General features: G+C 65.5%; 47 protein-coding genes (2 of these 47 only partly in view). 30 read left to right on the forward strand and 17 right to left on the reverse strand.

From position 1 onward, the window contains the following. The 5 genes from LV28_RS32790 to LV28_RS32810 form a co-directional block, all read right to left on the reverse strand. A protein-coding gene (locus tag LV28_RS32790; RefSeq protein ID WP_038621252.1) for an alpha/beta fold hydrolase crosses the window boundary here: on the reverse strand, nt 1-187 show its 5' end (the start). Its footprint begins 677 nt before the window's first position; the window shows 187 of its 864 coding nt (coding positions 1-187); its start codon is at nt 185-187; its stop codon lies beyond the left edge, outside the window. Nucleotides 188-205: 18 nt separating this feature from the next. Beyond that, nucleotides 206-1,342, reverse strand: coding sequence for an LLM class flavin-dependent oxidoreductase (locus LV28_RS32795; RefSeq protein ID WP_023595295.1), 1,137 nt, complete (start codon nt 1,340-1,342; stop codon nt 206-208). Between the two features lie 42 nt (nt 1,343-1,384). Beyond that, on the reverse strand, nt 1,385-2,896 hold the full coding sequence (locus LV28_RS32800; protein ID WP_038618032.1) for an aldehyde dehydrogenase: 1,512 nt from the start codon (nt 2,894-2,896) through the stop codon (nt 1,385-1,387). Nucleotides 2,897-2,911: 15 nt separating this feature from the next. After that, nucleotides 2,912-3,928 (reverse strand): flavin reductase, encoded by a 1,017-nt coding sequence (locus LV28_RS32805; protein WP_023595297.1) that lies wholly within the window; start codon nt 3,926-3,928, stop codon nt 2,912-2,914. Nucleotides 3,929-4,021: 93 nt separating this feature from the next. Next, entirely contained in the window at nt 4,022-5,962 is a 1,941-nt protein-coding gene (locus tag LV28_RS32810) for a helix-turn-helix domain-containing protein (protein ID WP_023871731.1), read from the reverse strand. Nucleotides 5,963-6,206: 244 nt separating this feature from the next. On the opposite strand from LV28_RS32810, the gene LV28_RS32815 reads away from it, so the two are divergent. The 8 genes from LV28_RS32815 (at nt 6,207) to LV28_RS32850 (ending at nt 15,480) form a co-directional block, all read left to right on the forward strand. After that, entirely contained in the window at nt 6,207-6,809 is a 603-nt protein-coding gene (locus LV28_RS32815; protein ID WP_038618028.1) for an amino acid synthesis family protein, read from the forward strand. Between the two features lie 12 nt (nt 6,810-6,821). Continuing rightward, nucleotides 6,822-7,766 carry a 2-hydroxyacid dehydrogenase gene (locus LV28_RS32820; RefSeq protein ID WP_023871730.1) on the forward strand — a complete coding sequence of 315 codons (945 nt, stop codon included), beginning with the start codon at nt 6,822-6,824 and terminating at the stop codon, nt 7,764-7,766. 2 nt (nt 7,767-7,768) lie between these two features. After that, nucleotides 7,769-8,818 carry a N(2)-acetyl-L-2,4-diaminobutanoate deacetylase DoeB gene (gene doeB / locus LV28_RS32825; RefSeq protein ID WP_029753833.1) on the forward strand — a complete coding sequence of 350 codons (1,050 nt, stop codon included), beginning with the start codon at nt 7,769-7,771 and terminating at the stop codon, nt 8,816-8,818. 52 nt (nt 8,819-8,870) lie between these two features. Further along, entirely contained in the window at nt 8,871-9,350 is a 480-nt protein-coding gene (locus LV28_RS32830; protein WP_023595302.1) for an Lrp/AsnC family transcriptional regulator, read from the forward strand. Between the two features lie 143 nt (nt 9,351-9,493). Next, nucleotides 9,494-10,969: an NAD-dependent succinate-semialdehyde dehydrogenase gene (locus LV28_RS32835; RefSeq protein WP_038618025.1), complete on the forward strand. Its 1,476-nt coding sequence runs from the start codon at nt 9,494-9,496 to the stop codon at nt 10,967-10,969. A 50-nt stretch (nt 10,970-11,019) separates the two neighbouring features. After that, on the forward strand, nt 11,020-12,405 hold the full coding sequence (locus LV28_RS32840) for an aspartate aminotransferase family protein (RefSeq protein WP_038618022.1): 1,386 nt from the start codon (nt 11,020-11,022) through the stop codon (nt 12,403-12,405). A gap of 164 nt (nt 12,406-12,569) precedes the next feature. Continuing rightward, nucleotides 12,570-13,949, forward strand: a complete 1,380-nt coding sequence (locus tag LV28_RS32845) for an aminotransferase class III-fold pyridoxal phosphate-dependent enzyme (protein WP_038618019.1) — start codon at nt 12,570-12,572, stop codon at nt 13,947-13,949. 58 nt (nt 13,950-14,007) lie between these two features. Further along, nucleotides 14,008-15,480, forward strand: coding sequence for an NAD-dependent succinate-semialdehyde dehydrogenase (locus LV28_RS32850; protein WP_038618016.1), 1,473 nt, complete (start codon nt 14,008-14,010; stop codon nt 15,478-15,480). 85 nt (nt 15,481-15,565) lie between these two features. Here LV28_RS32850 and LV28_RS32855 read toward each other — a convergent pair whose 3' ends face one another. Beyond that, on the reverse strand, nt 15,566-18,112 hold the full coding sequence (locus LV28_RS32855) for a YbcC family protein (RefSeq protein WP_038618013.1): 2,547 nt from the start codon (nt 18,110-18,112) through the stop codon (nt 15,566-15,568). A gap of 24 nt (nt 18,113-18,136) precedes the next feature. Beyond that, nucleotides 18,137-19,702 (reverse strand): NADH-quinone oxidoreductase subunit L, encoded by a 1,566-nt coding sequence (locus LV28_RS32860; protein ID WP_038618010.1) that lies wholly within the window; start codon nt 19,700-19,702, stop codon nt 18,137-18,139. A gap of 98 nt (nt 19,703-19,800) precedes the next feature. Between LV28_RS32860 and LV28_RS32865 the strand changes: the two genes are divergently transcribed. From LV28_RS32865 to LV28_RS32890, 6 genes are all read left to right on the forward strand, one after another. Further along, nucleotides 19,801-20,724: a LysR family transcriptional regulator gene (locus tag LV28_RS32865; protein WP_023595309.1), complete on the forward strand. Its 924-nt coding sequence runs from the start codon at nt 19,801-19,803 to the stop codon at nt 20,722-20,724. Nucleotides 20,725-21,035: 311 nt separating this feature from the next. Then, nucleotides 21,036-22,016, forward strand: a complete 981-nt coding sequence (locus tag LV28_RS32870) for a MerR family transcriptional regulator (protein ID WP_255315169.1) — start codon at nt 21,036-21,038, stop codon at nt 22,014-22,016. 42 nt (nt 22,017-22,058) lie between these two features. Continuing rightward, complete coding sequence (folE, locus tag LV28_RS32875) at nt 22,059-22,796, forward strand: GTP cyclohydrolase I (protein WP_023871723.1); 738 nt, start codon at nt 22,059-22,061, stop codon at nt 22,794-22,796. Between the two features lie 42 nt (nt 22,797-22,838). Continuing rightward, nucleotides 22,839-23,519: an RNA polymerase sigma factor gene (locus tag LV28_RS32880; protein ID WP_048806387.1), complete on the forward strand. Its 681-nt coding sequence runs from the start codon at nt 22,839-22,841 to the stop codon at nt 23,517-23,519. A gap of 35 nt (nt 23,520-23,554) precedes the next feature. Next, on the forward strand, nt 23,555-25,108 hold the full coding sequence (locus LV28_RS32885; RefSeq protein WP_038618004.1) for a cryptochrome/photolyase family protein: 1,554 nt from the start codon (nt 23,555-23,557) through the stop codon (nt 25,106-25,108). Nucleotides 25,109-25,132: 24 nt separating this feature from the next. Beyond that, nucleotides 25,133-25,831: an SDR family NAD(P)-dependent oxidoreductase gene (locus tag LV28_RS32890; RefSeq protein ID WP_038618001.1), complete on the forward strand. Its 699-nt coding sequence runs from the start codon at nt 25,133-25,135 to the stop codon at nt 25,829-25,831. Between the two features lie 312 nt (nt 25,832-26,143). On the opposite strand, the gene LV28_RS32895 is transcribed toward LV28_RS32890, so the two are convergent. Further along, nucleotides 26,144-27,499 (reverse strand): MFS transporter, encoded by a 1,356-nt coding sequence (locus LV28_RS32895; protein ID WP_023595316.1) that lies wholly within the window; start codon nt 27,497-27,499, stop codon nt 26,144-26,146. Between the two features lie 141 nt (nt 27,500-27,640). On the opposite strand from LV28_RS32895, the gene LV28_RS32900 reads away from it, so the two are divergent. From LV28_RS32900 to LV28_RS32915, 4 genes are all read left to right on the forward strand, one after another. Then, complete coding sequence (locus LV28_RS32900; protein ID WP_025248938.1) at nt 27,641-28,651, forward strand: asparaginase; 1,011 nt, start codon at nt 27,641-27,643, stop codon at nt 28,649-28,651. An 18-nt stretch (nt 28,652-28,669) separates the two neighbouring features. Continuing rightward, nucleotides 28,670-29,392, forward strand: a complete 723-nt coding sequence (locus LV28_RS32905; RefSeq protein ID WP_023595318.1) for a GntR family transcriptional regulator — start codon at nt 28,670-28,672, stop codon at nt 29,390-29,392. A 197-nt stretch (nt 29,393-29,589) separates the two neighbouring features. Then, nucleotides 29,590-29,946 (forward strand): GFA family protein, encoded by a 357-nt coding sequence (locus LV28_RS32910; RefSeq protein WP_038617998.1) that lies wholly within the window; start codon nt 29,590-29,592, stop codon nt 29,944-29,946. A 262-nt stretch (nt 29,947-30,208) separates the two neighbouring features. Further along, nucleotides 30,209-31,873 (forward strand): methyl-accepting chemotaxis protein, encoded by a 1,665-nt coding sequence (locus tag LV28_RS32915; protein ID WP_038617995.1) that lies wholly within the window; start codon nt 30,209-30,211, stop codon nt 31,871-31,873. A gap of 209 nt (nt 31,874-32,082) precedes the next feature. On the opposite strand, the gene scpC is transcribed toward LV28_RS32915, so the two are convergent. Next, nucleotides 32,083-33,579 carry a succinyl-CoA:acetate CoA-transferase ScpC gene (gene scpC / locus LV28_RS32920; protein ID WP_038617992.1) on the reverse strand — a complete coding sequence of 499 codons (1,497 nt, stop codon included), beginning with the start codon at nt 33,577-33,579 and terminating at the stop codon, nt 32,083-32,085. Nucleotides 33,580-33,777: 198 nt separating this feature from the next. Here scpC and LV28_RS32925 point away from each other — a divergent pair, with 198 nt between their 5' ends. Then, nucleotides 33,778-34,695 (forward strand): LysR family transcriptional regulator, encoded by a 918-nt coding sequence (locus LV28_RS32925; protein ID WP_038617988.1) that lies wholly within the window; start codon nt 33,778-33,780, stop codon nt 34,693-34,695. Here LV28_RS32925 and LV28_RS32930 read toward each other — a convergent pair. Further along, nucleotides 34,634-35,155, reverse strand: a complete 522-nt coding sequence (locus LV28_RS32930) for a hypothetical protein (RefSeq protein ID WP_023595323.1) — start codon at nt 35,153-35,155, stop codon at nt 34,634-34,636. The genes LV28_RS32925 and LV28_RS32930 overlap by 62 nt on opposite strands. 250 nt (nt 35,156-35,405) lie before the next feature. Here LV28_RS32930 and LV28_RS32935 point away from each other — a divergent pair, with 250 nt between their 5' ends. From LV28_RS32935 to LV28_RS32955, 5 genes are all read left to right on the forward strand, one after another. Next, nucleotides 35,406-35,789 carry a CSS-motif domain-containing protein gene (locus LV28_RS32935; RefSeq protein WP_058371633.1) on the forward strand — a complete coding sequence of 128 codons (384 nt, stop codon included), beginning with the start codon at nt 35,406-35,408 and terminating at the stop codon, nt 35,787-35,789. Between the two features lie 68 nt (nt 35,790-35,857). Next, complete coding sequence (locus LV28_RS32940) at nt 35,858-36,997, forward strand: EAL domain-containing protein (RefSeq protein WP_058371634.1); 1,140 nt, start codon at nt 35,858-35,860, stop codon at nt 36,995-36,997. 319 nt (nt 36,998-37,316) lie between these two features. Beyond that, complete coding sequence (locus tag LV28_RS32945; RefSeq protein ID WP_023595325.1) at nt 37,317-37,601, forward strand: hypothetical protein; 285 nt, start codon at nt 37,317-37,319, stop codon at nt 37,599-37,601. A 753-nt stretch (nt 37,602-38,354) separates the two neighbouring features. Further along, nucleotides 38,355-39,710, forward strand: a complete 1,356-nt coding sequence (locus LV28_RS32950; protein WP_038617981.1) for an MFS transporter — start codon at nt 38,355-38,357, stop codon at nt 39,708-39,710. A 187-nt stretch (nt 39,711-39,897) separates the two neighbouring features. After that, nucleotides 39,898-41,118, forward strand: a complete 1,221-nt coding sequence (locus LV28_RS32955; protein ID WP_025248942.1) for a multidrug effflux MFS transporter — start codon at nt 39,898-39,900, stop codon at nt 41,116-41,118. An 89-nt stretch (nt 41,119-41,207) separates the two neighbouring features. Here LV28_RS32955 and LV28_RS32960 read toward each other — a convergent pair whose 3' ends face one another. Then, nucleotides 41,208-43,553, reverse strand: coding sequence for a cytochrome P450/oxidoreductase (locus LV28_RS32960; protein WP_025248943.1), 2,346 nt, complete (start codon nt 43,551-43,553; stop codon nt 41,208-41,210). Between the two features lie 321 nt (nt 43,554-43,874). Between LV28_RS32960 and LV28_RS32965 the strand changes: the two genes are divergently transcribed. From LV28_RS32965 to LV28_RS32975, 3 genes are all read left to right on the forward strand, one after another. After that, nucleotides 43,875-44,780, forward strand: a complete 906-nt coding sequence (locus LV28_RS32965) for an IclR family transcriptional regulator (RefSeq protein WP_081326848.1) — start codon at nt 43,875-43,877, stop codon at nt 44,778-44,780. Between the two features lie 294 nt (nt 44,781-45,074). Continuing rightward, on the forward strand, nt 45,075-45,989 hold the full coding sequence (locus LV28_RS32970; RefSeq protein ID WP_029753838.1) for a 4'-phosphopantetheinyl transferase family protein: 915 nt from the start codon (nt 45,075-45,077) through the stop codon (nt 45,987-45,989). Between the two features lie 129 nt (nt 45,990-46,118). After that, entirely contained in the window at nt 46,119-47,723 is a 1,605-nt protein-coding gene (locus LV28_RS32975; RefSeq protein WP_028731098.1) for an ABC transporter substrate-binding protein, read from the forward strand. A 99-nt stretch (nt 47,724-47,822) separates the two neighbouring features. Here LV28_RS32975 and LV28_RS32980 read toward each other — a convergent pair whose 3' ends face one another. Genes LV28_RS32980 through LV28_RS32995 form a run of 4 tightly spaced genes read right to left on the reverse strand, consistent with a single transcriptional unit; the run spans nt 47,823 to nt 52,585 of the window. Next, the gene (locus LV28_RS32980; protein ID WP_038617977.1) at nt 47,823-48,713 is read right to left on the reverse strand and encodes an NAD(P)-dependent oxidoreductase; all 891 of its coding nucleotides are present in this window, start codon (nt 48,711-48,713) and stop codon (nt 47,823-47,825) included. Beyond that, nucleotides 48,710-50,455 (reverse strand): dihydroxy-acid dehydratase, encoded by a 1,746-nt coding sequence (gene ilvD / locus LV28_RS32985; RefSeq protein ID WP_023595333.1) that lies wholly within the window; start codon nt 50,453-50,455, stop codon nt 48,710-48,712. The genes LV28_RS32980 and ilvD overlap by 4 nt, the downstream gene beginning before the upstream one ends. A gap of 25 nt (nt 50,456-50,480) precedes the next feature. Next, nucleotides 50,481-51,260 (reverse strand): SDR family NAD(P)-dependent oxidoreductase, encoded by a 780-nt coding sequence (locus LV28_RS32990; protein ID WP_023595334.1) that lies wholly within the window; start codon nt 51,258-51,260, stop codon nt 50,481-50,483. After that, nucleotides 51,257-52,585 (reverse strand): MFS transporter, encoded by a 1,329-nt coding sequence (locus tag LV28_RS32995; RefSeq protein WP_025248946.1) that lies wholly within the window; start codon nt 52,583-52,585, stop codon nt 51,257-51,259. Before LV28_RS32995 ends, LV28_RS32990 begins: the two co-directional genes overlap by 4 nt. Before the next feature lie 260 nt (nt 52,586-52,845). Between LV28_RS32995 and LV28_RS33000 the strand changes: the two genes are divergently transcribed. Next, a complete protein-coding gene (locus tag LV28_RS33000) occupies nt 52,846-53,820 on the forward strand; it encodes a LysR family transcriptional regulator (protein ID WP_029753839.1) in 975 nt (324 codons plus the stop codon). A 491-nt stretch (nt 53,821-54,311) separates the two neighbouring features. On the opposite strand, the gene LV28_RS49075 is transcribed toward LV28_RS33000, so the two are convergent. Beyond that, a complete protein-coding gene (locus LV28_RS49075) occupies nt 54,312-55,163 on the reverse strand; it encodes a hypothetical protein (RefSeq protein WP_179948698.1) in 852 nt (283 codons plus the stop codon). 74 nt (nt 55,164-55,237) lie between these two features. On the opposite strand from LV28_RS49075, the gene LV28_RS33010 reads away from it, so the two are divergent. Together LV28_RS33010 and LV28_RS48715 are read left to right on the forward strand one after the other, a co-directional pair. Further along, entirely contained in the window at nt 55,238-56,047 is an 810-nt protein-coding gene (locus tag LV28_RS33010) for a MetQ/NlpA family ABC transporter substrate-binding protein (protein WP_038617971.1), read from the forward strand. A 172-nt stretch (nt 56,048-56,219) separates the two neighbouring features. After that, the gene (locus LV28_RS48715; protein WP_023595339.1) at nt 56,220-56,381 is read left to right on the forward strand and encodes a hypothetical protein; all 162 of its coding nucleotides are present in this window, start codon (nt 56,220-56,222) and stop codon (nt 56,379-56,381) included. A gap of 17 nt (nt 56,382-56,398) precedes the next feature. Here LV28_RS48715 and prpR read toward each other — a convergent pair whose 3' ends face one another. Continuing rightward, nucleotides 56,399-57,671, reverse strand: the 3' portion of a protein-coding gene (gene prpR / locus LV28_RS33015) for a propionate catabolism operon regulatory protein PrpR (protein WP_235195521.1). The gene runs 857 nt beyond the window's last position; only the last 1,273 of its 2,130 coding nucleotides appear in the window; its start codon lies off the right edge, out of view — the gene reads right to left on this strand; the stop codon is at nt 56,399-56,401.

The raw sequence follows: 57,671 nt of genomic DNA on the forward strand, positions 1-57,671 counted from the left end.
CGTCGGCCAGCAGGGTAGCCACGTCGTCCCAAGCTTCCTGGTACGATCCCACGCCGTGAATGCACACGAGCGGGCGGGTGCCTCGGCCGAGCAGGCGATAGGCCAGCGTGACATTGCCGACTTGCAGCGTCTGTGCGGGCGAATCGGTGGACGAATCGGTGGGCGAATCGGTGGGCGGTTCGGTCATGGCGCGCGCACTCATGCGTCAGCGGCCCGCCGATGCCAGCGCGGCCGGACGCCCAGACGTCTCGGCCAACTGTGCCGCCGCAGCCGCATTGGCCTCCCTGGCGCGACCTGCTTCACGCGCGGCGAAATGGGGCATCACTTCGTCGATGAACAGACGCAGCGTCTTTACCTGCAACTCGAACGGCAGATTGAACGACAGGCCGAGGCAGAACTGGTCGACGCCTTGCGCCTCGTACACTTCGAGCTTGCGCACGATCTCGTCCGGCGTGCCAAACATCAGGTTTTCTCGGATTGCCGCCGGATCGTAGTTGGCGCGCCCGACAACCGACTCGTACGGCACGGCTTCCGGGAAGCCGTTCCTGACGGTGCCGATGTTCTGCATCAGGTTCTCGAACGTGCGGCCGAAATCCACGCTGTGACGCACGGCGATTTCCCAGTCCTGCGGACGGTCGTACACGCAGGTGCGGCGCAGCATCATGAAGCGCGGCCGCGGGCGTTCCGGATGATCGGCCACTGCCTTGCGGAATTTATCGCCCAGCACGGCGACTTCGGAGACAGGGGCGGCGAGCGGCGTCGACAGGATGTTCGCGCCAACACCGACGGCCCAGTCGAAACTGCCCGGATCACGTGTTGCCACCCAGATCGGCGGATGCGGCTGTTGCAGCGGCTTGGGCACCGACGTGGCGAGCGGGAATTGCCAGTAATGCCCGTCATGCGCGTAATCGCCTTCCCACAACTTCTTCACCGCCGGCACCAGTTCCTTCATGTACGCCACGCCTTCCTGCTGCGGAATACCGCCCGCCATGCGGTCGAACTCATACTGATACGCGCCGCGCGCGATACCGAATTCGAGGCGTCCGCCCGTCAGGTGGTCGCACATCGCGGCCTCGCCTGCCAGACGAATCGGCGACCAGTACGGTGCGACGATGGTGGCCGTGCCCAGACGGATCTGCTCGGTGTGCTGCGAGAGCCACGTAAGCGTGATGAACGGGTTCGGCGAGATGGTGCATTCGATGGTGTGGTGCTCGGCGGTCCACAGCGTCTCGAAGCCGCCTTCGTCGGCGATGCGCGCGAGGTGCAGCATGTTGCGCACGGCGTCGTTCATCGTGTCCTGCGGCGAGAAGCGCTCCATGCTGAGCGATACGGAGAATTTCATGGGTAGATCTCCAGGGGGTTTTCGTTTGTGCATTGCGGGCGATCAGCGCAGACGGATCACGAACGGATCCTGCATCGCCCCCGAGTAATCGATCACGACGTTCTTCAGACGGGAGAACTCGCGCATCACTTCGAAGCCGCCGCGACGGCCGTAGCCGCTGTGCTTGGTGCCGCCGTTGGCTGACATGTAAGCCGCCGAGCGATAGGTATTGATCCAGACCGTGCCCGCCTCCACGTCGCGCGCGAAGCGCATGGCGCGGTCGATGTCGCGCGTCCAGATGCCGGCGGCCAGGCCATACTCCGTGGCATTTGCCAGCCGGATGAGTTCGGCTTCGTCCGAGAACGGCACGACACCGACGACCGGACCGAAGATCTCCTCCTGCATGAAGCGCATTTCGTTGCGCGCATGCGTCATGACGGTCGGCTCGTAGTACCAGCCACCGGTGAGATCGTCGCGCGCCGGGCGCTGACCGCCGGCGGCCACGCGCGCCCCTTCCTGAATGCCCGAAGCCACGTAGCCCTCGACCTTGTCCAATTGCGCGGCCAGCGCCAGCGGTCCGATGTCGGTGTCTTCGTGCGTCGGATGCCCCACACGCACCCGACGCGTGCGCTCAACCAGCGCCTCGACGAAACGGTCGTGCACGGACGCCTCGACGAAGCAGCGTGACCCGGCCACGCATGTCTGACCGGCGGCGGCGAACACGCCCGAGACGACGCCGTTCACGGCGCGCTCGATGTCGACGTCGCCAAACACCACGTGCGGCGACTTACCTCCGAGTTCCATCTGACAAGGCACCAGATTTTGCGCAGCGTTGCCGGCAATCTTGCGCCCGGTCACGGTGCTGCCCGTGAAAACGTATTTGGCGATGCCGGGATGACGCGTCAGCGCGTCGCCGGTGGTCATGCCGTCGCCCGTCACCACGTTCACGACGCCCGGCGGAATACCGGCTTCGATCGCCAGTTCGGCGAGCGCGAGCGTGGACGCCGTCGCGTGCTCCGATGGCTTCACCACGATGGTGTTGCCAATCGCAAGACAGGGTGCGAGCGTGCCGGTGAGCATCATCAGGGGCGAGTTCCACGGAATGATCATGCCGACCACGCCAATGGGCTCGCGCGTGTTGAAGTTCAGCGTGTCGAGCTTGTTGACGGGAATGGTGTCGCCTTGCAGCTTGTCTGCCATGCCCGCGAAATACGAATACGAATCGGGAATCGCCCGCATCTGCGCACGCATTTCCTTGAGCAGCTTGCCGTTGTCGCGGCACTCGATGGCGGCGAGCGCTTCGGCGTTGGCGAGCACCAGTTCGCCGAGCTTGCGCACGAGCTTGCCACGCTCGGTTTGCGTCATGCGCCGCCAGGCCGGGTTGACGAGCGCCGCTTGTGCGCAGCGTACGGCGCGGTCGACGTCCACCGCATCGGCCTGCGCGAACTCGTACCAGGGGCGGCCGGTCGTCGGGTCGTAGCTCGGAACGTACACGTTGCTATGCGGCGCGGTGAACTGCCCGTCGATAAACAGTTGCTGGCGAGAGCCTTCCAGCGTTTGTACCGTCGTATGCATCAGTTGACTCCAGCGTCAGGCTTGGAAAGGTTGGGTCCACGGCTGTGCATCGCTGACCATTGCGATGCGCCCACCATCGTGAGAATCCATGTAAATGCCGAAGTGTCCTCCGGCGGTTTCGCGAACGTAGCGACGCACCATCGATCGAATTTCGCGGGACGCGATGTCGTCGTAGGGCAACTGGTCGAACGGGAAGAAGCGGAAGTTCGGCGGCAGCTCGTCGTGCGAGAGCGGTTGCGCGAGTCGCGCCCGGTACATCAGATAGCCGGGATCGTTCTCGGCGGTGTCGAACACCGAGTAGAGAAAGGTGTCGTGCGGCACCAGCTCGAGTTCACCGCCACCGGCGAGCGGCAGGCGTCCGCTCGCAAGACGGCGCGGCGCGCTGGGCAGTACCCATCCGCCCTTGCCGTCCTGCGCGAGCAGCAGGCTTCCGTTCGCGTCGATCAGATAACCGACAATCATGTCGTGCGACGACAGCCAGCCCGGCGGCAACGGATCTTTCACATGGGCGTAGCGACCACGGCAGAAGCCGAGCGGCGCGGCCGGGCTGGTACCGAAGGCCTGAATCTGGCCGATCAGGATGGCGTGGTCGCCGGCGTCGACGCGGTTGTGCACAATGCAGTCGAACCACGTCAGGCAGTCGGTCAGGACCGGCGCGCCCGTGTGGACGACGTCATGCCCCACCGTCGTGAACTTCTCCGCGGACTTCGATGCGAACAGGTTCGACACTTCGGTCTGGCCGTCATGCAGCAGATTGACGGCGAAGTGTTCCGTGCGCTGGAACACCGGGTAGCTCGCCGCACGCTTGCCGATGCATACGAGCAACAGCGGCGGGTCGAGCGAGACGGACGTGAAGGAGTTGGCGGTCATGCCGCGCGGGCGGCCTTCTTCGTCACGCGTCGTGACGACGGTCACACCGGTCACGAATGTTCCGAGCGCGCGGCGTAGCGCCACCGGGTCGATGGCCGAAATCGCGGGGGCGGTGCCAGCGCCGGCCGCGGGCGTCTGGCGCTGTTGGGTGACAGCTTGCATGTCGTTGACCTCGAAACGTCATTACGTTGAGGTCAACGATATGCGAGGACTTTTTTGTCGGCTTCCGTCGAATCGCAGGAGACGCGAAGTGGTTTACTCTCGATTGCGCGGCAGGGTTTTCATGGATGCGCTCGCCACACGCCCGCCGGCATGCACGCTCGACGCGGCCTGCATGGCTTTTGACTTCGCCCCTTCGGTGGATGGCGCCGCCCCAGGTGTGACGGGAGCCGCGCGCTTCGTGAGCGCGTGCAGATGAATGGCAAGCTCCACCGCGAAGCGGCGCTCCGGTGTCTCCACGTCGATGCCGAACAACTCCTGAATGCGGGCGAGGCGGTACCGCAGCGTGGTGACGTGCAGTCCCATCGCGTCGGCGCACGGCTGACTGCGGCAGCCGGAGCGTACGTATTCCGTCAGCGTGTCGAGGTACGGCGATCCCGACTGTCGGTCGTGTTCGACGAGCTTGCCGATGGTGCCTTCCACAAAACCGTGGACGTCGGACGAATCGGCCGCTCCCATGAGCATCGGCAGGGGGCCCAGGCCCGGCATGTCCAGCGGGCCGCTGCGACCAAACTTGCGCGCCACGCGAATCATGCGCCAGCAACGCTCCCATTCGCGCGCGAGCGGCTCCAGCCCTTCGCAGAGATCGCTCATCACGATGATAGGCTCGCGTCCCAGGGACCGTGCCAGCGCCTCGCTCATGCGCCTGGCGAGGCGGGCGAGTGCGGTGGCGTCTGCCGAACCGTCCTGCGGCGCCAGACACACCAGACCGCCTCCGATCGTCACGATGTGCATCGGCACATTCAACTGACGGGCAAGCAATTCGACCGTGCTATGGCTCTCCAGCGACAGATGCCCGGCGGCACGGCCCGAGGCCACACTGGTTCGCTGGTCCGGATAATCGACGACCATCATGCGCAGCGGCGCATCGAGGGCGACGCCGAGATGGCGGGCGCGGCTAATCAAATCGCCTTCATCTCGCCAGCGGCGCTCCACAATCTCGAAGAACAACTCGGTGAGCGTGCGTGTCTCGAACCGGAACCGCACCACGCTGCGCATCAGTTGAACGCTCAGCGCAAAGCGGGCGCTCTCCAACAGTAACTGCTGGAGGTCGCTCAGCGCATCGTCGCCGAACGTGAGCAGCGCGCCGACGAGGTCGTCGTCGACCGTCAACGGTTCAATGCCCGCGCCGACGGTGGCCTGACCGGGGGGACGTCCCAGCGGCACGTCGAGGCGGGTCTGACGGTAGCGTTGCAGGGCGTCGCGCACGTTAGCGCTGAGCTCTCGCCCCTGTGCGCCGGACAGCCAGCGTGTCCACGCCGCATCGTCCATCAGCGAGGGAACGGGCGACGCCGACGCGTGCCATTGATTGGCGAGGAAGTCGATGACGAGCACCGGACGTCCGATCAGATCGCTCAGCGACGACGTCAACTGATCGAACGAGCCGCCGGCGAGCACATCGCCCAGCAACGTGCGTTGCGCTTCGAGCGTGCGTTGCAGACGCTCATGCGCCATCACCTGCGCGCGCTGCCGGTGAGCCCGCTCCACCGCAATCGCGCCGAGATGCACGACCGTCGCCATGAAGGTGAGGTCGTCCTCGCCGACGTCGCGCACCTTGCGCGATGCGACCGTCAGCACCATCGGCCGGCCTTCCGTATCGCGCGAGGCCATCGGCAGTACCAGCACCGTCCGGTAGCCGCGCTCGCGCGCTTCGCGCCGGTAGCCGGGGAATTGCGGGTTCTCCAGCGCATCGCGGATATAGACGGGTTCATTCGTCTGCAAGGCGATGAGCGACGGACTGGTCGCCAACTCCCAGCGGTCTTCGACATGCTGCGGCAGCATGCTTGTCTCGAAGCGCGTGATCACCAGCCCGTAGCCATGGGCGAGATCGATGCTCATGACGGAGCCGAGATCCCACCCACCTTGCTGCACCGCACCACGCACGAGATCGCGAAACAGTGCGTCGATGTCTTCGTCATTGCTGATCTGACTGGCGACATGGCGCAATGCCATGAGCCGTTGGTGATGTTCCGGCATTGCGTGCCTCCTTTCTCGCCCAAAAAATCTACACCAAAGCGTCGGAAGAAAAAAAACATCTTCCGACGTTCCGGCGGAAGACCGGCCGCTTCGGGCGCAATAGCATGAGTCTCATCGGCAAGCCACGGATGTTTGCCACGTTTTCCCCAGGCGCCCGGATCGCCGCGGCGCACGTCCTTCGAGCCGCTTCGCCGCACGAGCGGCAGGTGACGGCATCTGTACTGCAGCGCAACAGGAGACACCCGTGAAACAAGAGCTTCGCAAGATCGCAACGTACGTCGAGACCACCTACCGTGAGGGCGGCAAGGCCGCCGAGACGCCGGTCACGACGGTCGTCGTCGCCGCTGTCATTCGCAATCCATGGGCCGGTCAGGGATTCGTCGAGAATCTGCGTCCGGAAATCGTGCGTCTCGCCCCGGAGCTTGGTGCGCTAATGACGCAACGTCTGGTCGATGTCATCCCAGGGGAGCGCGTGGAGGCATACGGCAAGGCGGCTGTCGTCGGCACGAACGGCGAAATCGAACATGCCTCGGCCATGATTCACACGCTGCGCTTCGGCAATCTGTTCCGCACCGCCGTGAACGGCACGGCCTTCCTGCCGTTCACCAACACGCGCGTCGGCCCGGGCACGCTGGTGTCGGTGCCGATGATTCACAAATCGGAAACGGGCAAGCGTTCCCACTTCATCACGGCGACGTTCCAGATGACGGATGCCCCTGGCCCAGACGAAATTCTGCTGGCGATTGGCGCGTCCGACGGCGGCCGCGTGCATCCGCGCATCGCCGACCGCTTTAAGGACATGGAAGAGATGGCGAACGACGCCGCCACCGCGGCCACCACAGCCTGAACGAGCGCCACGATGCCGCCCGTCATTGCCTTCCTTAGCCGGATGTCCGCGGACTATCAACGTCCGTACCTCGACGCCCTGCGCGCCGCGCTGCCCGGCGAGATCGTCGCGCCGCTGGCCGAACTGTCGGCGTCGCAGCGCGAGCAGGTGTCCGTTGCCATCGTCGCGAATCCGGATCCCGCGGACTTGACCGCCCTGACGGGCTTGCGATGGATTCAGAGCCTTTGGGCCGGCGTGGAATCGCTCATCGCGGCGCTCCCGTCGGACAGTCCGCCGATCACGCGACTGATCGATCCCGAGATGTCGCGCACGATGGCCGAGGCCGTGCTGGCGTGGACCTACTACCTGCAACGCGACATGCCCCGCTACGCGCGTCAGCAAACGCAGCGCGTTTGGTTGCAGCACGCCTATCGCAAGCCGTCGCAGACGACGGTGGGATTGCTCGGACTCGGTGAACTCGGGCAGGCGGCCGCGGTGCGATTGCGCGACGCCGGGTTCGTCGTGCACGGATGGAGTCGTTCGCCGAAGACGCTGGACGGCGTCGAAACGTACGCTCGCGACGACGGCCTGTGCGCGATGCTCTCCGCAAGCGACATCGTCGTCAGCCTGATTCCGTTGACGGCGCAAACCCGAGGTATGCTGGACGCGGAGCGCCTCGGTCGCATCAAACCGGGTGCCTCGCTCATCAATTTCTCGCGTGGTCCTGTGATCGTGGCGTCCGACTTGCTCGACGCCCTCGACCGGGGCCACCTCACGCATGCCGTGCTCGACGTGTTCGACGTCGAACCGCTGCCGCTCGATTCGTCGTTCTGGGACCATCCGCGCGTGACCGTGCTGCCGCACATTTCGGCACCCACGGATCATGAGACGGCAGCGCGAGTGATCGCCGACAACATCCGCGATTTTCGCGAAACGGGACGAGTTCCCTGCAACGTCGACCTGACGCGAGGTTATTGAGCATGCATCGCGATCAAGAGGTTCTCGCACTTCCGCCGCGTGTGTATCCGACGGTCGATCTTCGTCAGGACGGCGTCCAGCACGGCTTTCTGAAAGTCCCGCACTCCAACGATACGAGTGCGTGGGGCGCCGTGATGGTGCCGATCACCGTCATCCGGCGTGACGACGGCCCCGTCGCGCTACTCACCGGCGGCAATCATGGCGACGAGTACGAAGGGCCTATCGTGCTATCGCGACTGGCGAATGCCCTCAAGACACGCGACGTCACCGGCACCGTCATCATCGTGCCGTTCATGAACACGCCTGCCGTGCATGCGGGAAAACGCACGTCGCCGCTGGACGGTGGCAACCTGAACCGCGCTTTCCCGGGACGCGCCGACGGCTCGGTCACCGAGCGCGTGGCCGACTATTTCTCACGTTGCCTGCTGCCCATGGCGGACGTCGTGCTCGACATCCATTCCGGAGGTCGTACGTTGGATTTCCTGCCGTTCGCCGCCATCCACGAACTGAACGACACCGAGCAACAAGCCCGTTGCGACGCCGCGATGCAGGCCTTCGGCGCACCCTATTCGCTGCGCATGCGAGATCCCGATGCTCACGGACTTTACGACAATGCGGCGGAATCGCAGGGCAAGGTGTTCGTTACGACGGAGCTCGGCGGCGGTGGAACGGCAAGTGCGCGCAACGTCGCAATCGCGCATCGCGGCGTGTACGGCGTGCTCGTGCACGCAGGCATCGTGCCGGCCGACGTGGCATGGCGCGACGGCGCTGACGCCGCGAGCGAGGCAACGTCGGTACAACTCGCCATGCCTGACGACGACTGCCACCTCACCAGCGAGCACGACGGGCTGCTTGAAATGCGCCATGACCTCGGCACGATGGTGAAGCGTTGCGACGTCATTGCGCGCGTTCACGACGTGACACGGACGGGCGTCGCACCAGTGGAGTACCGGGCAAGACGCGATGGCATGCTCATCGGCCGACATTTTCCGGGCCGCGTCGGCATCGGTGACACGCTCTGCGTTCTGGCCGACGTGCTGCCGAGCGCATAGCGTCAGCGACTCGCGTACGCCTCAGCCCTCTCTTTAAAAAGCGTTCCCTCCCATGGTGAAACTCGACCGTTTCGACATCGCCATCCTCAGTGTGCTGGCCCGTGAAGGCCGCATCACCAAATCGCGTCTGGCCGAGCGGATCCACCTGTCCGTTTCGCCCACGTGGGAGCGCGTGCAGCGACTCGAAGCGGCGGGGGTGATTCGTGGCTATCGCGCCGACGTCGACTGGAGCGGCGTGATGCACGTCAGCCGTATCATCGTCGAGATCACGCTCGCGCGGCACACCGCGCATGACATGAACCGCTTCGAGGCGCGCCTGTGCGACGCCCCCGAGGTCGTGCAATGCCACGCCACAGGTGGCGGTGTCGATTACATCGTTCACGTACTCGCGCGCGACATCGATCATTACCAGCGTTTCATCGACGGCCTGCTGATGGCGGACTTGGGCATCGAGCGCTACTTCACCTACGTCGTTACCAAAGTCGTCAAAGTCCAGGCGCACGCAGTTCCGGGCTGGGTCGACGCCGACTGATCGCGGTCCGCGAAATCTTTCTCGCCAGGCACGGCTAAATCAGAAGAAAACCGACGTCCGCACGATCGGAACAGAAAAAACAGCGGGCCGTCGCCACCGACAATCGCTTCATGACGAACGAACGCCATGTCAGGAGTTTGCCGATGTTGCTCGACCACCCGGTGCTGTTCAAATCGCTGTGTTACATCGACGGACGCTGGACGCATAGCGACGACGCCGCGTCCATTGCCGTCGTCGATCCGGCCGATCAATCGACGCTCGGCCATGTGCCGATGCTCACGCGTGAGCAAATCGGCGTCGCGGTCGATGCCGCCGAGCGCGCCTTCTCGACGTGGCGCTGGACACCCGCTGCCGAGCGCTGCGCCGCGCTGCAGCGCTGGCACGCGTTGATCCGGCAGCACGCCGAAGACCTTGCGGTGCTGCTCGCCCACGAGCAGGGCAAGCCGCTCCATGAAGCGCGCGGCGAGATTGGCTATGGCGCATCGTTCATCGAGTGGTACGGTCACGAGGCCCGCCGTCTCGATGGTCGAACCATTACGTCGCACATCGAAGGTGCGCAATTGGGCACCGTGCGCGAGCCGGTCGGCGTTGCGGCGCTCATCACGCCCTGGAACTTTCCTTTCGCGATGATCACGCGCAAGGCCGCCGCCGCGCTGGCGGCCGGTTGCACTGTCGTCGTGAAGCCCGCACACGAGACGCCGTTCAGCGCGCTTGCACTCGCGCAGTTGGCCGACGAAGCGGGGCTGCCGCCGGGGCTTTTCAATGTGGTGCTGGGTGAGCCGGACATGGCGATGCGCGCGCTCGTCGGCGACGCTCGCGTGCGGGCCGTCAGCTTTACGGGCTCGACACGCGTCGGCCAACGGGGGGCGCAGGCCGCAGCGGCGAGCGGCGTCAAGAAGCTCGCCCTCGAACTCGGCGGAAACGCGCCGTTCATCGTGCTGGACGATGTGGATATCGATGAGGCGGTACGCATCGCCGTTGCCGCCAAGTTCCAGACGTCCGGACAGGACTGCTGCGCCGCGAACCGGATTTTTGTCGCGCGCACGCGCTATGGGGCGTTTGTAGATCGGTATACGCAAGCGGTCGCGCGGTTACGCGTCGGTCCGGCGTTTTCCGCGAACGTCGATGTCGGGCCACTCATGCATCAGGCGGCGTTCGAGGCGACTGCGGCCCGCGTGGAAGACGCCCGCCGGAAGGGCGCCCAGATCACCGTCGGCGGCGAGCCGCATCCGCTCGGCGGCTGGTTCTACCGCCCGACCGTCGTCGCCGACGCCGCTCCCGGCATGCGCATCTACGACGAAGAAAACTTCGGCCCGATTTCCGCCTTGTGCGCGTTCGACTCGCTCGACGAGGTCGTCACCCGGGCCAACGACACCGAGTACGGCCTTGCCGCATACGTCTGCGGACGACGCGTGGACGAGATTTTTACGCTGATCCGCCGCCTCGATTTCGCGATGGTAAGCGTCAACGGCGTGAAGTTCACCGGCGCCCCGGTGGCGTTCGGCGGCATGAAGGCGTCTGGCCTCGGCCGCGAAGGCGGCGTGGACGGGTTCGAGCCGTTCACCGAAACCAAGTACTTCTGCCTCGGCAATCTCGGCATCCCGATGCATCGCACCTGATTCGCTCGTCCGCATTCTTTTTTGCTTCATTGATATCAAGGAGACGTCCCATGCCCCCCTCGACCGAACAATTGCTCGCACAGGACCGCGCACACTTCATGCACCCGTCCACGCACGCCGCCGATCATGCCAGCGGCACACTGCCGGGCAAGATCATCCGCACGGCGCAGGGCATGCGCATCGAGGACCATGAGGGCCGCCGCTATCTCGACGCCTTCGCCGGCCTCTATTGCGTGAACATCGGCTACGGCCGCATGGAAGTGGCCGACGCCATCCACAAGCAGGCGTTGTCGCTTGCCTACTACCACACGTATGTGGGCCACTCGACCGACGCCATCATCGAGTTGTCGAAGCGCATCATCGACTGGTCGCCCGACGGCATGAAGAAGGTCTATTACGGTTTGTCCGGCTCGGATGCGAACGAGACGCAGATCAAGATCGTCTGGTACTACAACAACGTGCTCGGACGTCCGCGGAAGAAGAAAATCATTTCGCGCGAGCGCGGCTATCACGGCTCAGGCATCGTCACGGGCAGCCTGACCGGGCTGCCGAGCTTCCACCAGCACTTCGACCTGCCGGTCGAGCGGGTGCATCACACGATTTGCCCGCACTGGTACCGCAAGGCACCGGCCGGCATGAGCGAGCAGGCGTTCGTGGCGCATTGCGTCGAGGCGCTCGAGACGCTGATCGCCCGCGAAGGTGCCGACACCATTGCGGCCTTCATCGGTGAGCCGGTGATGGGCACCGGCGGCATCATCGCACCGCCTGCCGGCTATTGGGAAGCGATTCAGGCCGTGCTGCGCCGTCACGACATTCTGCTCATCGCAGACGAGGTCGTGTGTGGCTTCGGCCGTCTCGGGTCGTCAATGGGCTCCCAACACTACGGCATGACGCCGGATCTGATCACCATCGCCAAGGGGCTGACGAGCGCATATGCGCCGCTCTCCGGCGTGATCGTGGGCGAGCGCGTTTGGGATGTGATCGAACGCGGTTCGCGCGAGAACGGCCCGATGGGCCACGGCTGGACGTACTCCGGACACCCGATCTGTGCCGCGGCGGCGCTCGCCAACCTCGACATTCTGGAGCGCGAGAATCTGACGCAGAACGCGGCCGACGTCGGCAAGTACTTCGGCGAGAGGTTGCGCGCGGCGTTCGACAGGCATCCGCTCGTGGGGGAGGTGCGTGGCGTCGGCTTGCTGGCGGCGATCGAGTTCATGGCGGATGGTGCGGCGCGTCAGCCTTTCGACGCCGCGATGAAGATCGGCCCGCGCGTGTCCGCCGCCGCACTGGCCCGCGGCATGATCGCGCGCGCCATGCCACACGGCGACATTCTCGGCTTCGCCCCGCCGCTGATCGCCACGCGGGCGGACGTCGACGAGATGGTCAGCATTGCTCGCGCAGCGGTGGACGACGTTGCCGAGCAGGTGCTGCGGTAACGCATGCCTCTCCACGAGAAGCAGCACGTCGCCCACGTTGTCTCCATCGGTTCGTAGGATGACCTCGATTTTCGGCGAGTCTCTAATGGGATGACACGGTGGCCCGCGCACACCACGCCGCGGGTCGCGACTCCGTTCCCCAACATTCCGATGAGGTGCCGCGTATGTCCAACGAATCGCTGATCGATGCCGATCGCCAGTTTCTGATTCACCCGGTTGCCGACTACCGCGCGCATGAGGCGCAGGGCGCGACGTTGCTTACCAGCGGCAACGGCGCCTGGCTGCACGACGCGGACGGTAACGCCTTGCTCGACGGATTTGCCGGTCTGTGGTGCGTCAATACCGGTTACGGACAGCCGTCCATCGTCAAGGCGGCGACGGAGCAATTGAACCGGCTGCCCTACGCGACAGGCTATTTCGGCTTTGCCTGCGCACCGGCCATCACGCTTGCGCAGAAACTCGTGGAACTGACGCCGCCGTCATTGCAACACGTCTACTTCACGCTCGGCGGTTCGGATGCCGTCGACGCCGCCGTGCGCTTCATCACGCATTACTACAACGCTATCGGCAAGCCGGCCAAGAAGCACTTCATCGCGCTTGAGCGCGGGTATCACGGGTCGTCGTCCACCGGTGCCGGACTGACTGCACTGGCTGCCTTCCATCGCAACTTCGATTTGCCGCTCGCGACGCAACATCACATCCCGTCGCCCTATCCGTACCGAAGCGCCACACCCGACGACCCGCAGGCGATCATTGCCGCCTCGGTCGCCGCACTTGAAGCAAAGGTCGGTGAACTCGGCGCGGAGCACGTCGCGGCGTTCTTCTGTGAACCCGTGCAGGGCTCCGGCGGCGTGATCGTGCCGCCCAGAGGTTGGCTGCGCGCCATGCGCGATGCGTGCCGGCGCCTCGACATCCTGTTCGTCGCCGACGAGGTCATCACCGGTTTCGGGCGTACCGGGCCGATGTTCGCCTGCGAGGCGGAAGAGGTCTCCCCCGATCTGATGACGCTCGCCAAGGGACTGACCGCCGGTTATGCGCCGATGGGCGCGGTGCTGATGTCCGACGGCATTTATCAGGCCATTGCCGACGCGGCGAAAGGCGCTCCCGTAGGGCATGGTCAGACGTACTCTGCGCATCCGGTGAGCGCGGCCATCGGTCTCGCATGTCTGAAGCTCTATGTCGAAGACGGCCTGCTGGCAAACGGTCAGGCACACGCCAGGACGTTTGCCGACGGGCTCGACGCACTCCTCGATCATCCCCTGGTCGGTGACTCGCGTCATCGCGGTTTGCTCGGCGCGCTCGAACTCGTCGCCGACAAGACGACGCGCCGACGCTTCGATCCGTCACTCAAACTCCATGAGCGCATCGGCGCGGCGGCGTATCGCAACGGTGTGATTTTCCGCGCCTTCGGCGACAACATCCTCGGCTTCGCGCCTGCCTTGTGTTACACAGCGGACGACTTCGCCGAACTGTTCTCCCGCGTTCGCGCCACGCTCGACGACGTACTCGAGGCGGCCGACGTGCGCGCCGCGCTTCATGGCTGAACCGCACAGCCGCGCTTGAACCCGCATCCAGTTCGCCCCATTCCGGAGACTCGCCCGTATGTCGCTTTCCCTGTCACGCCCCGATTTGATGCGCCGCCAGAACCTGATCAACGGCGAATGGGCCGATGCCCGCGATGCTCGTCGCTACCCCGTACAGAACCCGGCCAGCGACGCGTTGCTGGCGGAGGTGCCCGACAGCACGGCTATCGATGCTCGCGCCGCGACCGACGCCGCCTACCGTGCGCTTCCCGGCTGGCGTCACAAGCTGCCGCGCGAACGCGCCGAGGTACTCAGGCGCTGGCATGCGCTGATTCTCGCGAACGGGGACGATCTCGCCACGCTGATCTCGCTCGAGCAAGGCAAGCCGCTTTCCGAGGCTCGCGGCGAAGTGGCATACGGCGCCTCGTATGTCGACTGGTTCGCGGGCGAGGCGACACGCGTCTACGGCGACATCATTCCGCAACAGCAACCCGGCAAGCGCATGACGGCGGAGAAGGAGCCTGTCGGCGTCGTCGCTGCCATCACGCCCTGGAATTTCCCCCTCGCGATGATCGCGCGCAAGATTGCGCCGGCGCTGGCCGTAGGTTGCACGGTGGTCGCCAAACCCGCCGAGGACACGCCGCTCACCGCCCTTGCGCTGGCGGCACTCGCCGTCGAGGCCGGTGTGACGCCGGGGGTACTCAACGTCATTACGGCGTCGCGCACGCGCGGCATCGATGCCGTCGCGGACTGGCTGGCCGACGATCGCGTGCGCAAAATGACTTTCACCGGCTCGACGGCCGTGGGCATTCACCTCGCGCGCGAATCGGCCGGCACGCTCAAGAAGCTCTCGCTGGAACTCGGCGGCAACGCCCCGTTCGTCGTATTCGACGATGCCGATCTCGAGTCGGCGGTCGCGGGTTTGATGGCGTCAAAGTTCCGGAATGGCGGACAGACGTGCGTCTGTCCGAATCGCGTGTATGTGCAGGCGGGCGTCTACGAACGGTTCGCTTCAATGCTGGCCAAGCGGGTGGAGGCGTTGCACGTCGCGCCCGCGAGCGATGCCAATGCGCAGATCGGACCGATGATCAATCCTCGGGCAGTCGAGAAGATCGGTCGTCATGTCGAAGATGCGCTCTCACACGGCGCACGCGCGCTGACCGGTGGCGCGACGCTGCCTCTGCTCGGGTCCAACTACTTCGCACCGACCGTGCTGGTCGACGTGAACGACAGTATGCTCGTCAGTCAGGAGGAAACGTTCGGGCCCGTGGTGCCGCTGTTCCGATTCGAGACCGAGGATGAAGCGATCCACCGAGCCAACGACACGCCTTTCGGGCTGGCGGCATACTTCTACACACAGGACATGCGTCGCGCCCAGCGGGTCGCGCGACGTCTCGAGGCCGGCGTTATCGGCATGAACGAAGGCGCCGTGTCGAGCGAAGCCGCGCCGTTCGGCGGGGTAAAAGCGTCCGGCTACGGACGCGAGGGATCGAAATACGGGCTCGACGATTATGTGTCGATCAAGTACGTCTGTCAGGGCGGGCTGGACTGATCCGCGGCCCGCGGATCGCCTCTTTTTGTCTTGCAACCGGCGATTCGGATGGGGCAGGGCAGGGAGCACTGAATCGCGGTCAGTGTCATCTCCCCGCCAGATCCACCGGTGACCAGCGCCCTTGGACATAACGCTCAAAGCCTGCCTGTTCGAAGCGCCAGAGGTGGAGCCAGCCATTGTCCAGCAGGTGGCGCACGACTTCGTGCTTGCCGATCACCGTGTCGATCGCCGCCCGCGGCGCGTCGACGACCACGGTCAGCCGCACGGGTTCATGTATCCATCGCTCGCCGTCGTGCAGCGACTGCTGCGACAGGCCGATGCGCAGATCGCCGCCGTTGCCCTCGAAGACGCCGAGGCTGCCCCCCACGACGTTATGCAGCAGCTTGTTGCCGCTGCCCAGCCGAAGCGGATCACAGGTCGATGCGTGGTATTGCCAGTTGATCCAGTGCGTCACCAGCATGGGCGCCGTCATCAACAGTTCGAGCACGCTGCCGTCGGCGTCCCGACTGGCGTCGTAATCGTGCAGGAAGCTACGTCCGTCGAGCATCACGCCGCGGCTTCTGTCCCGGGGCGCGATCAGAAACGCCGCGTTGCGGGCAAGTCCCCATTCGGGCCGCGTTTGCGCGCCGTCGTTGGCGCGACGCTGCAACCGCGCCAGCAGCGCATGATGCGGCGCGCGGGGATCGAGCGTCAGGCTCGCGGCGCGTTCGCGGCGTACCTGATCGCAAGCCTGGGCAAAGATGGGCTGCAAACGCGCCCAGCGATCCCGTGCGGCTTGCGGCAGCAGATCCAGATCGAAGCCCTCGAGTTCATCCGTGGTGGTGTTGTGCAGCACCGCCACGAAGCGAGTTGCCTCAGGTATCGCGAGTTGCTGCGCGCGCAGGCCGTCGCGCACCGCCGGGTCATTGAGCAGTTGCGCCAGGCTGCGCGCGTTCACTTCACCGGTCTGGCCGCAGCAGGCGCCGCAATCCAGGGCCGCCGCATGAGCATTGTTGGCGGACTGACTGCCGTGCCCGACGAGAAGTACCAGCGGCGCCAGGTATCGGTCCAGGCCCATCGCGTGAAGCACCCGTGTGGCCAGGGCCACCTTGGACGCCAGGTCCATCCCCTGGAGTTGCGGGCGGCAGATGGGGCGATAACGGGCGGGTATGCCGGCCAGGTCGTCTCTGGGGCGCGCTTGCCGGCCCGGTTGCAGCCAATTGCCGAGTTTGCCGAGATAGCCCAGTCCGGCGGCCTCCACGAAGGAAAACGCGGCACCCGGCCACCGGCTGGCCGCCTGCCACTGATCCGCCATCGCAAATCGCGATCGACGCACACGGCCGACAGCGCGCTGCCGGGCCTCATCCGCCGCGCGCTGCGCCGCATCGGTGCTGACAATGCTGTCGGTCACCTCGATGGCCGGCGCGAGCAGGCCGGGCAGTTGGGGGCGCCGAGCCGGCGTGCCCAGGGGCGTGTAGGCGATCGGCAACCCGAAGAAGCCGGCAAACCCGAGCGTCTGGATGCCCGGCGACACGGCCTCGAGCGACCGGCGCAAGGGTTCGCTGCGCACGTCGATGCAAAAGGCCGCCTGGACCTCGATGTCCGTCGGCGCCGGACCGTGAGGGTTCGCGGCAGTCAGGCGCTGTGCCAGCTCACGCTGGTAGCCGATCTCGAGGGCCAACTGCCATACCTCGTCGATCAGCAGCGCCTGCTCCGTTTCCTGCAAGATGCGCGGGGCCGAGCGCCACGCCGCGTGCAGCGCGGCAAACGCATGCCTCGCGGCGGCGTCATCCTTGCACTCGAGCAGCAGTGCACCCCAGGCAAGGCGAATTGCCAGCAATTCACGCAGATGGGCATCGCGCCCGCCCGCCAGTCCGGCCTCCCAGCCCAGGTAGGCACACCACGACGCCCAGCCGTTGACCGTCAGAAGCACCGATTCGAGATAGTCCGCCCAGACCGCTTGCGGTAGCCCCAGGCGCTCCATGACCCAGCGCTCGGCATCCTGCGCTTTGGCAGGCAGGGCGCCGGTGGCCCGCCCGATATGCGGCAGCCCCATCAAGATGCCTATCCCGTGGTCGTGCTGCAAAGTGTCGCGCCAGAAGGCATACAGGCCCTGTTCGCGCTCGGGTTGCCAGCTTGCCTGCCGCGCATCGAAGAAGGCGGCGCAGGTCTGGCTGACCTGATGCGTGATGGCTTGCCGCCAGGACAACCGCGCATGGCGCTCGGGATCGTTGTCGAGCACGTCGATCAACAGCGGCAATTGCGCCTGCGGCGCGCCGGACTCAAGTGCCGCGACGCACTGCTCGGGTGTGAGCGCGGCCGACTGGGCCGCGGGCAACTGATGCAATGCAACGGCCAGATCCTCCGCCGTGATGCGACCCTCGCGCCAGGCTTGCCGTTGTCGATCTCTCGGCGGAAAGACGTGGATGCCGCCAAGCACGGCCATCCGGGCGGCCACACGGCGCACGGGCATGCCGATACGCGACCAGTGCGGATTCACGGCAATGGCGCGGTCCAGCGGCCATGCGGGAGCAATCGCCGCGCAGGCCTCTTGGCAGGCGCGCTCGATGTCGGCATACCGCACCTGCGGGTCATCCGCGACCAATGCCGTGAGGCCGGCCGCGGCGAGCGTGTCGTGGGTCAAGGGTTTCATCGTCACACTTTCCTTGTCGTCAGTTCAGCGCTGGGCTTCCGCCAGCCGCGAGGCGAGCGCTTTGGGGCCAGGATGTGCTGCCGCTGCCTGCGCCCACCGGGCGGGCCAGAGCAGCAGCGCCAGGCGCGTGTAACCCTCGTCCAGATAGAAGCCGGCGTAGCTCCAGCGACGCCAGCAGGCGGGCAGGGACGCCCGGTGTTGCAGACGTGCCTGGCAGAGATACAAAGCCGCCATGAAGGTCAGCGTGAGAACGCCCAGCCGATGATCCGGCGCATCCTGAAGTCCGAGCGGCAGGACGTGTGCGGCCATTGCGGCCAAGGTCAGACCCAGAACGCTCAGGAGCCCGAAAAGTAACTGGGCCAGGCGTGCATCGGCGCGAGACGGCGCGGAACTCAACCACAGCAGCGGCGCCCAGGCCAGTCCCAGCACCGCGCACCACCACCAGGGCCAGACGGCGATACCGGCGAGCGCCATTGCCAGTAACACGATCGACGTCGTCACCGCGGGGGCCAGCACGAGACTGCCGGTCATGGGGGCGGCAATCGTGTGCATTGCGCGCGCACGCGTATCGCGCACGACCGACGAGGCGGACAGAAAGGCATGCGCCTTGTACAAGGAGTGACCCATCAGATGTAGCGCGGCGAGCGTGTAGAGACCCAACGCGCATTCGACCAGCATGAAACCCATCTGCGAGACGGTCGACCAGGCCAGCCGAACCTTGATGCTGATGCGCGTCAGCACGACCATGCTTGCCAGCACGGCGGTCGCCAGACCGAGCAACGCCAACAGATCGCGTGCGGCGTCGGCTTTCTCCAACATCGGTGCAAAGCGAATCAGCACGAAGCCGCCGAGATTGACCACGCCCGCATGCAGCAACGCGGATACCGGGGTCGGGGCTTCCATTACCTGGATCAACCAGCCATGTACCGGCAACAAGGCGGTGCGCAGTGTCACCGCCAGCACCAGCAAGACGGCGCTCGCCTGCAGGGGCAGGGACAGGCCATGCTGCGCAATATGTGCCCACAAGTCCGTCAGCGAGCCGCTTCCCACCTGCTGCCAGGCTAGCGCGGTCGCTCCCAGCAGCATGACGTCGGCCAGCCGATCGGCAATCCGCTTCTTGTGCGCCGCCAGCAAGGCAAAGGGGCGATCCGGGTAGAAGCACAGCAGTCGCTGCAACGCCAGGCCCACGGCCGCCCAGGCGACGATCAGCACTAGCCAGTGATCGGCGAGGAGAAGCAGGTGCACGCTGGCCAGTACGGTGGCCAGTGCACCGAGATAGCGTGGCTGGTTCGCTTCCCCTTCGAGGTAGCGGGCGGAAAACGCGGCGATGACGGTGCCCAGCAGTTGCACCAGCAACGCCAGCGCCAGGCCGAAGCGCGTCGTCGTCAAAACACCCGGCCAAATGCCCTGGCCGACGCAGACGAACAGCGACACGGCCGTCGATACGAGCGCGGCAGACGACATCGTCAGAAACACACGCCACTGTCGCCGGATCGTCTGCGAACTCACCCATGTCGCACTGACCAGCGCGGCCATCAGCGCCGGTGGCGTGAGCACGCAAGCGACGCGCAAAGCCTCGGGAAAATCCATTGCATGACCCTCTTGAATTACGGTGCGAGGATGATGCTTGCGGCAAGAGGTTCTGTAAAATAGATTATAAAGAACAAATTGTTAGCAAAAAACGAACGATGGACCTCAATCAACTCAATTTCAATCATCTCTACTACTTCTGGCGCGTGGCCAAGCTCGGCCATCTGACGCGTGCGGCGGAGCGGTTGCATACCTCGCAATCAGCCGTCTCGGCGCAGATTCGTCAGTTGGAGGAGAAGATCGGCGACGATCTGTTTGTCCGGGCAGGACGGCGACTCACGTTGACCGATACCGGGCAGTTGGTGCTGGCGTACGCCGACAACATTTTCGGGCTGGGCGAGGAGCTGTTGGGACGCCTGCATGGGCGCTCTGCGGGCGTTACGCGCTTGCGCGTCGGCAGCGTGGCCACACTGTCGCGCAACTATCAGGAGAACTGGATTCGACCTTTGCTCACCAACCCGGCCGTTGTGCTGACGCTCGAATCGGGGTTGATGGAAGGGCTGCTGACCCGGCTCATCCAGCATCAACTCGACGTCGTGCTGGCCAACGAGACGGTGCCCGCCGATCCGGATCGGCCATTGCACTGCCAGTTCCTGGGCAGTCAGGCAATCTCGCTCGTGGGGCCTGCCAGCGTATGGGCGTCGAAAACCCTGCGGATCCCGGAAGATCTCGATGACGTCGACATCGTGCTGCCCGGCCCACGCCACGCGTTGCGCGGTCAATTCGACGCGCTTTGCGCCACGGCAGGTGTCAGTCCCAGACTGCGCGCTGAAGTGGACGACATGGCGATGCTTCGCCTGATTGCCCGCGACAGTGGGTGGCTGACCGTCTTGCCCGAAGTGGTCGTGCAGGATGAGCTGCGAACCGGATCGCTCGTCGTGGTGGGGCAATCGACTGCGCTGCAGGAGCATTTCTACGCCATTACGGCGCCAAGGCGACATCGCATCGAAGTGCTGGAGCCATTGCTCGCCGGCAAGCGCGACGTCCACAACGAGGTCGCCCGCAAAACCTCCGCGAGCTAGAACGCCTGCGCGAATGCCCTGGTTTTCGTGCGGCGACCATCCCTGCCGGCAGAGCCTTTTGTCACCTCGGGCGCCGTCGCCGACGAGCGAATCCGGTGCTGGCGCGACCTGCATCGTCCCGACCACTGTCGGCGCAATGCCATCGACAGTGTTGCCTCCTTCCGAGAGTCATTGTTGAGTTAGAATTTAAACTCAAATTAATAGATTGTCAGTATTTTGAGTTTATTTATTGACTCTAATTTTTCCGTGAGTTAAGGTTTGCGCACAAGTGGCAAATCAAGCGGGAAATTTGTCTGGGGACGGAGGATACGGTGAGTTCAGTTCGGCGTTATCGAAGCGGCGAGGCCGCAAAGCTCGTCGACATGCCCGCCGCCACGTTGCGGATCTGGGAGCAGCGCTATGGCGTGATTTCCCCGCCCACGAGCGCCTCGGGTCAGCGCCTGTATTCCGACATGGACGTGAGCCGGCTGAAGACGATCAAGTCGCTGGTCGACGGGGGCCATGCGATCGGCGCCATCGCGCATTTAGACAACGAGCAGTTGAGCCGACTGGCGAGTGGCGCCGCCGTCGGGACGTCTGCGCCCCACGTGCCCCACGTGCCACACGGCGCGAACCTGTTTATCGTGGGCTTCGGCGATGACGCCGCGTCCGCCATACCCGACGGCGTCACGTGCCAGGCGTTTTCGCGAGCCGAGGCGATTCCTGGCGTCGATCCCACGTCCGCCACTGTCAGCGGCATGGTCGTGCGGGTCGAGGCGTTGCACGAAGACACCGTGCTGTCGATCGTCGCGGCTGCGCGCAGGGCGCACTGCGACCACGTGCTCGTCGTCTATGCATTCGGCACACGGCGGGCCGTCGATCTTGCCCGTCTGGAAGGCATTCGCCTGATGCGCACTTCCGGTGCTCTGCTCCATGCGGACGAGCTTCTCTCCGATTTCGCGCAGTCTTTTGCACGCAACGACGCTCGCGGGTCGGCCCGCCAGCGGCTCTGGTCGAGATTGCCGCGCCGGTTCGATGAACAAACGTTGACCCGGCTGACCCGGCAGTCCTCGACGATCGCGTGCGAATGTCCCAAGCATATCGGCGAGCTGCTGCTGCAGATCGCCGCCTTCGAGCGTTACAGCGACGAATGCGTGTCGCGCTCGCGCGCCGACGCCTTGCTTCACCAGCATCTGGGCGATGCCGCCAACCGTGCCGTGGCGCTGTTCGAGGACGCGCTGGCGGCGGTCGTCGAGCACGAGGGCTGGTCGGTGCCGGCAACCGTTCCCGCACTACGGCGCGGCGAGCGCTGAAACACGATTCGCATTCGGACCCTCTTCCATCGGGAGCATTTCATGGGCGCAGTCATCGATTCACAGCAGGCCATTGCCATTACGCAGGGCCCTCAGGAGGGGATCCCGCTGTCGCAGGCGATCCGTCAGCGTCTTCGCGGTGCCGGTGTCCGTTTTCATGCCAACGACAATATCGCTGCCTACCTTCGCGAGGGCGACGTTGACAGGCTTCAGGACGAAGTCACCGTGCATATCGAGAATGCGCTTCGCGCACTCGTCATCGATGTCGACAACGACCACAACACCCGGGACACCGCCAAACGCGTCGCGAAAATGTTCGTGAAGGAAGTGTTCGCGGGGCGCTACGAGCCGCCTCCGGCGATCACCGAATTCCCGAACATCGGCCAGTTGAACGAACTCACGCTGATCGGCCCGCTTCGGGTGCGCAGCGCCTGCTCGCACCACTTGTGCCCGATCATGGGGCATGCGTGGATCGGCGTGCTGCCCAACGCCGACTCCAATTTGCCCGGGTTGTCGAAATACGCGCGGCTGCTCAACTGGGTCATGGCGCGGCCACAGATTCAGGAAGAAGCGGTCAAGCAGATTGCCGATCTGCTCGAGGAAAAGATTGCGCCGGACGGCCTGGCGGTCGTCATGGAGGCGGATCACTTCTGCATGCACTGGCGCGGGACGAAGGACGACGGCGCACGCATGGTGAGCAGCGTGATGCGCGGGCGATTCCTCGAGGACTCCGCGCTTCGCCGGGAATTCCTGGCGTTGATGGCGTCGCGCGCCCGGTAAGCGCACGCGCGCCGCGGCCCGATCCTTTCTCGAAATGTCGCCATGACAATCGCCGACGTCACTCAGCCCGCTCCGCCCGTTGCCGCCAAGGCGCGTGGTGTCGCGCCGGCGCCCAGCCCGGTGGGGACGCCGCCGCAGACGCACGGATTCAAGGTGCCCGGCGTGAGCGCGAGATCCGCACCCATCGACAAGGAGGGCCTCGCAGTCCTGCTCACGAATGCCCAGCGCGGTGACGCGCAAGCGTTCGCGCAGTTCTACCGGCGAACATCGTCGCTGATCCTCGGCGCGATCCTGCGCATCGTCAACGGCCGCGCCGAGGCGGAAGACATTTTGCAGGATATCTACATGGCGCTCTGGCAGCGCAGCGTCATATTCGATGCGCAGCGGGGCGACGTGCTGCCGTGGATCTTCACCATCGCCCGGCACAGGGCGATCAATCATCTGCGTGGGCAGAAGCCACTCGTGGCGGACGACGCGCTGATGGCATCGCTTCCGTCGGACACCGCGTCGCCCGACGAGATCAGCCAGACAAGGCGAGCCTCGCGACAACTGAGCGAGGCGCTGTCCACACTCTCGGCGCAACAGCGTCAGGCGATCACGGTCGCCTATTTCGGTGGCTTCTCCTATACCGAACTGGCGCAGGTCCTCGGCGTGCCGGAGGGCACGGCGAAGAGCTGGATCCGTCGCGGTCTGGCCTCATTGCGCCAGATGCTCGATCGATAAGCCACCGCCTTGCGCCGCGGGGGGCGCTTCTTGCCATGCATGCCGATACCGAACCACCGACTCATACCCTGCGCCTGGTGCTGGGAGACCAATTGCACCCGGGCCATCGCTGGTTTTCGCGGGTGGACCCAGCGGTCGTCTACGTATTGATGGAAGTGCGGCAGGAAACCGACTACGTGCTGCACCATGCCCAGAAGATCATCGCCATATTCGCCGCGATGCGTGACTTTGCCCGGCACCTGCGCGCCGGAGGGCACCGTGTGCGCTACGTGGCACTGGACCATCCGAGCAATCGTCAATCCATCACGGAAAATCTGGCGGCACTCGCCGATCACTACGGCGCCCGCCGGGTCGAGTGGCAACAGCCGGACGAATGGCGACTGGACGCGCAACTCAACAGTTGGGGGATGTCTCAGCCCCTGGACTGGGCGGTGGTGGACAGCGAACATTTCCTGACGCCGCGTGACGCGCTTGCCTCGCTCATGGGCGAGCGCAAGCAGTGGTTGATGGAGCACTTCTACCGGAACATGCGCCGGCGCTGGCATTTGCTGCTCGATGCCGACGGCGGCCCGCAAGGCGGTCGATGGAATTTCGACTCGGACAACCGCAAGCGCTGGCCGGGAACGCCGCCAGAGCCGACGGACTGGCGCCCGCGACACGATCACCGGGCGCTGTGGCAAATGCTGCAGCGCGCAGGCGTGCGCAGCTTCGGCGATCCGCAGGCCGACGCGATGCGCTGGCCGGTCAACCGCACGGAGGCGCTGGCCTGCCTTGAGGCTTTCATCACACAGGCGCTGCCGCACTTCGGCGACTACGAGGATGCATTGGCCGCCGGCGCGCCACGCCTGTTCCATTCGCTTCTGTCGTTCGCGCTCAACGTCAAGATGCTGCATCCCCTGGAAGTGGTGCGGCGTGCGGAGGCTGCCTACGCTGCGGGCCGGGCGCCGCTTGCCGCGGTGGAAGGCTTCGTTCGGCAGATCGCGGGGTGGCGAGAATACGTGCGCGGCATTTACTGGGCGAAGATGCCCGACTACGCGTCGCACAACGCCCTGAATCACGAGACCCCCTTGCCGGACTGGTTCTGGAGCGGCAACACCCGCATGCGCTGTCTGCACCTGGCCATCACGCAGTCCCTGCAAACCGCGCATGCGCACCATATCCAACGGCTCATGGTGATCGGCAATTTCGCCTTGCTGGCCCGACTCGACCCGCAGGCGCTGCATCGCTGGTATCTGGGCGTGTACATCGACGCATTCGAGTGGGTGGAGCTGCCGAACACACTTGGCATGAGCCAGCGCGCCGATGGCGGACTGATTGCCACGAAACCCTATGTGAGCAGTGCTGCCTACCTGCGGCGAATGGGCGATTACTGCCAGGGCTGTGCTTACGATCCCATGCAAAAAACCGGTGCGCGCGCCTGCCCGTTCAACGCGCTTTACTGGGATTTCTTTGACCACCATGCGCCCACGCTGCAGGACAACCCGCGCCTTGCGATCGTTTTCCGCCAGTGGCAAAAGATGGACGACGCGCAGCGCGAGGCGCTACGTGCGCATGCCGCGAAGTTGCGCGAGCGACTGGACACCTTGTAACGCCCGGCGTTGGAGAGCAAACCGATGAAATCCCTGGTATCCGGTTACCGCGCTATCGTACTTGGTGCCTCGGGCGCCATCGGCGCCGCGATTTGCCACGCACTGCGAGACGACCCACGTTGCGCCACCGTGCTGGCACTGGGACGCACCAGCGTGCCAGCCATCGACTTCGAGGCCCCGGCGAGCATCGTGGATGCCGCCGCAGCCGTGGCCGCACAAGGTCCGTGGCACCTCATGGTCGTTGCCACTGGCATGCTCCAGGGGCCGACCGGCACGCCCGAGAAGCGACTCGCCGACCTGAGCGCTCGGCACATGACGAGCAGCTTCGCCGTCAATACCATCGGGCCCGCGCTGGCAATCGCGCATTTCGCCCCACAGCTTGCGCGCACCGAGCGCAGCCTGGTGGCCGTGCTCTCGGCCAAGGTGGGCAGCATCGGGGACAATCGCCTCGGGGGCTGGTACAGCTACCGTGCGTCGAAGGCGGCGCTCAACATGGTCGTCAAGACCGCGGCGATCGAGCTGGCCCGTACGCACCCGCAACTGGTCGTCGCGGCACTGCATCCCGGCACGGTGGACTCGGCGCTTTCCGCGCCGTTTCGGGGGGCGCAGATCGGGCGCACGCCGGGCGCCGCCGCACGGGATTTGTTGTCCGTCATCGATGCCTTGCAACCCGAGGACAGCGGCGGCTTTCGTGCGTACGATGGCCAGCGCCTGCCCTGGTAGCGGGGGCGGCGGTCCCGATGGTTCCGGTGGTCGCGACGATCGCGCCGATCCTGGTGGTTCAGCGCGAGTCGATACGCGTCAGCGGACGGCGGGCGTGGGCTGGGACTGGGGACGCGTCACGAGCGACAGGCAGACCACCGGCAGGGGCTCCGTCAGGTGGAGAGGGCTCAGATTGGCAATGCGTTGGCGCCGGTCGGTGTGCATGACACCGGCCGGCGCATCGTCATCGTTTTCCTGAGCGGCATCGACGGATGCCCGTATTCGGTATTCGGGAAATGATATCGCGAGACGTCATGCGTCCCGATGGCTCGCTCAGGCGGACGCGGGTTTCGCGTCGCGGCGACCGAGCGCCGGCCCGACGCCGGGCTTGACCTGCAGCATGGCGATCACGCCGATTGCCGTGGCCACCGAGGTGGCCACGAACATCGACGAATAGCCGTACTTCGCCGAGAGAATGCCGGCGAGCGTGGGCGCCAGCACCGACGCGATGTTCGCGATGAAGTGCATCAGGCCGCTGAACGTACCCACGCGCGTGGGTGCCGTATCGATCACCACTGCCCAGTAGACCGAGTTCGGCAGTGCGTTCAGGGCGTTGCCCAGCGTCATCAACGCGATCACGGCCCATACGCTGTGCGCTTGCGACACCATCAGGAAGCACAGCGTCGTGCACGTCAGGGCCGCGGCCGCAAACCAGCTGCGTGCGATCACCAGCTTGCCCGTCTTGCGATACAGCCAGTCGGAGATGCGCCCGCCGAGCAGCACCGTTACGCACGCGCCCGTCCACGGAATCATGCCCACGTACCAGAGCGACGACAGCGTGAAGTGGAACTCGTCGGCGAGATACTTCGGTGTCCAGGTGAGCAGCATGAAGTTCACGTAGATGAACGCGAAGTAGCCGATCGAGTTGAACACCAGCGTCTTGCTGCGGAAAAAGCTCCACCACGGCATGTCGCTGGCCGCGGCGGCCGCGGTCGTCGTCTGCGCTGGCCGCCCCGCCTGAATCAGCGCCACCTCGGCCGCGTTCACGCGCGGATTGTCCTCGGGCCGGTTCGTATAGACGCGGGCGAACAGCGCGATCAGCACGAAGCCCGCAATGCCGAGCACGACATACATCGTGCGCCAGCTATCGGTGAGCAGCAGCAAGCCGACGGCCACCGGCGCCGTGAGCAACGCGCCAAGCGGCGTGCTCAACAAGCCGATCGACACGGCGAAGCCTCGCTCGGAGGGTGACGCCCAGGCCGACATCGTCTTGTTGATGATGGAATAGGCCGGACCCTCGGCAAAGCCGAACAGCACGCGAATCGTGGCGAATCCGGTCAACGCCGAGCCGCCGAACACCGCAATGCCGATGTCGCCCGCCCAGATCATCGCAATGGCAAAGGCCGACCAGGCAATGCCCGCGATGACCCACACCTTCTTGGCGCCCAGACGATCCGCCAGCGCGCCGCCGAACAACGCACCGAACATGTAGCCGTAGCCGAAGTATCCGAGCACGGCGCCCCAGCCCGCGCGGTCGAAACCGTACTCGGCCGTGATCTGCCCGGCCGAGTACGAAATCGCTCCCCGGTCGATGTAGTTCACCAGCGCAATCACCACGATCAGCGCGAACACCGCGAACCGGTATCGCGTCGCCCCAGCGGCCGGATGGCCCACCGTTGTTGGTTGCATGACGTCTCCTCGATGTCGAATTGGCTGCGAAGCACCCGATGCCCTTCGCAAACGATTGTCGATTATATATAATGCACAATGCATATCAACCGAAATCAAAAACACGCGTCCACCTCATTCACCTCATCGACTTCGCTCAACATGTCCCAATCGCTTCCCGTGGTTGCCGTCGCCTCGCTTGGCGGCACGATCAGCATGACGCCCTCCGATGCCGCGGGCGGCGTCGTCCCCACACTCGACGCCGAGCAACTGGCCCGCTCGGTGCCGGGCCTGCCCGGGATCGCGACGATCCGCACGGCGTCGCTTCGTCAACTGCCGAGTGCTTCGTTGCGCTACGACGATCTGATGGAGGCGCTCGCGTGGGCGGAGGCGCAGGTCCGCGAGGGGGCCGCAGGCGTCGTGCTTACGCAGGGCACCGACACGTTGGAGGAAACGGCCTTCCTGCTGGATCTGTTCTGGAAATTGCCCGCGCCGCTCATCGTGACCGGGGCGATGCGGGCGCCGCAGGCCGCCGGCGCTGACGGTCCCGCGAATCTGCTCGCGGCGGTGCGTACGGCGATACATCCGGACAGCGCCGGACGCGGTGTGCTGGTGGTCATGAACGACACGGTTCATTACGCGCGTTGGGTGAGCAAGGGCGATTCGCTGGCGGTCCAGGCGTTCGTGTCGCACGACGGCGGCGTCGCCGCGCGCGTGGTGGAGGGCCGTCCGACGTTCTTCCACGCGCCGCCGGCGCGCCCGGCGCCGCTGGCGCGTCCGGTGCGTGCGTGGCCGAAAGTTGCGTTGGTCACGGCCGTGCTGGGTGACGAGGGCGAGCTCGCGGAGCTGGCCGTCAAGGCCGGCTACGAAGCGGTGGTGATCGCGGCGCAGGGGGCGGGGCACGTGTCGTTCGGCTTCGCCGGGCGCATCGGCGAGCTGACCGCGCAGGTGCCGGTCGTGATCGCCAGTCGCGCCTCGGCCGGCGCCACGGCGTCGCAGACGTATGGCTACGTGGGCGCGGAAATCGACCTGGTGCGGCGCGGTGCGCACATGTCCGGCTGGTTGTCGGCGCTCAAGTCGCGCCTGCTCGTGAGCGCGTTGCTGGCCTCGGGCGTGGGGGCCCGCGACGTGGGAGAGGCGCTGGCAAATTGGAGTAAACTCACGCGTCAATAATCTTCACACGTCACCCCATTGAAAAGCACGTCCTCCGCCGCCACTGCCGCTTCGGCCGCTTCGGCCGGCACGACCGGCCGTCGCCGGCTCACGGCCTATCAGTACGCCATCGAGACACTGCGCACCGAGATTCTCCAGGGCCGGCTCAAGGCGGGCGACCGCCTGCGGCAGGACGACCTCGCGCGCCGTCTGGAAATGTCGACCACGCCTGTGCGCGAAGCCCTGCGCACGCTGGTTTCGGAGGGGTTGGTGTTCTTCGACGTTCACCGGGGCGCCGTGGTGCGCGGACTCACGGTGGACGACGTCAACGAGCTTTACCGTTTGCGCAAGACCCTCGAGCCGATGATGGCCGAGCAGGCGATGGCCACGATTCGCGAGGACGATATCGCCCGCGCGCAGGCGCTGCATGCGGAAATGCTCGCGACGTCGGACGTCGTCAAGTGGACCGAACTGAACCAGGCGTTTCACGCCGCGCTATGGGCGTCGCAGGACGACTCGCGGCTGGCGCATCTGATCAAAACGCTGCGTGACGCTTCGGGGCCCTACATTGCGCTGTCGCTCTATATGCGTCCCGTACACGTCGAGGTGAGCAATCAGGAGCACCAGAAGATGCTCGATGAATACCGTGCGCGCGACGTGGCCGCCGCCCGGCGTCATACGGAAGATCATCTCGACGCCACACTGCGCATCATCGTCAAGGCGATCGAGCAGTCCGAGGCCGCCGCCGCCGCCCAGGGCTGACCGGCGCACGATTGTCGCGCACGCGGGGGCGGTCGACCCGATGGGCGAGACCGTGGCGTTGTTCCGGCCGCGTGAGCTCGCCCTCCCGCCGAAATTGCCGCACAATGGAGCGCACACCGGCGGGCCTCCTCACGCTCCACGTTTTTCCCTCTCCCTGTTCCCGTCGGCCCATTTCCAATATCGTCAGGAGATACGGCATGGCGAACCAGCAATATTCCGGCGGATGCCATTGCGGTAGTTTGAGATTTATCGCGAATGTTGATTTGTCCAAAACAATTGCGTGCAATTGTTCAATCTGTAAAAAGCGCGGATTGATTCTCGCGTTTACGCCGATGAATGAATTTTCGCAAACGGCTGGTGCAGGAAATGCAAGGGAGTATCTCTTCAACAAGCACGTCATTCGTCATCAGTTTTGTCCGGAATGCGGGGTCGAGGCATTTGCGTTCGGTGAAAGGCCGGACGGCGGCAAGATGGCGGCGGTCAACGTACGCTGCATCGACGACATCGATCTCGATACCGTGCATCCCACGCCCTTCGACGGCGCCAGCAAGTGATCCGTTCGCATTCATATTCTTGCCTGTGGATTAAGAAATATATGAAGCCGCATATCATGCGGCGCCTGTTCCGGTTTTCATCGATTTGGCGATGAAGGCCAGAAATGGGTATTCCTTGCTTATGGAAAGTGGCGTGATTTTCCTTGCCACCGATATATGGAAACCCATAAGGTGGGAATCAGGGGGGAATTGACTCAAGCATTTTCCAATGCTCGCCCGTTAATCAGTGCGATTGTTCGGTTTTTATCGCATTGGAGCAGGCATGAGGTTCTTGGGAAGTCTCAAAATCGGCACACGGTTGAGCATTGGGTTCGCGATTACGCTGGTTTTGTTGTGCATTGTGGGTGGCATGGCCGTGTTTCAGGCGTCGCGCATCTACGCGGGCACGCGCGATCTGGCCGACAACTGGCTACCGAGCGTGCAGACGCTCGGCGAGGCGCAGGTGGCCGCCAACGCCACCCGTCGTGCCACGCTGGCGTTGCTGCTCACGACGGTCGACGGCACGCGTGTCGACGAAACGAACAAGCGCCGCGCGGCGATCGACATGATGACCAGGACGCTCGAGCGCTACAACGGCATGGTGGCCTCCGACGAGGACCGGCGCGCCTATGACGCCGTGCGTGAGGCCTGGGGCAAGTATCTCGCCATCGATAACCGCATTGCCGAACTGTCCACGGGCGACGACGACGCGAAAGGGCAGGCGCGCACACTGGCGATGACGGATGCGGTGTCGGCGTTCGCGGCACTCGGCCAGCGTCTGGCCGAGCACGTGGCCGTGAACCGCGCCGGCGCCGTGGCCGCGACCGATGCCGCCGCCACCAGCTACCACACCGCCCTTGTCGCCGCGCTCGTGCTGATTCTCGTTGCGCTTGGCGTGAACACGGCAATCGCGCTGCTCATCACACGCTCGATCACGGTGCCCGTCGGTCGCTGTGTGCACATCGCGCAAACGGTGGCGCGCGGCGATCTGACCTCGCGCATCGAAGTGCAGGGCAAGGACGAGCTCGCGCAACTGCTCGGCTCGCTGCGCGACATGAACACGAAGCTCGCGAGCGTTGTCGGTCAGGTGCGCAACAGCAGCGAGAGCATTGCCACCGGCTCGGCACAGATTGCCGCGGGAAACACCGATCTGTCGTCTCGAACGGAACAGCAGGCGGCATCGCTGGAGGAGACAGCGGCAAGCATGGAAGAGCTGACCACCACCGTGAAGCAGAACGCCGACAACGCCGAGCAGGGCAACATGCTCGCGACGAATGCTTCGCACATTGCGCAGCGTGGCGGCGAAGTGGTGCGTCAGGTGGTCGAGACGATGCGCGAGATCTCGGACGGATCGGCACGCGTCTCGGACATCACGAGCGTGATCGAGGGGATCGCCTTCCAGACCAATATCCTCGCGCTCAACGCGGCGGTTGAGGCGGCGCGCGCCGGGGAGCAGGGACGAGGCTTCGCCGTGGTGGCGGGCGAAGTGCGCACGCTGGCACAGCGCAGCGCCAATGCCGCTAAGGAGATCAAGGAGCTGATCGACGCCTCGACGCGTCAGGTCAGCGACGGCGCCAGACTGGTCTCGGAGGCGGGCAGTACGATGGACGAGGTCGTTCACGCCGTGAAGCGCGTGACCGACCTGATGGCGGAAATCGCCGCGGCGTCCACCGAGCAGCGCACCGGCATCGAGCAAGTCAATCAGGCCGTCATGCAGATGGACGCGGTGACGCAACAGAATGCAGCGCTGGTGGAGCAGGCGTCGGCCGCCGCCCAGTCGATGGCCGCCCAGTCGAGCGGCCTGCGCGAACTGGTGTCGGTGTTCCGCCTCGATGGCGGCGAGAATACGGCGCTCGCGTCGCGGCGTGCATCGCCCGGCCAGGCGCCGCGGGACGCACGCGTTGTACAGATGTCGCAGCCCGCGCAGCGGCAGCGACTGAGCGCCTGAGCCCACGCCGACGGGAAGAAAAAGCGGCCCGCCCGCACATGCCGGCGAGCCGCGAATGCCGTGGCGCTCTCACCAGCGCCCGGCCCATGGAACCGCATGCGTCCCATGTGCGGTGCGGCACCGACTTGCCGATCAGCGCTGTCGATGCCGATGGATCGTTCCGCGCTCAGCCGCGGCCCGGTTGAGCGGCCGGCACGGACCGTCCTGCGTCACTTCCCCGCGAGCATCGAGCCGCGCTCGCGCAGGTTGATGTGCATGTCGAAAGCGCGCTCGAGCGCGTGCGGCGTCTGTCCGCCATATCGCAGTGCATCGCGGTAGTAGTCGCGCAGCACGTCGCGGTAGCTCGGGTGGGCGCAATGGTCGATCACCAGATTCACGCGCTCGCGCGGGGCGAGCGTGCGCAGGTCGGCCAGACCCTGTTCGGTCACGATGATGTCGACGTCATGCTCGTTGTGGTCGACGTGCGGCACCATGGGAACGATGCTCGATATCCTGCCGTCCTTGGCGATCGACTTGGTGGCGAAAATCGCCACGCGGGCGTTGCGGGCGAAGTCGCCCGAGCCACCGATGCCGTTCATCATGTGCGTGCCGCCCACGTGAGTGGAATTCACGTTGCCGTAAATATCCGCTTCGAGCGCGGTGTTCAGCGCGATCAGACCTAGACGGCGAATGACTTCGGGGTGGTTGCTGACTTCCTGCGGCCGCAGCACGAGTTTGTCGCGATAGCGCTCGAGGTGCTTGAATACGCGGTCCTGAACGGCTTGCGACACCGTGATCGACGACCCCGAAGCGAATACCATCTTGCCCGCATCCATGAGCTCGAAGGTCGAGTCCTGGAGTACCTCGGAATACATCGTGAGATCCTCGAACGGCGATTCGAGGAAGCCCGAGAGCACCGCGTTCGCGATCGTGCCGATGCCCGATTGAATGGCGGGCAGCGTGCGCGGCAGGCGTCCACGCGAGACTTCATGCTGGAAGAACTCGATCAAATGGCCGGCGATCATTTGCGTTTCGGCGTCGGGCGGCAGCGCATTCGAAGCGCTGTCGGGCGTATCGGTGATGACGATGGCCGCGATCTTTTCGGGAGCGATCTTCACCACGTTCGTGCCCACGCGGTCGCGCACGTCGACGATGGGCAGCGGCGTGCGGTGCGGGCGCTGGGCCGGAATCCAGATGTCGTGCATGCCCTCGAACGCGAGCGGCTGCGCGAGGTTGATCTCCACGATGACCTTGTCCGCGAGAATCGCGAAGCTCGCCGAATTGCCGACTGACGAGCTCGGCACGAGTCCGCCGTCTTCCGTGATGGCCACGGCTTCGATCACGGCCACGTCGAGCCGGCCGAACTGGCCGGCGCGCAAGAACTCGACGGTCTCGGACAAATGCTGGTCGACGAACATGACCTCGCCGCGATTGATCGCGCCGCGCAACGTCGTGTCGACCTGGAACGGCAGGCGCTTGGCAAGCACGCCGGCCTGCGTGAGCGTCTTGTCGGAGTCGTGCCCGAGCGATGCCCCGGTGATCAACGTGATCTTCATTGGGTGGGCCTTTGCCCGCTTTGCCAGCGCAATCGGCATGTCCTTGGCGTCGCCGGCGCGGGTGAATCCGCTCATGCCGACCACCATGCCGTCGCCGATCAGCTTCGCGGCATCGTCGGCGCTCATCACCCGGTCGCGCAGCGACGCCAGGCGGATGCGATCTTCAAACATCGTGACGCTCCTCGTCTCTCTTATTCGAATCTCTTGAATTCGGCGCGTGTCCCGGAGATTCTCGGGCGCGGTTCGCGCTTGACTCGAAGTGTATTGACCCATCGGTCACATTTCCAATATATTGAACATAGAGTTTTCATATTTTTTATGTATTGATGGCGCAAAGCCCAATGGGCACGGGCCATCTGGGGAACCGTCATGGAATTGCGGCATTTGCAATACTTCATTGCCGTGGCCGAGGAGCGTCATTTCACGCGGGCGGCGGCGCGCGTGGGCATTCAGCAGCCGCCGTTAAGCCTGCAGATTCGGCAGTTGGAAACGGAATTGGGCGGCGCGCTGTTCGTGCGCCTGCCGCGCGACGTGGTGCTTACGGAACTGGGCGAGGCCTTCCTGCCTGAGGCGCGGCAGATCCTCGAGCGAGTGGCGCGCGTCAAGCGCCGAATGCAGCAAATCTCGCGCGGCGAAGCGGGGCATATTCACATCGGGTTCGCCGGCGCAACGTATTTCGAACCCCGCATTCCTGCCTGGATCCGTGACTTTCGCGCGCGTTATCCGGACGTTCAGTTGCATCCTCAGCAAAGCAACACGGCGAATCTGCTGGCGGCGTTAGGGGATGAGACCGTCGATGCGGCGTTCGTGCGAACGCCGTTCGAATGGCCGCCCGGCATTGCAAGTGTGCCCGTGGCCGACGAGCCGATGGTGTTGGTGCTGCCGCTCGGGCATCCGATGTGTGCGCGCGAGCGCGTGCCGCTGTCGGCATTGGCGAACGAGGAATTCATTCTCCTGCCGCGAGATATCAGTCCGGCGTTGTACGACCGCACGATCGCGGCGTGCGAATCGGCCGGATTTCGGCCGAAGCTCGGCCAGGAAGCGCCACAGATCACGTCGATCGTGCCGATGGTCGCGGCTGGCTTCGGCGTGTCGCTGGTGCCGGCGTCGGTCAGTCAGATTCGTACGCCGGGCATGGGGTTCTGGCCGATCGAGGGCAAGGTGCCGCTCGCGCCGATCAGTCTCGCCTATCGCGAAGACCACGGGTCGGCGGCACTCGAGCGCTTTATTGCGATGCAGCCGGCAGACTCGCCAGACAGTGACGACAGCGCACGGCCTGAAGCTTGACGTATTCGCCGCAGTAAAGGCACGCCTTTTCGTCGGGGAGAATGTCTGCACTTTGGTTCGCACTCCGCACATCTAACGCGGGGGCTGGAACTACCGGGGCGAGGACGATGCCGGTCTTGCCGCGCGTGGAGGCGCTCGCCCGGTAGGCGTCGTAGCCTCGCTGGCCGGCACTGGCAACGTCCGCGTCGCTTGCACTGGCCCAGCCGTTGGCACGCAGGCGGCCCACGAGCAGCGGGTGAATCAGCAGCGAGTAGAGCAGGCAGGTGGCGGGTAGCGAGAGCGCGAGCGCCGATTTCCAGATCAGCGCCGGGCCGATGGCGAGCGTGATCCACGCGAGTGCGTGCCACGGGAAGCCGTAGGCCATCAGATAGAGCGGGCCGAGGAAGAAGGCCGCGACACACGACAGGTATGTGATCTCGACGACATCCCCGTTCGCCGGATTGCGAAATTTGAGCGTCATGGCGAAGCCGTGAGGGTGAAGGCGTAGGGCGCCACTTTAACCGGGCGCCGACCCCAATTCGTCCTACTGCCGAATGTCCGCGCAATGCCCCGCGGAGCGGGGTGGCGGGGCCGGCGGCGCCGCGGTTCTTTGCGATATGGCGCGGCCTCGCGCGCACTCGTGTGGCAATCCGATACATCGGCGTGGCAGTGCGCTACACTTCCGCCATGCCCCCGCAGGGATCCGGGGCGTCACGTGGACGGCACACGCCATGCAAACGCTACAAAGGCTGGCTCGCTGGCTGCCGGTGCTGGCGGGGGCGATCGCCGGCATGCTGATCATGCTGGTGGTCGGACAGATCGTGCAGACGCGCATCGACGACTTCCGGCTGCGCGCGTACGTGCAGGACATCATGGGCTTCATGAGCGACGCGTCGGTCTCGAGCCGCGACGCACTGCAAAGCGCGATGTACAGCGGTGCGGTGCCCTGCACCGACGAGGACATCCTCGCGCTGCGCCGCGTCGCCATGCGCAGTCCCTATTTCCACGACATCGCGCGCGTGCACGGCTCGCACCTGCTGTGCTCCGCGGTGGCCGGCCGTCTGGCGTCGGCGCCCGAACTGCCTCCCCGAGTCACGAAACCCGCAACGGCCTGAAGCTCTGGCATACGCTCACGGGCATCGTCACGCCCGGCGTACGCGTCAATGCGGTTGGTCTTGGGGACGTGGTCGTATTCAGCCCGCCGGTGCTGCCTGACCGGCTGGTCACGCCCGCCCGGGGCTTCGCGTCGGTGGCGTCGACGAGCGACATGCGTTTCCAGTTCTGGCGTGCCGGCCTGTTCGATGACCAGCAGCGCATCCGGCCGGGCGAGACGTCGCGCTGGCTCGATGTCGGGGTCGTGCGACGCTACTCGGCTTGCTCGAACCGGGCGGACGTGTGTGCCTCGGCCGTGTACGTGTCGTCGAGCCTTGCCGGCAACCCAACCGGGCTGGCGCTGGCGCTGGCGATCGGTGGACTGGCAGGAGGATCGGTCGGGTTGTCCTGGCGAGCGCGCCGGCGATACCGAACGTCCATTGACTGGGTGACGCAGCAGGCCGCGGAAGCCGGGGGCATTCACGTGGTCTATCAACCGCTGGTGCGCCTGAGCGATCGCAAGATGGTGGGGGTGGAGGCGCTTGCGCGGCTCAACGACACCTCAGGCGCGCCGATTTCCCCCGATATGTTCATCCCGATCGCGGAACGGCGCGGTGTGCTCGGGCTCATCACCCGACAGGTCGTGCGCCGTGCGCTCATCGAGATGCACGGGCGGGCGTTGGCCGACCCAGAGTTTCACATCAGCATCAATCTCGCCGCGGCGGACGTCGTCGACCGCAGTTTCCATACCTACCTCAACCACATGGCGGCATCGCTGCGCGTGCCACGGGCGCAGATCGCACTGGAGATCACTGAGCGCTCGACCGATAACATGAAGCGATTGCGAGAGGCACTCGACCGGCTGCGTGCGGATGGCTACCAGATCCATATCGACGATTTCGGCACCGGCTTTTCCAATCTCGCCTACCTGTCGACATTGAACGTCGACGCGCTGAAAATCGACCGGATGTTCACGCACGCAATCGGGAGCGACGCGGTGGGCAGCGCCATCGTCGATCAGATCTGCAAGATGGCCGCGCTGCTCGAGGTGGATGTCATTGTCGAGGGGATCGAAACCCAGGCGCAGGCAGACTACATGCTCGCGCTGTCGCCGCGCGCCATCGGGCAGGGCTGGTTGTTCGGCAAGGCAGTGCCGGCCGATGCACTCGGTTCCGGTGTGGCCGGCGCACGGGCGCCGGAGGCGGTCGATGCGCCTGGCGAGCGCGCGTGAACATGGGCGATGATGCGGGCAGGCGGCCTGCCGGCGGAGCTTGCGATACGGCGCGTGTCCCCGAGCGAGGCTGACGCGGTTCGGCACACTGCCGTGCGCGCATCAGGCAAATTACCGAGAATAACGACAGGGATTCGGGACTAGAGTGAAAGCACCGTGGTCATGAAGTGCCCCCGACCTCCACGGACTGTCCGGCTCGCCGTCTTGGCGAGCCGCTTTTTTTTCCGATTGTCGGACGGTATTGTTGAACATGTTACGATTTCCGAAAAAACAGCATTGGCTGGCAGTTCCATAGCTGTCGCTTTACGGAAGGGGACATATGACCGACTCATTTCATTTTTCCTGGCACTACGTCAGCCACACGCCGCCAGGGCGTCCGTTTGAACTGGCCGGTGCCGTGACACCGCGCGCGGATGAACGCTTCGACGGCGCCGTCGATGCCTATTGCGACGGTCACTACATCGGCCGCTGCGAATTCTCGAGCATTACGGCGCGAGACGCGTCGTCCGCGGCCGCACAGATTCGTAAGCGCATCGAGCAACGCATCGAGGATCGCGTTGCCAACGAGAGCGCGACGGCTCCCACTTCGACTTCCTCGCACTGAACGCGGCGCCACCCGCCGCCGCTTCCTTGCATTCGTCACAACGCCGCCATTGCGTCGTGCCCGTACGAGCGCGCCAGTGCCCTTTGGGGTAACGCGCGACGCGGGCCATGGCTGGCGCGCGCCCTCATCTTCCTTGTCCTCCCATCGTCCTTGCGGCAGTCTGCGTCGCACAGAACCGGCGCGCAAAAAAAAAACGGCCAGCGCGTTGCTGGCCGTGAAATCCACCAGGAGGAGGTGGAGGAGACAGGTGCAACTATATCAGGGAAATCCCTAGACGGGTAAACCTTCTTTAAAAAATCTGTAGAAAAACCACAACTGCGACAATTCGTCGCTTTTCGATCGTCGGATCGTCCTCGAGACGCCACGCCCACGACCCTCGTCGTCTTCTGAGCATCTTCCAACAGAAACTCGGGTCGCTTCCCATCCCGAAGTGGAGAAAAACCACAGACCGGTCTCGCATCGTGCGCCGTGCGGTCGGTCGCCGGATCGATCCGGTCGAGGGCGCTGTCCCCCTGGCATCCGTCGGGAATCTAAGTGTTTACACTGAGCATCGATTTACGTTCGGCGGGATAAACTTCCGCAAAGCGTAATTTCGTGGGCTGAACATGGCCGGGTACGGTCGCGTTTTGCCCCGAAATCGCCTGTTGACCCGATTGGAGGGGGCAGGGGGCCTGGCACGAGGCAACGAACCAAGAAACCGGCGCCTCGACCGGAACGCAATGACACGAAGTTGCGAGAACGTTTGGAGACAGAATGAAAGCAGCACAAGTGAATGTGGGCGCGCTTATCGACGAGAGTCGTCTTGGCCCGTACCAATGGTGGGTGATCGTGTTGTGCGCGATGTGCCTGGTCGTTGACGGCTTCGACGTGCAGGCCATGGGGTACGTCGCGCCGGTCGTGATTCGTGAGTGGGGCATCGCCAAGGAGACGCTCTCCCCGGTGTTCGGCGCGGGACTGTTCGGCATGCTGGTCGGTTCGCTGACCTTCTCGGCGCTGGCCGACAAGCTGGGCCGGCGCCCGGTGCTGATCGGCGCCACGCTCTTTTTCTCCGTGTGCATGCTCGTCACGGGCTTCGCCAATACCATCACCGAGCTGGTCGTGTGGCGTTTCGCCGCGGGCCTGGGCCTGGGCTGCATCATGCCCAATGCCATGGCGCTGGCTGGTGAATATAGCCCGCGTCGCATGCGCGTGTCGCTCATGATGATCGTGTCGTGCGGCTTCACGCTGGGCGGCGTGGTCGGCGGGCTCATCACCGCTGCCATCATTCCGAGCCTGGGCTGGCGCGCGGTGTTCTACATCGGCGGCGCGATTCCGCTGGTGCTGGGTCTGCTGATGTGGATCTCGCTGCCGGAATCGATTCAGTTCCTGATGTTCAGGAAGAGCGACAACGCGCGCATCCGCAAGCAATTGCTGCGCGTCGCGCCCGGCGCCGACGTGCCGGCCGGCGCACAGTTCGTGCTCGACGAGCAGAAAGCCAAGGGCGTGCCGTTCATCGAATTGTTCAAGGACGGCCGCGCACGGGTGACGCTGCTGCTGTGGGTCATCAATTTCGCCAACCTGCTCGACATGTACTTCCTGTCGAACTGGCTGCCGACGGTGATCCGCGACGCCGGTTACTCGACGCAGGTCGCCGTGATGGCCGGTACCGCGCTGTGGGCGGGCGGTGTGATCGGTACGTTGTTGCTCGGTCGCGTGATCGACCGCGTGGGCTTCACGAGCGTGCTGGCCGTCACCTTCCTGATCGCCATTGCGGCCACCGCGGCCATCGGCAATCCGGTAGTGATGGTGTCGATGGTGGCCGTTTTCATTGCGATCTTCTTCGCGGGCTTCTCGATCATCGGCGGGCAACCGGCGCTCAACGCGCTGGCGGCGACCTACTACCCCACATCGCTGCGCTCCACGGGCATCGGCTGGAGCCTGGGTGTCGGCCGGATCGGCTCGGTCCTCGGTCCCGTGCTGGGGGGCGCGTTGATGCACCTGCAATGGTCGTCCTCGTCGCTGTTCCTCGCGGCGGCCGTGCCGGCATGCGTGTCGTTGATCGGTGTGCTCGCCATTGCCCGTTCCCAACGCGGCGATCGCGGCAATCTGCGCACCGCGACCGCCGGTTGAGGGCGTCTCGTTGCTGGCGTTGCGGGACTGTCGGGGCCGGTCCGAGCAGCCATGAGCAGCGGTTAGGGGTCCGATAACGATCGAGTATGAAAGTGCGACGCCCGCCGGCGTTATCATGGCGGGCGTCGTTCATTTTGCGGCGGCATCTGCGATGCGCCACGCGTCGCGTTGAATAACCAGAACGACAATGACATCGACGTCCGAACTCTCTCCTGCGTTGCCGTCCGAGCGCGTGCTGCTCGGCATTCTCGGCCTGTTCATGATGATCGCGCCGGCCTCCACCGACATGTACCTGCCGGGGCTGGTGACCATGCGGCATGAGCTGGACGCGAGTGCGGCCGCCGCGCAACTCACGCTGTCGTACTTCTTCCTCGGCTTCGCGTTCGGACAACTGCTCTGGGGGCCGCTGGCCGACCGCTTTGGCCGGCGTCGCCCGATGGCGGCGGGCATCGCGCTGTACATCTTCGGCAGCATCGGCTGCGCCTTCGCCGACAGCATGGATCACATGATGGTGTGGCGCTTCGTGCAAGCGCTGGGCGGCTGTGCGATGCCGGTGATAGCGCAGGCCATCGTGCGCGACGTCTACGGTCCGCGCAACAGCGCGCGCGCCTTCTCGATCATGCTGCTGGTGATGAGCGTGGCACCGATCGTGGCGCCGCTCGTCGGCGGCCAGATGCTGCGATTCACCTCCTGGCGCGTGATCTTCGGGGTGCTCGCCCTGTTTGGCGCGGTGGCGATGCTTGCGCTGTGGCGCCTGCCGGAGACGGGGGCGGTGCATGCGCGTCAGGCGGGCGGTCCGCGCGCGGTCGCGGTGTCGTACTGGCAACTGCTGCGCGATCCGCATTTCGTCGGTTACATGCTCGCGGGCGGGGCGGTCTTCGGCGCGTCGTTCACCTACATCACGGGTACGCCGCTCGTGTACATGGAGTACTTCCACGTGTCGCCGCAGTTCTTCGGCGTGTTGTTCGGCATCAACATCGTGGGCATGGCGGGCATGACGGTCTTTAATTCGCGCCGCGTCGGGCAATTCGGGCCCTATCGCCTCATGCGCGTGGGTATCGTCGGCTGCGCGATCGTCACGTCGGTGCTGTGCGCGACGGTTTGGCTGGGCTTCGCGCTGCTGCCGCTCATGGTGATGATGCTGTTCCTGTTCATGTCGCTGCGCGGCATCATCACGGCCAATTCGGTCGCGGGCGCGCTGGCCAATCATCCGACGCGCGCAGGCGCGGCAGCGGCGTTGGTGGGTAGCGTCCAGTACGGCTTCGGCTTTGCCGCGGGCGGGCTGCTCGGGCTGTTCAACGATGGCACGCCGCGTCCGCTGGTGGCTGTCATGTGTGGCTTCGCGCTGCTGGCGCTCATCGCATTGTTCACCATGCTGCGTGACCCGCACGGTGCCCGTGCGCATTGACGTATCCACCGACGCGTAACGTGCGCGGGACGAAAAAGGGGGGGCGCCGCGGCACCCCCCCTTTGCTTTGCCTCGAGCGAGGCCGCGCGTTACAACGCCAGCACCAACTTCTTGCCGCAGGCGCGTGAGCAGCACGACATCATCTTCGTGTTGGCGTCGCGTTCCGCGCGCGTGAGCACCACGTCGCGGTGGTCCACGTCGCCTTCGAGGACCTGCACTTCGCACGACCCGCACAGCCCTTCCTCGCAATCGCTCTGCACGTCGATGTTGGCTGCGCGCAGCGCCGTGAGCAGTGTCTGGTCCGCCGGCACCGTCAACGTGATGCCCGAGTCCTTGAGCGTGACTTCGAACGCATGCTCCTTCTCGGGATCGAGCGTGCCAAGCTGCGACTGGAAATGTTCGACGCGCAACGTATCGTCCGGCCAATGGGCGCAGCATTCGGCCAGCGCATCGAGCAGGCGCACCGGGCCGCAAGCGTAGACCTGCGTACCGGCTTGCGGCGTGGCGAGCAAGGCGACGTAATCGGCACGCTGGCCTTCGTCCTTCACCCACAAGTGCAAACGCTCGCCATGCAGTGCCCGAAGCTCGTCGACGAGCGCCATCGTGCGACGGCTTCGGCCGCTGTAATGGATCTCGTAATCCATGCCGAGCGCCTTTGCACGCCGGGCCATCGCGGCAATCGGTGTGACGCCGATGCCGCCGGCCACGAAGATCGCGCGCGGCGTGGTTTCGTCCAGGCGGAAGTGGTTGCGCGGGCCGCGCACGCGCAGCCGATCGCCGACCTTGACCTGTGTGTGCATCCAGTTCGATCCGCCGCGGCCCTGCGGCTCGTGCAGCACGGCGATTTCGAACGCACCGACGTCCGCCGGGTCGCCGCAAAGCGAGTATTGACGCGAGAGCCCGGTATCGCCGCATTCGACGTCGATGTGCGAGCCGGGTGCCCAGCGCGGCATGGCACGGCCGTCGGGCGCCACCAGGCGCAGCTTGACGATACCGTCGGCCACGGGCGACACCGACTCGACCACGACCGGACGTGTCACGCTGTGGCCAGACGGTTCGCCAATGCGCACCGGCGAATGGCGCGCCAGAATGGACGGATCGCGCAACTCGGGATTCTGCGCCGGATCCCACTCCACCCAGAGATGCTCGGGGCCGCGGAACGACGTGTTGGGCACGTACGTGAACTTCTGCTCGGCGAGCTTCATGTGCGGTAGCCGACGCGTGAACTCTTCCAGGAAAATCTGCATTTCCATGCGGGCGAGATTCTTGCCCATGCACTGGTGCGAGCCGTAGCCGAACGTCAGTTGGTCGCTGGCATTCTCACGACGGATGTCGAACAGGTCGGCATCGGCGAAATGGGCTTCGTCATGGTTGGCCGACGACGTCACGATGAGCAGCTTGGCGCCCGCGGCAATGTCGACGCCGCCGATGTTGACGTCCTTCGTCGCGAGGCGGCGCCACGCGGCGACCGAGCCGTTGTGACGCAGGCACTCCTCGACGGCGTTCGGAATGAGCGACGGGTCTTCGCAGATCTCGCGCCACACGTCGGGGTGTTGCAGCAACAGTTTCATCGCGTTGGCGGTGGCGTTGGCGGTCGTCTCATGCGCGGCCACGATGCCTGCCATCATCATCGAGTGCAGATACGAATCGGTGACGACTTCCGGGTGTTCCTTCTGCTTGCGAATGCCGTACTGCATCCAGCCCGGGCCGTCCGGGTTCTGACGCATCTTGTCGAGAATCTTGCCGGCGAGCTGCCAGAAGTTGCCGACTGCGTGCGCCACCGCCACCTGTTCCTCGGGCTTGGGGCGCCCCCAGGTATTGACCGTGTGCGCAATGGAATACTCGCGCAGTTTGTCCATGTCTTCTTCCGGCACGCCGAGGAAGTGCAGGGCCACGGTGAGCGGCACTTCCCACAGCATCTGGTCGACGAGATCGGCGCGACCGTCGTTCACGAACCGGTCGACGTATTCGCGCGCAAGCTGGCGCACGAGGGGTTCGTGATGCTTGAGATGCTCCGGCGTGAACGGCTCCATCAGCACGCGGCGTCGCGGCATGTGCGCCGGTTCGTCTTCGTTGACCAGTGTGCGATTGAGCGCGAAACCATAAGACGCGAGCACGGCATTCGCTTCCGGCCCCGTCGGCGTGATCTTCTCCAGCGCGATCGAGGGGCTGAAGGTGATGTTGTCGCGGAAGATCGCCTTGATGTCGTCGTAGCGGGTCACCACCCAGTAGCCGAGCTTCGGGCTGTAGAACACCGGCTCCTGCTCGCGCGCCCATCGCACGTACTCGGGGGGATCCTGCTGATAACCGTCTTCGAACGGGTCGAACTCGGCGGCGCGTGCGCTGATCGGGCATCCGTTCGGGGCCTTTGCCGCCGTGGCCTGATGAAACGGGCAGGCGCCGGTGTCGGCGGTGGGGGAACTCGTTTGACTCATCCGTTCACGCTCTCTCGGTCAGGGGCGAGGCCGATCCACGTCAACCCATGCAGGGCGCGCGGCGACACACGCAATATTTCAAGTGTAGAGGAGCGCCGCGTGGGCAGGCGGCGTGTGCGTGGCGGCAACGCTCGCCCGCGAATGACACGGACGTCTCCTCGTCTCGATGGGAGTCGCGCGATGCGTCGTCGCACGCGTGTTCCCATTCTCTGTGTTGGTTAAGCGTAAATATAATACGCATTGCGTAAATTGGTGGACTGGGGTTAACCTCTAGGGCTAGCGACATCGGCCAATCTCGATTTGCATCATAAAATCTCGCCGATGACGACAAGCAAACGACCCACAGCAGGCCGTCCGCGCAGCGCGGCGGCGTCTTCCTCGGTGACGAACCGCGTCGCGGCGTCCGACAGCGAGCCCGTCGACGCGCCGCGCGAGCGCGGTCGCCGGCAGCGTGTTCAGTCCGCCGAAACCGGCATGGTGGTCCTCAAGGGGCTGGCCCGGCTGGGCGGGCGCGCCAGTCTGACCGCCCTTGCCGCGCACGTTCAGCAAAGTCCCGCGAAGGTACATCGTTACCTGATGAGTCTGGTGGAAGAGGGGTTGGTCGCCCAGGATGCCGACTCGCAACATTACTATCTGGGGCTGGAAGCCATGCTCATCGGCGTGGCCGCGATGCGCCAGGCGGATCCGGTGCGCGCGGCCGAACCCGGATTGGTGCGGTTGCGCGAAGCCTTCGACGTCACGTGCTTCATTGCCGTGATGGGCAACAAGGGGCCGACCATCGTGCGCTTCGAGGAGCCGGGGTTGCCGGTGACGATCAATGTGCGCATCGGCTCCGTCATGTCGGTCCTGTGGTCGGCGGCCGGACGCGTATTCCTTGGCCTGCTCGACGACCCTCAGGTGCTTGCCATGGCCGAGGCGGAACTGGCGCATGCCTCGCCGGATCAACGGGCGCTGCTCGACGCCGAGGAGCCCATCGGCGCACTGCGTGCCGCGGTGCGCGCGGCACAGGGCGCGAGCGTTCGCGATACGAACCTGACGGGCATCAGCGCACTCGCGGCGCCGGTCTTCAATTACGACGGTCGGCTCGTCGGCGTGATCACGGCGCTGGGCGCGACGGGAGGATTCGATCCAAGCCTGGACGGCCCCATCGGCGAAGCCGTGCGCCGCGAAGCGCTGGCCGCCAGTCACGCATTGGGTTACCGCCCGCCGCTGCCCGCCGGCGCCTGACGCTTCGGCGCGCGGAGGCCATGCGGCCGCCCGCGCGCCTTCGTCAGAGTTTCGGGCGGATCGCCACGATTCCCGGACGTCACCCCGTCACCCCCGCACCGCAGGTGCCCGGAAAGCATCGCACCTGACGAATCCGCCACGCTATATGGAATTTCCCACCCGGCGACCCTTCGTCTAACACGGCGTCTTGTGCTAACATTTGGTAATGATTCTCATTATCAAATGAATGGCCGCCGATGACGGGAAGGCAGGACACGTCATGGGAGACCTCACCTGCGGAGGTCGCAAGTGTTGATGTTGAAACGAACCGTCGATCTGACGCCGTGCGTCGCTTCGATTCCGACGCCGTCCCTGACGTACGTGCCGTTGGGGCAGTTCGGGCAGGGCGACCGAAAGCTCACGGGCGACGCCCGTCATCGTGCGTTGGCAAGCAGCGACATGGCTGCGGCGGGCGCGGCGGGCGATGTCCGCGCGGGGGCGTCGCACTGCGAGTGTGGCGTCGACGAGCTGTGGTTGTGGCGTTTTTTGCTGGCTGGGCGTCCGTTCGGCGCCACGGGCGCGGCGGCGGGTGGCCCGGACGACGGCGCGACCTGGCTTTCGGCCGCAGAGCATTCGCTCGCACGGCGGTTGCCGCGCGCGCAGATGCGTCATCGTTTCCTGTCGGAGCGCATCGCCTTGCGATGGATCTTCGGCCGCTGGTTCCGTTGCACGCCGGCGCAGGCGCCTGTGCCGGCCGCCACGCCCGGCGTGTCGAGGCTGGCGTGCGACGGTCCGCACGGCAAGGTCTGGATTGACATGGCTCACGCGGGTCTTTGGCTGTTCGTGGCAATGGGGCAGGGGCCGCTCGCGCTGGCGGCGCACGCGCCGACGCCAGGCGGCGCCGACGATGGCGACGCTGGCGATGCCCGACCGGCGTGGCCAATGGCAACGGCAACGGCAACGGCGCCGGAGGCGTCGTCCGGCGGGACCGATCCGTTGGCCGTGGCGCGCGACACGGCGCATCGTCTCTGCCTGGCAAGGCTCTCGGGCGAAGGGGATGTGTTGACGTCGAGCGCGGATGTGCCGCTACTCGCGCATCCTTACGTGAGCGTGCCCTACGCGGGGCGCACACGCTACCTGTATGACATGTCGGTCAGCTCGCGTCTGACCGTCGTGGCCGCGCGCGACAGCATCGTGCATCGCGTGCGGGCATTCGGTTGGCAAAACTGACGGAAATCTTTGGGAGACGACAACACCGCCGACACGGCGATGCCGGTGGAGAAAGGCAGGTGTCCTGAATTTGCGCTATTCTGGCCCGCTGTTTCGCCCAATGTCATCGACTTCCTGGAGAAGAAGCTCATGCGCCGTTGCCCGCGTAGTACGCTGGCTGCCGTTCTGGCCGCCCTTTCCCTGCCGATGGTGCCGCTCGCGGCTCATGCCAAGGCGCTCACCGTGTGCACCGAAGCGAGCCCCGAGGGCTTCGATGTCGTGCGCTACAACTCGCTGACAACGACCAACGCATCGGCCGATACGGTGTTCAACCGGCTGGTCGAGTTCGACGCGGCACAGGCCAAGGTGGTGCCGAGCCTGGCGACGAAGTGGGAAGTGAGTCCCGACGGGCTCACCTACACGTTCACGCTGCGCCCGAACGTGAGCTTCCACAGCAACGAGTACTTCAAGCCCACGCGCGCGTTCAATGCCGACGACGTCGTCTTCACCTTCGATCGCATGCTCAACGACAACGCGCCGTGGCACAAGCTCACGCCGTCCGGTTTCCCGCATGCGCAGTCGCTGTCGCTGGGCAAGCTGATCAAGTCGGTGCGCAAGGTCGACGATCACACTGTTCGCTTCACGCTCTCCGAACCGGACGCCGTGTTCCTCTCGATGCTGTCGATGGGCTTTGCGTCGATCTATTCGGCGGAGTACGCCGACAAGCTGGTGGCCCTCGACAAGACGGACGAGATGAATGCGAAGCCCATCGGGACCGGCCCGTTCATCCTGCGCAGCTATCAGAAGGACAGCGTGGTGCGCTACGACGCCAACAAGACTTACTTCGGCGGCGCGCCCGCGTCCGAGCGTCTGATCTACACGATCGTGCCCGATCCGGCGGTGCGGGCGCAGAAGGTGAAGGTCGGCGAGTGCCAGATCGCCCTGTCGCCCAAGCCGCTCGACGTGCAGGCCGCGCGCGGCGACAAGACCCTCAGGGTCGTGCAGACCCCGGCATTCATGACGGCGTTCGTGGCAATCAACACGCAGCACAAGCCGCTGAACGACGTGCGCGTGCGTCAGGCGCTGAACCTGGCGTTCGACAAGCCGAACTACGTCAAGCAGGTCTTCGAGGGATCGGCCACGCCGGCGGTCAACGTCTACCCGCCGAACACATGGAGCTATGCCAGCCAGGTCGCCGATTATCCGCTGAACGTCGAGAAGGCGAAGAAGCTGCTCGCGGACGCGGGCTTCCCCAAGGGTTTCGAGACGACCATCTGGACACGTCCGGCCGGCAGCCTGCTCAACCCGAATCCGCGCGTGGGCGCCGAGATGCTGCAAAGCGATCTCGCGAAGATCGGCGTGAAGGCCCAGATCAAGACGGTGGAGTGGGGCGAGCTGATCCGACGCGGCAAGGCGGGCGAGCATGACCTGCTGTTCATGGGGTGGTCGGGGGACAACGGTGATCCGGACAATTTCCTCACGCCGCAATTCAGCTGCGCGGCCGTGACCTCGGGCACCAACTTCGCGCGCTTTTGCGACGCCAATCTCGACAGGCTGATCGCCGACGGCAAACGCACGCACGACTTGGCGGCGCGCACGGCGAAGTACCAGGCGGCGCAAAAGATGATCAAGGACGACGCCCTGTGGATTCCGCTGGCGCATCCGGTCGCCGCGGTCATCACGCGTGCCGGTGTTTCGGGCTACCAGGTCAGCCCGTTCGGTCGTCAGTACTTTGCGACGGTGCAGGTGAAGTAACGGCGGGGGCGCGTGAGGCGAGCCCGAATGAAAAAGCCATGTCCGGCTACGGACATGGCTTTTTTCATGGCTGGACGCCGTGCGGCGGCGCCTGGACCGTCACGCGTCGGGCGCGCTCTGCGCCTCGCCAATGCGATAGACCTGCGACAGATCCCACTCGCCCATGCCGCGGGCAACCGCGTCCCGGAGCAGCCGGCGTACTTCCGGCAGCACGCGCTGCACGGTCGCACTCGCATGCGCGAGTTCGGCAATCGCATCGAGGTCCTTGAGCATCACGCGCACCGTGCCGGTGGCATGCTCGGGCGGATTCACCATGCGCGGCCACAGCGTTTGAAGCAGTATCGAGTCGGCCCAGCCGCCCTGCAGCGCCATCGGCACGGCCACCGTATCGATGCCGTTGCGCCGGGCGAGCACATAGGCCTCCGCCAGCCCGGCGAGGGTGGTCGCCACGATGGCCTGATTCGCGAGCTTCGTGGTCTGACCGGCGCCGATGTCGCCCATGCGCGTGACGCGCGAGGCAAACGCGCGCAACACGGGCGTCACGGACTCGATCGCCTGCGCGGGCCCGCCCGCCATGATGGCCAGCGTGCCCGCTTCGGCACCGCCCGTGCCCCCCGAGACCGGCGCATCGATCCACCCATTGCCGGTGGCCTTGGACCAGCGCGAGGCGAGCGTGCGCGTGAGCGCAGGCGACAACGTGGAGTGGTCGACGAGAAAGCGCGGCGGCGTGGTGGCATGCACGAGGCCGTGCTCGCCGAAGACCACGTCCTCCACGGCCTTGCCGTCACCGAGGCAGAGCAGCGCGATGTCGACGCTTTCCCCAAGCGCCCGTGGCGTGGCGCAGGCGATGGCACCGGCTTCGGTCAACGCCGAGAGTTTGGCGCCGGACCGATTCCAGACGGCGACATCGTGTCCGGCGGCGAGCAGGCGCCGCGCCATCGGTTCGCCCATGCGGCCGATGCCGCAAAAACCTAAGCGTCGGGTTGTCATCGCTTCGCTTCCTCCGGGGTCGGCGTTTCTCCGAGCGAGGCTTCGTAGGGCCAGTCGACGGCCCCCGAATGGGTCACGGCGCCGAACTTGGCCGGGCGCACGAGCGCTTCATACTTCTCCAGTACGCCGCCGAGGCGCGCGCGCACGAACGGCTTCGCCTCGGCCGCGCGCGCGGCCAGCGCTTCGTCGGAGAGTTCGACGTCGAGCGTGCCCCGGATCGCGTCGATGTGGATGCGATCGCCGTCGCGCAGCAAACGGATCGGACCGCCCGACGCCGCTTCCGGGCCGACGTAGCCGATGCACATGCCGCGCGTGGCGCCCGAGAAACGGCCGTCGGTGAGCAGCGCGACTTTCTCGCCCATGCCCTGTCCGTAGATCGCCGCCGTCACGCTGAGCATCTCGCGCATTCCCGGGCCGCCTTTGGGACCTTCGTTGCGGATCACGAGGACGTCGCCTTCGCGATAGGTGCCCGCGGACACCACCGCCATGCAGTCCTCTTCCGTCTCGAAAACACGGGCGGTGCCCGAGAACACCAGTTGCTTCAGACCGGCGGTCTTGAGCGCTGCGCCGTCGGGTGCGAGGTTGCCGCGCAGGACCACCAGTCCGGCGTTTGGCGAGAGCGGTTCGGTGTGCGGTCTGACCACGCGTCCGTCGGGTCCGGGGAAGGCGCGCAATGCGACTTCGAGCGTCTCGCCGCTTTGCGTGAGCGTGTCGCCGTGAAGGTGTCCGCCGGCGAGCAGCGCGTTGAGCACGGCCGGCACGCCGCCGACGTGATGCAGGTCCACCGCGAGGTAGCGTCCGCCCGGCTGCATGTCGCCGATGAGCGGCGTGCGTGCGAGCACTTCGGAGACATCGTCGAGCGTGAATTCGATGCCGGCCTCATGCGCGATGGCCGGGATGTGGAGCATGGCGTTGGTCGAGCCTCCGGTGGCCGCCACGGCGGCACACGCATTCTCGAGGCTCTTGCGCGTGACCAGGTCGCGTGGCAGCGGCCCGCCGTTGCGCAGCGCGCGCATGACGTGCTCGCCGGCGCGCCGGGCGATCGCGATGCGTTCGCTGTAGACCGCGGGCACCATCGCCGAGCCGAGCGGGGCGAGACCGAGCACCTCCGCCACCATGGCCATCGTATTGGCAGTGAACTGTCCCGGGCATGAGCCGGCGGTCGGGGTGCAACGCTTTTCGATGCCGCGCAGTGTCTGCGCGGACATGTCGCCTCGCTGCGCCGCGCCTACCGCCTCGATGGCGGTGAGGATGGTGGCCTGCGAGCCATCGGGCGCCACGCCGGGGAGCATGGCGCCGCCGAACAGGAATACGCCGGGAACGTTCACGCGCACCATGCCCATCAGAATGCCGGGCAGGGTCTTGTCGCAGCCCGCCACGCCCACGAGGGCGTCGTAGCAGTGGGCGCGCACGAACAGCTCGACGCTGTCGGCAATCGTCTCGCGCGAGACCAGCGAGAAGCGCATGCCCGAGTGGTTCATCGAGGTGCCGTCCGACACGGAAATCGCCGAGCCGCGAATCGGCACGCCGCCTCCGGCGGCCACGCCCAGTCGGACGTTGTCCGAGATCTGGTTGAGCGACATCGAGCAGGGCGTGTTCTCGCCGAAGGTATCCACGATCGCGACGAACGGCTTGTCGATGGCGTCGTCGTCCAGGCCGGTGGCGCGCAGAAAGGCGCGGTGCGGCGTGCGCGTCACGCCTTCGGTGACGGTGCGCGAGCGGTGTTTGTGCAGATCTGTCATGGGGGGCTTCCTTGGGGCGCGATGCTCACGTGTTGAGCAGCAGGCCGTTTTCGATGGCGAGCACCTGGCCGGTCATCGCGGGCGCATGGGCGGCGAGGAACCAGGCCAGTTCGGCGATTTCCGACGGCTGCGACACGCGCTTGAGCGGTGCGTTCTCGCGCATGCCGTCGACCACACGGGCATAGGCGTCGTCCCCGAGCACGCGTCGCAGCAAGCCGTCGTCGACCATGCCCGGTGCGATGGCGTTCACGCGTACGTGCGGCGCGAGATTGCGGGCGAGCGAGAGCGTGAGCGAGTTCACCGCACCCTTCGACGCCGCGTAAGCGATCGATGACCCGGTGCCGTTGAGCGACGCCAGCGACGAAATGTTGATGACACTCGCCGACGCCGCGCCCGAGACGCGCTCGCGCATGAGCGGTGCGGCCGCACGCGTCATCTGGAACATGCCGACGAGGTTCACGCGGTAGACGCGTTCAAACTCGCCCGCGTCGATGGCTTCGAGATCGCCGTGCGGGATCACCCGTGTGGTGCCGGCGCTGTTGACCAGGGCGTCGAGCCTGCCCCATTGCGCGGCCACCGCGTCGACCATGCGGCGGCACGCGGCATCGTCTCCCACATCGGCGTCCACGACGAGCGTTTGCGTGCCGGCCTGACGGCACTGGGCGGCCACGGCCTCGGCCGCCGCGCGGGTGCTGTCGTCGAAGTTGTTGATCGCCACGGCCCACCCGTCGCGCGCGAAGCGCAGGGCGGTCGCGGCGCCGATACCCGTGGCGGCACCGGTCACGAGGCAAACGCGCGCGCTCATGCCTGACCCCGTTGCGGCTTGAGCGAGAGTACGAGCAACGCGCCGGCGACGAGCGCGCATGCCAGCACGATCATGCCCGGCAGCAGTTGCCCGGTGCTGTCCTTGAGATAGCCGATCACGTAGGGGCTGACGAAGCCGGCGAGATTGCCGGTCGAGTTGATCAGCGCGATGGCCGCGGCGGCGCCCGCCCCGCTCATCATGGCCGTGGGAATGCCCCAGAACACCGGCGCGATCGAGTTGATGCCGATGGCGGCGACGATGAGCGCGGCGATCGACCACCACAGGTGTTGGGCGAGCAACACGGAGGCGAGCATGCCGGCGGCGCCCAGCAGGCAGCACACGGCCACGTGCACGCGGCGTTCGTTGCGTCGATCCGCATGGCCGGCCACGAGAATCATGGCCACCGCGCTGATGAGCGACGGCACCGCGGAGAGCAGCCCGATGTTGCCGAGGTTGGCAACGCCCGCCGCGCGAATCATCGTCGGCATCCAGAACACGAGGCCGTAATTGCCCATCGCGATGCAGAAGTAGAGCAGGCCGAGCAGCCACACCTTGCCGTTGCCGAACACCTCGCGCACGCTATGACGCGCACGCGTGCTGTCGTCGGCGGCGAGGTCCTGCGCCAGCATGCGCTTCTCGTCGGCGCTCAGCCACTTCACCGTCTCGATGCGATCCTGCAGCACGAAGAAGGCCGCGATACCCACGGCGAGCGACGCGACCCCTTCGATCAGAAAGAGCCACTGCCATCCCGCAAAGCCGTGCAACCCGCCGAACTGCTGCATGATCCAGCCCGACAACGGACCGCCGATGGCGCCCGAGACCGGAATCGCGACCATGAACAGGGCAATGATCCGTGAGCGCTTGTTCGACGGGAACCACGTGGCCAGATACAGCACGATGCCGGGGAAGAACCCGGCTTCGGCCACGCCGAGCAGGAAGCGCAGCACGTAGAACGACACCGGGCCCTGCGTGAACATCGTCAGGCACGAAATGATCGACCAGGTGACCATGATGCGCGCGATCCACATGCGCGCGCCTACCCGGTGAAGGATCAGATTGCTCGGCACCTCGAAGATGAAATAGCCGAGGAAGAACACACCGGCGCCCGCGCCGTAGACGGTCTCCGACAGCGAGAGGTCCGTGAGCATCTGCAACTTCGCGAAGCTCACGTTCACGCGGTCTATGTACGCGACGATGAACGCGAGGAACAAAAACGGGATGATGTGCCAGGTCAGCTTGCGATACAGCGCGTCGCGCTGCGTCGGGTCCAGCGCGGCGAGTGCGCCGGCGTGCGGCTGCGCGCCGTCGGAAAGGGACGTGCTCATGAATGTTGTCTCCGTGGATGCGTGCCGTGGGGCACGTCGAATTATCCGGCAGCGTGGCGCACGTTCGGTTATGCGCGAAGTCTCGGCGCGCGGCGGGCAATGCACCCGGTGCCGGTCGTCGTTGCCTCGCGGGAATGCTGTGCGACATCGCTGCTCGTTCGAAGAGTAAGGGGGCGACGGCCCGCGCGGCAAATCACACTTTGCGTGCGCGACATTACCATTTGGTTATGATTGGGGCGTCGCTTCCTCTCATTGCCGTCATGAACACGATCTCATCGGGCGCCACGCCCGGCGATTCGATGGAACGCTTTTTCCGCAGCGGTCTGAAGCTTGGGCACCTGCGCATTCTCGTCGCGCTAGGCGAACTGCGTCAGGTCACGCGCGTGGCGGCGGCGTTTCATGTCACGCAGCCCGCCATCTCCAAGCAGATCGCGGAGATCGAGGACGCCCTCGGTGCGCCGGTCGTGCGGCGCGTGGGCAACGCCGTCGAATTGACCGGGATCGGGCGCGTGCTCATCGAGCGCGGGCGGGAGATCCTGCGGCAGATCGAACTGGCGAGGCGCGACGTCAGCGCATTGACCGCCGGGACGGCCGGTCATGTGCGCTTCGGCGCCGTGGTCACGATCCCGCAACCGCTGATCGCGCATGCGGTCGAGCTGTTCACGCGTCGCGCCCCGAACGCTTCTTTCTCGTTCGTGGAGGCGACGCTGGATCGACTCCTGAAAATGATGGACGAGGGGAACCTCGATCTGGCGCTCGGGCGCAACCGCGTGACCGGGCACTTGCCGGTGATGCGCCATGAAGCGTTGCATCACGAGCCGTTCGTGTTCGTGGTGGGCGCGCGTCACGCGTTAGGCGGACCCGATACGCCCGTGGCATGGCACGACCTGCGGGACGTGCGCTGGATCACGCCGATGCGGGGCTCACCGGCGTTCGCGACGATGGCGGAGATTCTGGCCGAGCACGGTGTGACCTTGCAACGCCCAGCCATCGAATCGAGCTCGCTGGCGCTCAATCTGTCGCTGCTGCGCGGTGGCGATTTCGTCTCGATACTGCCGCTCTCGCTCGCGCGCCGCTACGTGCAGCGCGGCACGATGCGCGTGCTGCCGTTGCCGCCGCTGGGACCGCTGGGCGAGGCGATTCTGTACTGGCGCGAAGACACGACAACGCCGGCCGCGCAGTTGTTCGCCGCCTGCCTGCGCGAATCGTCGGCCGAAGTGATCGACGCGAACTGATTCGCGTGATCGGGTTGTCTTGCGCCGGAATGCTTGCCTGGCGTGGCGTCGAGGGACGTCGGCGCGTCGTGTATATGTCGTTGACGAGGCGTTGGAGCAGGGGCAGGCGATTTCAGCGTTTCACGAACGATACATTTTCCGTACACTCGGTCCCGATGTCTCGGAAATTGAGTTATTAATTTCTTTTAAATCAACGGGTTGAGTCGTCTGGCACGGAATTCGCGTCTGTGAATCGCGTATGGCGACGCGCCAACCCGGAATTCCCGCAGGCTGTTGGCAAGGCTCCCCTGTGCATGCGTGCACGGGAGGGCTCGCTATTGCCCACGAATTTGGCTGACGCGCCCACGCCGTAACGCTGAACCTTCTGGCGGGGTTCCGCGTGTTTCGGAATGAGATTGCGCGTGCGCGGGGAGGGGACCATGAACGGGTTCAAGGCGACGATGGTGGGTGCGGCGGCGGTGGCCATGCTGTGCGGCATTTCGATCAATGCGTCATATGCCGCCGGAGGGGGTGGCGGACGTGGCGGCGGCGGTGGGATGGGTTTCGGCGGCGGGGGCTTCGGAGGGCTGGGAGCCTTCGGCGGCCCAGGCGGCCCCGGCGGCGGTGTGGGGATCGGCATTGGTGGCGCGGGCGGTTGCGGCTGCGGCGGCCACAGCGGCGGTGGTGGCGGCGGCGGTGGCGGCGGCGGTGGCGGCGGCGGTGGCGGCGGTGGCGGTGGCGGTGGTGGTGGTGGTGGTGGTGGTGGTGGTGGTGGTGGCGGTGGTGGTGGTGGTGGTGGTGGTGGTGGTGGTGGCGGTGGCGGTGGCGGTGGTGGCGGTGGTGGTACAGGAGGCGGTACTGGTGGCGGTGGCGTCGGTGCGAGCAGCGGCGGTGGCGGCGGTGTCGGCGGCCCGGGCGGTCGTGGTATCGGTGGTGCCGCGGGCGGAAACGGACTGGCCGCGTTCGGCGGTCCGAGCGGTTTCGGTGGCGGCGGGGGATGTTCGATGAACGGTCAGAACGGTGAGGAACCGTGCCCCTGAGCCAATGATTGGGCTGTCGTCGCGCGCAAGGCTTGCGTGGGCTTCAGCGCTGTGGAAGGCATCTTGCAGGTTAATCGTCGGTTCCTGACGCGACCGGCTGGCGGCTTCGCCGCTTGCCGTGCCACCCCCCCGGCCCGTGATCAGGCTGTTCTCCCGGCGATGCGCCCCTTCGGTTGTCCGAAGGGGCGTTTTTTTGGGGGTGAGCAGACCGTCGACAGCAGTGGGGATATGGAAATGCCGATTATGTATTTCGCGTAAACCCGCATCTGTGGCAGCATCGCGGGTCTGGGTGACGATGGCGGCAGTGGGCCGCGCGTGGCCCACGTGGGCCCACCCGGCTCACACGATACTGAACGGGCGCCCATCAGGCGCCAGACAAGCAAAAGGAGAATTCGCACATGCTGTCCCGTCAACTGATCCATGCGATCCTCGGCGCCACGCTGGCCGTGGCTTCGCTCGGCGCCGCCGCGCAGACCGCCGACAAGCCCCTGAAGGTCGGCACGATGGCCGGCTCGGACGCCCAGATCTTCGAAGTCGTGAAGCAGGTCGCGCATAAGCGCGGCCTCGAAATCAAGATCATCGAGTTCAGTGACTACGCACAGCCCAACGCCGCGCTCGATGCCGGCGATCTGGACGCCAACGGCTTTCAGCACAAGCCGTTCCTCGATAGCCAGGTCAAGGATCGCGGCTACAAGATCGTGAGCGCGGGACTCACTTACGTCTCACCACTGGGCTTCTATTCCAGGAAGTACAAGTCGCTCAAGGATCTGCCCAACGGCGCGAAGGTCGGTATCCAGAACGACCCGTCGAACGGTAACCGCGCCCTGCTGCTGTTGCAGAAAGAGGGGCTGATCAAGTTGCGCGCCGGTGCCGGCGTCGACGGCAAGAACGCCACGCCGCTCGATATCGCCGAGAACCCGAAGAAGCTGAAGATCGTGGAATTGGAAGCCGCGCAATTGCCGCGTGCATTGCCGGACCTCGACGCCGCGTCGATCAACACCAACTTCGCGGCGCAGGCCGGTCTGGTGCCCAAGCGCGATGCGATTGCCATCGAGGACCTGAAGGGGCCTTACGCGAACCTGATCGCCGTGCGCGCGAAGGATGCGAACAAGCCCTGGGTCAAGCAACTGGTCGACGCTTACGACTCGGACGAAGTCAAGCAGTTCATCGACAAGCAGTTCAAGGGCGCGCTCATCGCCACGTGGTAAGCCACGATGCCGTGGCGTGCCTTGCACGCCGCGCGGCCGGTGGGCAAAAAAACCGGGGCCATGGTCCCGGTTTTTTCATGCGCGCATCATTTGCAACGCGTCGTGCACCACGTCGCTGGCATGAAAGCGTTTGACTAGAATGGAAGTGTCATTCCGACGCAGGGGGGGCGCCATGTCCATGCTCAACGTTTCGATGATGCTCGTGGCATTGCTTGTCGGCTTCGCCGTCGGCATGCTGGTCGACCATTTCTGGGTCACCCATCACGACGAGCCCGCCAATCACAAGCGACTCGACTGGCACGAGATGTGGGAGCGTATCCGCCACCAGCACTGACGCTGGCATCCCGCCGGTCAGTTGCCGGGATGCTCGCGCAGCTTTCGCCATAGCGTCGACCGGCTGATGCCCAGCGCCTCGCAGGCGGCGCCCCGGTCGCCGCCGCACGCCGCGAGCGTGGCGCGAATGCGTGCCAGTTCCTCGGCGGCGCGTCGGGCGCGCCCGGTCTGCGCCAGTGGCGCGGCGCCGGTCTGACGCACTCCGGGCTCGCCGACTTGCCGTCCCCCGTGCGTGGGGGGAACATCGGGCGACGCCGGCGCATCGATGCGCAGGGGGGCGCCACCCGCCGGATCGAGTTCCGGTGCAATCTCGACCAGCCGTGCGCGATCGATCTCACGCGCCTCCACCACATCGGCGCAGACGACCGCAATGCGCTCGAGCAGATTTTCCAGTTCGCGCACATTGCCGGGCCAGCGATAAGTCGCCAGCAGTGGCAGTAGCGACGCCTGCAGGGCTTCGACGCTCATGCGCGCGCCGGCGCGCGCGAGGGCGCGCTCCAGAAAGAGCGGGGTGAGGCGTGGCAGGTCGTCCATGCGCTCGCGCAACGGCGGCAGCACCATGCGCAGGATGTTGAGCCGGTAATACAGGTCTTCGCGGAACAGACCGGCGGCCACCTGCTGCCGAAGGTCGCGGTGCGTTGCGGCGATCACGCGCACGTCGCACGGCACCGGTTCGGTCGCGCCGAGCCGCAGCACCTCGCGCTCCTGAAGCACGCGCAGCAGGCGCGTTTGCAGCGGCATCGGCATTTCGCCGATTTCGTCGAGAAAGATCGTGCCGTTGTGGGCCGTCTCGAACAGGCCGGCCTTGCCGCCGCGCCGCGCGCCGGAGAACGCGCCGTCTTCATAGCCGAAGAGCTCGCTCTCGAGCAGCGTCTCGGGAAACGCCGCGCAATTGATCGCCACGAAGGGATAGTCGCGTCGTCGACTGGCGTTGTGGATGCCCTGCGCGAGCAATTCCTTGCCGGTGCCGCTCTCGCCGTGCACAAGCACGGTCGAATCCGTCTGGGCGTAGCGGCGCGCCAGCGCGCGCACCTGCGTCATCGCAGCCGAGTCGCCGATCAGATCGTCGAGCCGGTAGCGCGCCACAAGGTGTCGCGGGCGGTGACGCGAACGCAGCGAACGGTCCACACGCGCAAACGCTTGCGAGTCCTGGCACGTGAGGAGCGCGCCTGTGAGCGTGCCCTGATCCAGCAGCGGGATGCGGTTGACGACCCACGTCTTGCCCGCCATGGAAACGATCGCCTCCAGTTCGGCGCTCGCGCTCTCCAGGGTGCGGGAAATGTCCAGTGCC

The sequence above is a fragment of the Pandoraea pnomenusa genome (assembly GCF_000767615.3).
GTDB lineage: Bacteria > Pseudomonadota > Gammaproteobacteria > Burkholderiales > Burkholderiaceae > Pandoraea > Pandoraea pnomenusa.

Excerpts from the sequence above, each read along its gene's own strand:
- LV28_RS32795 (WP_023595295.1), bottom strand. The coding sequence starts at position 1,342 with ATGAAATTCTCCGTATCGCTCAGCATGGAGCGCTTCTCGCCGCAGGAC.
- LV28_RS32800 (WP_038618032.1), bottom strand. The coding sequence starts at position 2,896 with ATGCATACGACGGTACAAACGCTGGAAGGCTCTCGCCAGCAACTGTTT.
- LV28_RS32805 (WP_023595297.1), bottom strand. The coding sequence starts at position 3,928 with ATGCAAGCTGTCACCCAACAGCGCCAGACGCCCGCGGCCGGCGCTGGC.
- LV28_RS32810 (WP_023871731.1), bottom strand. The coding sequence starts at position 5,962 with ATGCCGGAACATCACCAACGGCTCATGGCATTGCGCCATGTCGCCAGT.
- LV28_RS32820 (WP_023871730.1), top strand. The coding sequence starts at position 6,822 with ATGCCGCCCGTCATTGCCTTCCTTAGCCGGATGTCCGCGGACTATCAA.
- doeB (WP_029753833.1), top strand. The coding sequence starts at position 7,769 with ATGCATCGCGATCAAGAGGTTCTCGCACTTCCGCCGCGTGTGTATCCG.
- LV28_RS32830 (WP_023595302.1), top strand. The coding sequence starts at position 8,871 with ATGGTGAAACTCGACCGTTTCGACATCGCCATCCTCAGTGTGCTGGCC.
- LV28_RS32835 (WP_038618025.1), top strand. The coding sequence starts at position 9,494 with ATGTTGCTCGACCACCCGGTGCTGTTCAAATCGCTGTGTTACATCGAC.
- LV28_RS32840 (WP_038618022.1), top strand. The coding sequence starts at position 11,020 with ATGCCCCCCTCGACCGAACAATTGCTCGCACAGGACCGCGCACACTTC.
- LV28_RS32845 (WP_038618019.1), top strand. The coding sequence starts at position 12,570 with ATGTCCAACGAATCGCTGATCGATGCCGATCGCCAGTTTCTGATTCAC.
- LV28_RS32850 (WP_038618016.1), top strand. The coding sequence starts at position 14,008 with ATGTCGCTTTCCCTGTCACGCCCCGATTTGATGCGCCGCCAGAACCTG.
- LV28_RS32855 (WP_038618013.1), bottom strand. The coding sequence starts at position 18,112 with ATGAAACCCTTGACCCACGACACGCTCGCCGCGGCCGGCCTCACGGCA.
- LV28_RS32860 (WP_038618010.1), bottom strand. The coding sequence starts at position 19,702 with ATGGATTTTCCCGAGGCTTTGCGCGTCGCTTGCGTGCTCACGCCACCG.
- LV28_RS32865 (WP_023595309.1), top strand. The coding sequence starts at position 19,801 with ATGGACCTCAATCAACTCAATTTCAATCATCTCTACTACTTCTGGCGC.
- folE (WP_023871723.1), top strand. The coding sequence starts at position 22,059 with ATGGGCGCAGTCATCGATTCACAGCAGGCCATTGCCATTACGCAGGGC.
- LV28_RS32880 (WP_048806387.1), top strand. The coding sequence starts at position 22,839 with ATGACAATCGCCGACGTCACTCAGCCCGCTCCGCCCGTTGCCGCCAAG.
- LV28_RS32885 (WP_038618004.1), top strand. The coding sequence starts at position 23,555 with ATGCATGCCGATACCGAACCACCGACTCATACCCTGCGCCTGGTGCTG.
- LV28_RS32890 (WP_038618001.1), top strand. The coding sequence starts at position 25,133 with ATGAAATCCCTGGTATCCGGTTACCGCGCTATCGTACTTGGTGCCTCG.
- LV28_RS32895 (WP_023595316.1), bottom strand. The coding sequence starts at position 27,499 with ATGCAACCAACAACGGTGGGCCATCCGGCCGCTGGGGCGACGCGATAC.
- LV28_RS32900 (WP_025248938.1), top strand. The coding sequence starts at position 27,641 with ATGTCCCAATCGCTTCCCGTGGTTGCCGTCGCCTCGCTTGGCGGCACG.
- LV28_RS32910 (WP_038617998.1), top strand. The coding sequence starts at position 29,590 with ATGGCGAACCAGCAATATTCCGGCGGATGCCATTGCGGTAGTTTGAGA.
- LV28_RS32915 (WP_038617995.1), top strand. The coding sequence starts at position 30,209 with ATGAGGTTCTTGGGAAGTCTCAAAATCGGCACACGGTTGAGCATTGGG.
- scpC (WP_038617992.1), bottom strand. The coding sequence starts at position 33,579 with ATGTTTGAAGATCGCATCCGCCTGGCGTCGCTGCGCGACCGGGTGATG.
- LV28_RS32925 (WP_038617988.1), top strand. The coding sequence starts at position 33,778 with ATGGAATTGCGGCATTTGCAATACTTCATTGCCGTGGCCGAGGAGCGT.
- LV28_RS32930 (WP_023595323.1), bottom strand. The coding sequence starts at position 35,155 with ATGACGCTCAAATTTCGCAATCCGGCGAACGGGGATGTCGTCGAGATC.
- LV28_RS32935 (WP_058371633.1), top strand. The coding sequence starts at position 35,406 with ATGCAAACGCTACAAAGGCTGGCTCGCTGGCTGCCGGTGCTGGCGGGG.
- LV28_RS32945 (WP_023595325.1), top strand. The coding sequence starts at position 37,317 with ATGACCGACTCATTTCATTTTTCCTGGCACTACGTCAGCCACACGCCG.
- LV28_RS32950 (WP_038617981.1), top strand. The coding sequence starts at position 38,355 with ATGAAAGCAGCACAAGTGAATGTGGGCGCGCTTATCGACGAGAGTCGT.
- LV28_RS32955 (WP_025248942.1), top strand. The coding sequence starts at position 39,898 with ATGACATCGACGTCCGAACTCTCTCCTGCGTTGCCGTCCGAGCGCGTG.
- LV28_RS32960 (WP_025248943.1), bottom strand. The coding sequence starts at position 43,553 with ATGAGTCAAACGAGTTCCCCCACCGCCGACACCGGCGCCTGCCCGTTT.
- LV28_RS32965 (WP_081326848.1), top strand. The coding sequence starts at position 43,875 with ATGACGACAAGCAAACGACCCACAGCAGGCCGTCCGCGCAGCGCGGCG.
- LV28_RS32970 (WP_029753838.1), top strand. The coding sequence starts at position 45,075 with ATGTTGAAACGAACCGTCGATCTGACGCCGTGCGTCGCTTCGATTCCG.
- LV28_RS32975 (WP_028731098.1), top strand. The coding sequence starts at position 46,119 with ATGCGCCGTTGCCCGCGTAGTACGCTGGCTGCCGTTCTGGCCGCCCTT.
- LV28_RS32980 (WP_038617977.1), bottom strand. The coding sequence starts at position 48,713 with ATGACAACCCGACGCTTAGGTTTTTGCGGCATCGGCCGCATGGGCGAA.
- ilvD (WP_023595333.1), bottom strand. The coding sequence starts at position 50,455 with ATGACAGATCTGCACAAACACCGCTCGCGCACCGTCACCGAAGGCGTG.
- LV28_RS32990 (WP_023595334.1), bottom strand. The coding sequence starts at position 51,260 with ATGAGCGCGCGCGTTTGCCTCGTGACCGGTGCCGCCACGGGTATCGGC.
- LV28_RS32995 (WP_025248946.1), bottom strand. The coding sequence starts at position 52,585 with ATGAGCACGTCCCTTTCCGACGGCGCGCAGCCGCACGCCGGCGCACTC.
- LV28_RS33000 (WP_029753839.1), top strand. The coding sequence starts at position 52,846 with ATGAACACGATCTCATCGGGCGCCACGCCCGGCGATTCGATGGAACGC.
- LV28_RS33010 (WP_038617971.1), top strand. The coding sequence starts at position 55,238 with ATGCTGTCCCGTCAACTGATCCATGCGATCCTCGGCGCCACGCTGGCC.
- LV28_RS48715 (WP_023595339.1), top strand. The coding sequence starts at position 56,220 with ATGTCCATGCTCAACGTTTCGATGATGCTCGTGGCATTGCTTGTCGGC.